Here is a 43,499-nt window from a genome sequence, read left to right on the forward strand (position 1 = left end):
TGGAATTGAACCATTTTACTGTGCCGGTGGTCATGATGAACCCTTTCCTCAGCAACATTATGTTCTCCCGATGCGGATGCACCGTGAGTAAAAATCGAGTTTTGCGGGAAGGAAGATCGCAGACCAGCGCCGGAGCGCAAATAAACAAAGTTCGAACTTCAAAAGTCGATGAGTTTGTATACATGCAGAACGCGTGAATGTCCACCTTTAATTCGGCTAGCGTTTGAGATCTGCGGGGAGCCTACCGAGATGGTTCTTCCTAGCGGCCGCTCGGAGGCGGGAAACGAGAAGCGCCGGAGAAAGAGATGGTGATGGTGAGCCAGCATCCCCTAGATCTCGAGTTCACCGCCGATCTGCTTAACCAGCGACCGCACCAGACCACCCCCGCCCTCCGCGATCCGGCTCGCCACCGGCAATCCCGGCACGCGGCCCATCAAGTTCATGAGCGAATTGGGCCTCTCGCCGGCCTCACGCAGCCGCGTCGCCAGCACTCGCGACATGGGACCCAAGCCCTGAGAGTTCACCGGTGGGGAAGACGACGGAATAGAGCGGAAATTCTTCCCATAAATTTTATGCCGAGTGGACCGCGACTCCGTGATGTATCTTCGTCACTGCGGCGCCGGCGGCTGCGACGGAGGAGTCCGATCCACAGCCGCTGGTTCAGCTCCAAACGGAGCGGTCTCGGTGCCCCCCCGCTGCTGATATTGCGAGTCGAGTGCGGCCAGGGCAATCAACGGCGGCGGCATGGCGACGCCGGCCACTCTCATTTTCCGGGCTGCATTCTGGCATTGGCTGATGTCGTTGGCGGCTGCGAGTTCCTCAGCCTGCTCGACCGTGATGATCGATTCCTTCGGTGTGCTGGTCACATCGGCAGGCGGCACCGGTGCGGACAGGCTGTCCTTCTGAGGTGCATTTTCCACCGAACCGGCGGCTACCTTCGCCTTGCTAGGGTCTGGTGCGTCAGTTGCCACGCCAGTCTGACCGGTAACCGCTTGCGCCGAATCGGACCCGATCTCCGGCTTCGCCGAGGCACCTGCACCCGCAGCTGTTGTGCCGGCCAAAGCGGACGAGCCCTTCCCCGCAGGGGCGGCCTGTTGTTGTGGAGGTGCTGTCTGCTGGCTGGAGGCTGCCTGTTGCGCCGAGGATTGGGCTGGAGCCGGAGCGGGATTAGCAGCCGCTGTCTGAGTCGCCGCTTCAGGCGGCGGCGCCTTCATGAAGGCAAGAAGTTCCTGGCAGAGATTGGCCGGGCCACCAGCCGTTTCCTGTTGGGCCTCCGCCGGATCAATCGGCGCCATAGTTGCAGGTGCAGCCGGCGATGTAGTTTCTGTCGCAGGAGCCAAAGGCGCTGGGGCCGGGCCTGTCTGTGCAAACGACGTGGAAGCTGACAGGGCGAATATCCCGGCGAGAACTATTCTTTTCATGGCTTAAGCTCCTCCACACGAAATTCACGAGATTGTAACTCCACAAAGTAACGCCGGTATGTGTCAGAACGATCCACGAGCTCGCAAACTTTAAGCAGCGCTCGGCAAAGCCGAACGCCGGGCGCGCTCACCAGCATCCAGCTTTCAGCCGATGCCAGACCAGTTTGTGTGCAGGGGCGGCCATGGCAGGCCCAAGAAGGAATAGGCTGCCGTACGGGGCAGTCGCGACCCTAGGTTGGCGACAACCCCAGAAGGCCCGCAAAGCCGTCTCAAAGGTCTGCGAGAAGCCTAAAAATCCGAGGGATTTTTCAGAAGCTCATGCCTAATAACGTGGTCCACGGTTGGATGACACCGGAGGGCGTTCGCCTTACCCCCGTTTCGTGGCGGCCTCGGAACGTAATCGTCGGATCTAAATTATGGTGCCAGCATCTGCGATGTTGGACACCTCAATCATGTTTGCACTCAAACCAACTACGCTTGGCATTGCGCCGGGCGGTAGAAGCGCCCCGGATCCGGTGATGGGCAACCACCCATCACATCCGCCGGCATATCCTAAGGCGATAGCCGTCATTGCCACGGTGGCAGCATTGTATTTTGGCCGAGATATTTTTATCCCGCTGGCGATGGCGATACTCCTAACGTTCGCGCTATCGCCGCTCGTTGCGGCTTTGCGTAAGGTACGGGTCCCTCGACCAGCAGCAGTGATCGCGGTTGTCATTGGCGCGTTCGCCGCCATCTTCATGTTCGGCGCAGTGGTCGCTTCGCAACTCGGGACGCTGGCTCAAAACATACCGCTCTACCAGTACAACCTCGTAGCTAAGGTCGAAGTCATAAAGGACGCCAAGGTTGGCGGTGGCGTGTTCGAGCGGCTATCCAAGTTGCTCGAGCGCTTGGGACGAGAAAGCCAGGTTGACGAGGAGCCTAATACCGTCGGCGGTCCGGGCTCAGATGACCCTTCTCCACCGCCTATACCCGTGGAGGTTATCACGCCGCCGCCTGGCCCGCTCCAGGTTTTGCGGAGTGTCGTTGGGCCGCTCATTCAGCCCCTAGCCACCGGTGGCATCATTATTGTGGTGGTGATCTTCATGCTTTTGAGGCGTGAAGATTTGCGCGACCGTTTTATTCGTTTGGTCGGAGCCGGCGACCTCCATCGAACGACGGCTGCGTTGCAAGATGCAGGAGACCGCGTGGCCCGCTATCTTTTGTCGCAGCTGGCTGTAAACGCAGCTTATGCGCTGCCAATTGGCATCGGGCTTTGGGTCATCGGCGTACCGAATGCCCCGCTCTGGGGATTTATGGCTTTGATCCTGCGTTTTATTCCCTACATCGGACCGATCATCGCTTCAATATTCCCATTGGCTCTGGCGTTGGCCGTTGATCCCGGCTGGACAATGGTGCTCTGGACGGCGGCGCTATTTGTCGTTCTTGAACTCGTCAGCAACAATGTCGTCGAGCCCTGGGTCTACGGCTCCCGCACCGGGCTGTCCCCGCTCGCTATTATTGTTGCTGCGATATTCTGGACCTGGCTATGGGGGCCGATGGGGCTTCTCCTGTCGACACCTCTGACCGTATGCCTGGTCGTCCTCGGCCGGCACGTGCCTCAATTCGAATTTCTCGATGTACTCCTAGGGAACGAACCAGTTCTCGATCTACATCAGCAGCTCTATCAGCGGCTTCTCGCCGGCGATCCCACAGAAGCGACGGAGCGCGCCGAAGCTTATCTTGAGGAAAATACTATTCTGTCATTTTACGAGACCGTTGCGGTTCCTGCCTTGGCGCTAGCGGAAGAAGATCGGTCTCGGGGCGTACTCACGGATGAGAGGCGCTCGCGAGTGGCAGAAAGCGCTCAGACGCTGGTGAATAACCTCGATGACTTTGCTTTCGAATCCGATGAGGAATCTGAGCCAAAGCAAGACTTGGCTATCGAACCCACCACGAAGCTGGAACTGCCTCTGCCGAATGGAGAAGGCAGAGTGATCGCATGCGCAGGGGGTCGAGGCGAATTCGACGATGCCGCAGCAGCCATGCTCGTTCAGGTGCTCAAGGCACAGGGCGCCACGACAAACTATATAGAGCACACATCGCTCGCGCCCGGTCGAATTAGGCAACTCTCAATCGATGGTCTGGAAACAATTGTGATTGTCTTCTTGAACCCTTCGTCTGTTCAGCATGCTCGCTACATGACACGTCGCCTTAAACGCTTACGTCCATCACTCCGGGTGGGCATTTTGCTATGCAACACCGACACGATCGAGCCGGTTAAACTTATCGCGGATGTCGGGACCGGTTTTGTGGCGAGCACTTTGGCCGAAGCCGCCGCTCAATCCCTGGAAGAGCCTCGCCCATGGCCACCAATGCCGCTGACTAAAACTACATCACGGCGCAAGGCATCCAGCCCAAAGGCCAAGCAAACTGCATAACATGGCAAAATGGTCGGGCCGGCCAGAGGGTGAGGTTTATATCCACCTGTTTTGCGGCTTGCGTGCAAAATCCACACGAATTTGGACAAGGTGAAATCGAACTCGATGGTATTGGTCAGGGGTGCACGGATAACTCGCTCCGACCTGAAGGTCCGCTTCGAATAGTCGGATCATGGAAGCTGCCGTTCTGCTGATGATGCGGTGGACGGCTCTCCTCCCTCCCTGCGGTATGATCGCGGGATTAGAGCTGGAGGAGCGCTATGATGAACAACGTTACGACGATTGGTCTGGATATCGCGAAGTCCGTGTTTCAAGTCCACGGCGTGGATGCGGCTGGTGAGGTTGCCGTTCGCAGAAAACTTACGCGTGGGCGCGTGCTGGCATTCTTCAAGAGCTTGCCGCGATGCCTGGTTGGTATCGAGGCGTGCAGCTCGTCGCACTATTGGGCTCGTGAGCTCATCGCACTTGGCCACGATGTGCGGCTGCTGCCGGCACAGTATGTGAAGCCCTATTTGAAGCGGCAGAAGAACGATGCGGCCGATGCGGAAGCCATCTGCGAGGCGGTAACTCGGCCCACATGCGCTTCGTGCCGGTGAAGTCGCCCGAGCAGCAAAGCGTTATGATGCTGCACCGGGTCCGGTTGATGCTGGTCCGCTGCTGGCGAGCGCGTTCGTCGCCACCATGGCCGATCCGCACGCATTCAAGTCGGGCCGATGCCTCTCCGCCTGGATCGGGCTCGCGCCAAAGCAGAACTCGAGCGGGGGCAAGGAGAAGCTCGGCAGCATCTCCAAAGGTGGTAATAGCTACCTGCGCCAGCTGCTCGTCGTTGCCGCAATGGCGGTCATCCGCTATGCCGAACGGAACGGGACCAGGCGACCATGGCTCGTGCAGTTGATGGCACGACGAACGACCAAGGTCGCGGCGGTTGCGCTGGCTAACAAGACAGCCGGCATGGTCTGGGCGTTGATGACCAGCGGCGAGCGCTACAGCCAGCCGGTCATCGCATAGACGAGAACAGGTGAACGATCGCCGACGAGGTTGGAAAGGGCGGACAGGAGCTGATGCACAAAGCCGGTTAAAACCGCCGGATCAGGAGAACCCACTGGACCCGTGCACTTCGAGTGCGAGCTTACGATCGGGACCTGAGCCGCGCGAATAGCATTATGGCCAGCGGCACATGAAAGGCCGCACCTACAGGTCGGACAGCAGCGGGGTTCCCGTGTCGCAGTGCGCAATCGCTTACTACAGGGTGTCGACCCAGCGGCAGGGGCGCTCTGGCTTTGGCCTAGAAGCACAACGCGCGGCTGTGGCTCGCTTCGCTGAAGCTGAGGGCATCACGATCCTGCAAGAGGTCACGGAGGTGGAGACGGGCAAGAGAGCCGATGCGCTCGATCGTTGGCCGCAACTCTCAGCCGCCCTCGCCTCTCGCAAGTCGCAAGGCCGACAACTCGCAGTCCGACTGGCGCTGCATCGTCGGCAGCAAAGGGCCGCCAGGTAAACATTGACGAAGCAGACAGGTTTGCGGCAAGCGTGTTGCCTATCTATGCATAGCGCCGGAGCGACCAGTTTACTATCGATCGCACTCGCCCTGAACAACCGCGGGGTGCGCACCGCTCGAGGAGGAAACTGGCAGGTTTCGATCGTGCGCGGGTCCGCTCCCGTACCCTAGGAAGAGAAAGCCCGCTGGGGCGGGCCTTTCACCGGACGACTACTGCCGTTCGCAGCGGCCCTGCTTCGCTAGACCGGGCGGGCAGAAGTCGCGGGCCATTTTGCGTATTCCGCGGGGAACGTCCTCGTTGAAGCGGCGCTTGGCGGACCGCCACGAGGCTCGTTGCGCACCGGATCATTCGAGAGCCGGCGGGTCGATCCGGTAAGTACCTCGTCATCGACACGCCGGCTCCTGGCTTCACCGTCGTCGTCATCCCGGCTTCGCGATTGTCCAATTGACGGGCGCAAGGATGATGCGAAAACGCTTCAGGCGTTGCAGGCTTTAACTTACCCCAACGAGCCGCCCCGAAGTTCACCTAAGGATGATTGGCCTCCGAAGGCCTGGGATTGATCCGACTAGGCCAGTACACGATCTTCTTCAGCTAAGCGGTTATGAATATCCGTGGCAGCTATGGCCGCGTGCCCGAACGCAACGGCAAGCTGGTTTATCTCGTTGATCATGTCGCCGGCTGCATACAGACCTGGAACAGTTGTTCTTTGCCGAACATCGACGATGAGGTTGCGCATCTCGTCACTTGCCGCTCCCAGCTCGGTGGCAATGTTCGATCGCACCTCGAACCCCATCGCTGGGTATAAGGTATCGAAATGAAGATTTCGGCCGCCTGCCGCCCTTACCGTTGCCCCGCGTTCCCCAAGTTGAATTGCGGCTGAGGTACAAAAGACCGCCGCGATACCCGCCTCCCTCAGCGCTTCCATTGCGGCGGGCGCAAGCTGGCCACTCCCGCTGACAATCAGCGCGGTCACGTGTGGGGTGAACGTGCGCATAAACAGGGCCTTTTTACAGGCCTCCTGCGCATTTCCGAATACTGCAACGTTCCTATCGATCGCTTCATAACCGTCACAAATGGGGCAAAGCCGTAGGGATCCGCTTTGAACCGCCTCTTTTATGTTTCGCCAATCGGGAAGTTTGTCGACGATGCCTGTGGCAACAACCACCGAACGCGCCTGAATCGATAGCGGGGACTCGGCCGTAAAGGTCGCGCCCGTCACTCGAATACGCTTAACCACACCATCAACAAGCCCTGCACCATATTGTTCGGCTTGTTGCCGTAGGCGGCTGAGTAGTTCCGAGCCAGAGATGCCATCCGGGAAACCAGGACAGTTGTGTGTGGAAGGAATCCATTTTGCACGGCTCTCGCCTGCGTCGACTACTGTTACACGGCGCCGGAATCTTGCCAAGTATGAGGCAGTTACCAGTCCCGCCGGTCCTCCGCCAATTATCAAGCAATCGATGACTCCGTCGCCTGACATTTAGCAGGCCTCTGCCTTCAGCGACCGCACCATCCTGACGACAATCGGATCGCATGGGACTTTATCTTCGACATCGTAGTCTAGTTGAAAAATTCCCACTCGATCGTTGCAGATTGCGATGGCGCGGACGTAGCGAATCCTGCCATCCTTAACTCCAGAATAACTTGCCCAAGTGGGCGTGACCCGACGGTATGTAACGTCCCAACCTTCGTCCTCATCGGCATCGAGTTGGGTCTGAACAGTGGTTTTGAAATTGCGCTCGGGGAGGTCGTCTCCCCAGACGGTCAGGAAGGCTCCGTCCTCGGCTTCGAAGGTTGCGCCTCCCCCATTCTCGGCTGTCTCTTTCAACACAAATCCAAGCGGCACGTCGAAGACAAATCCCAGCTTTCGAAACCCGAACTGTTCCCATTCCTGGGCGACAGCCTGAACGGCCATGAGGAGAAAGGCTAGAGCGACTGTGCCAAGGTTCGGCAGATACAGCACGGAGCACGCTCCGGAGTTACGGACGCGGAGGCACATCGTCGAGCAGGTTTTCGGAGTTGGACAAATGGTCAGACGGCAGCTCGCCGTTTGGCGTCATCTTATCAACCGCTTCTGGCAGGGCCTGCGTGATCCTTGCGATCAGTTCCTCGCGAGAGAGCCCGGTCTGTTCCGAAAGTGCCGCAAGCGTCTCTTCATCGATGGCGGACTCGACCTCCTCAGTCTCGATGGGCTGGTTTGGGCCTGTCCCAACCCACGAGTCCACCTTGGCACCAGCCCCAGAGTTGCGGAAGCGGTCGAGGACATCTCCGAGCGGCGTTCCAGAGACTCCTTTCGAAAGTTGATCCATAAGCCCGCCTTGCGGGTTGTTCGGGCCCGTCCCGCGGCTGGCACCGCGGATCATATCTCCAATCTTGTCGCGGTTTTGATACGCCAGTATGCCAAGCATCGCGATTGCAAGTCTGCCGAGGTTTGCCATGGGTAATCTCCTTGTTGAGAGAGAAGCTCACGGCGCTTTGAAAGTTCCCAACGCTGAATATCTCGGGCTCTGTCGGCACGCACGGAAACGTGACGGGCGCCTTCTATGGTGAAGCGGCTTTCTTCGACGGTCAGAAGTCCGTTCATATAAGCTTCGCCGATCGAAAGTTCCGGATTCACGGCAAGCGTATAGTTGAGATAGCGAGCGCGGAGCCGAACGGTACAGTGGGGCGGGGAGCCGTCGCCATACACATGGCTCCGTCCCGCACCGTCGATCAGACGCAGACTGCCGGTCCGTACCACTGTTCCGAGGATGGCGGGAAACAGCATGAGAGAACTTCGGATCGAAGCGAATCTAGCGCTATCGCGTGTCACGAAAAGTCAAATATCTTTGCAGAGCGCATTTAGCCTACGGTGATTGTCGCTCTAACTGGAACGAAAAGAGACCGCCCACCATTGATGAAAGTCGAACTAAAGTTGGCTTACTGCCGCAAGGGTCAAACGTCGGCTCCAGGGAGTCACATGGAAAAAGCGTTATCGTACTCATCGTCATCTGTTTGGTAGCGGTATGGATGCGGGCCCTGGTGCTGAGCACGCACCTTCACCCACGACGCGCCCGGCCGAGTACGTCCCTCTCATAGGTAACGGAAGCGTGACCACTTTTCTAAACCACGGCTTCTGCTTGCCGGGTCGTTCCGCGCAGCAGTCTCCGAACCTATCGAGGCCTGACCATTGTCGTTGACGGAAGCCACCACATCCATCTCCACGCTCCAAGACGGCGAGCGGCCCTGGCCCAAGGTGCTCGCCAGCTATCGGAAGCCACACAGGGGGCGTAGTCTGCTTGAACTGATGGTGACGCTTGTCCCGTTTGTCGGCCTTTGGTCGCTTGCCGCGATTACGGTGCATTATGGCTTCTGGTGGGGGATGGCGCTGACAGTGCCTGCGGCGGGATTCCTGCTTCGTTTGTTCATGATCCAGCACGATTGCGGTCACGGTTCCTTCTTCGCTCACCGCACCGCGGATGACTGGACCGGCCGGGTGATCGGTGTCCTGACGTTTACGCCATACGATTATTGGCGTCGTGCACATGCGGCGCATCATGCTTCTGCAGGTAATCTCGATGAGCGCGGCGTTGGCGACATCACGACCCTGACGGTGGCCGAATATCATTCCCTGTCTGGCCTGCGCCGGCTCGCGTACAGGCTCTATCGCAACCCATTCATCATGTTCGGCATTGGCCCCATATGGCTTTTCCTGTTCAAACAGAGGCTGCCTTTCGGGATGATGCGCTCGGGCACCGAACCGTGGGTCTCGACCATGGCGACCAATCTGGGCATTGTCCTTCTGGCGGTCATCCCGATCTGGCTGATCGGCTTCGGGTCATTCCTCCTGGTGCAACTGTCGGTCGTGGTGTTGGCGGGATCGGCGGGTATCTGGCTGTTTTATGTTCAGCATCAGTTCGAGGAAACGCACTGGTCGCAAGGACCGCAATGGCGATTCCAGGACGCCGCCCTACACGGATCCTCATACTATGAACTGCCCTCGATCCTGCGCTGGCTGACGGCCAATATCGGCATCCATCACGTCCACCACCTCTCTAGCAGGGTGCCGTACTATCGGCTTCCGGAAGTGCTGCGGGACTACCCGGAACTACGCGGCATTGGCCGCATCACCATCATGGAGAGCCTCCGCTGCGTGAAACTCGTCCTGTGGGATGAGCGCCGCCAGCGCCTGGTTTCGTTTTGCGATGCCCGCGTCAAACCATCTCAATAGCGATACTGTCGTATTCCTTTAGATGGCTGCCTTCGCTGAGAAAATTGCGAGAATTCGCGGCCATCGAGTGCCGATCCTGGAAGGGCTGTCAAAATGGTGGAGGCCGCTATCCGCCTTTATCGGGATGCAGCAGAAATGGCGAGCGAACTTCGAGCGCCCGCGACGATGTCGCATAAAGGGCTTGTGGTGTAAGGGTTTCTATCACCAAACAGCATCCCACAGAATCCGATATCGCCGCCGAAAAATATGCGCCGACGCCTCAGGGCTCGTTGCTACTCTACGGCGTCATCGCTGTGGTTCTGCTCGGAATGACGCTCTGGATACTCGGCCGCTTTTACAGCTTCAGTTTTCTGGAGCACATCGCGTTCCTCGTCAGTGGAGGTGCTGCTGCCTTCTGCGGAGGCTTCATCCTCAGACGAGTTCGGGGGTACCTGTCGGAAAGCGACTACCCGGCGCATCGCTCTTGGCGGGCCAGATTTACGGCAGCGTCACTTGTTGTGGCGTACTGCCGCAAGCGTCAGGGCGTCGGACCCACTGCTGTCCAATCCGGCCCCACCGACACAGGACGCGTCAAGACAAAATGTCAAACATGGTCGCCGCGCTACAGACTCAGCATAATGGCCCTACAGGCCCGAGCGGTGCCGGCCGGTAATCTCCAAGCACTGGTTGTTCGCTAATTAGAACACTACCCTAGATCGTAATAGAAATCGCACATCAGATCGGCAACCTTGATCGCCTCAAAATCAGTCATATGGGCAGCCGTTTCCTCCGCTGTCTTTTCGATGTCATCTTGATCAAGGGCCAGCAGATCTAGAAGGCGAGCAAACTTGATCTTCAGTTCGCTGTCCCCTTCGAACTCGTCAATGGTGACCTCGAGTATGCTCTGTGTGGCATCTATTACACGTGCCTGTATGCTGTCGGCCGAAGCCGCGAGGGCGCGTATCGCCGCGAAAAATTGCTCACGCGCGTGGGCATGAAGTTCGTCCATGTTCGGGTACTTTCTTCGACGTCTCTCACGTCCTGGACGTAGCAGGGGAGAGACGACTTTTGAGGTCGGGAAGGCGCGCGCTATTCGTGAATACCGCACAGCGCGCATCGCAACACTTTTGTGTCGCGGACTGACGGTATCGCAGGTCTTGAGGACAATAGCAAAAGTTCTCGCTTCAGCACTGAAGCCTGTGACGTCGAAGATTACCGTTCCTTCGCACGTGCATGATGGTCTCCTGCCACCAACAAGGATTCGCCGTTTGGAAATCAGCATCATGCTGTGCGGCACTGCATGGCGGTCGAGACCGCCCTCGTTGCCGGCATGGAAGAAGCCTTTCGGCAGCGTAGCCGTTCGCACACAGAGGGTTTACAAGCTGTGCGGCAGAAAGGGCTATCAAAAAGCCGTTCAGCGCGGCGATCCGCAAACTTTCGGCGGCATTCCAAAAGCACCTTGCTGAAACCGAAGCTCAGGTCGAGCGCCTGGAACAGGTTTTCGAACTCATCGGAAAGCCTGCACGCGGCAAGACATGCCCTGCGATCGACGGCATTCTGGAAGAAGGCGAGGAGATAATGTCAGAGTACAAAGGCGCCCCAGCCCTTGATGCCGGTCTGGTGGCAGCTGCCCAGGCGGTTGAGCATTATGAGATTGCCCGCTATGGCACTTTGATAGTCTGGGCGGAGCAGCTCGGCATGTCGGAAGCTGCAGAGCTCCTCAAAACCACTCTCAGCGAAGAAGAGTTGACCGACGAAGCGCTGTCGGCACTTGGCGAGAGCGGTGTCAACGAAAGGGCGATGCAACAGGCCGCGTAACAGCCGGAATCTGTGAAATGACGTCGCGTGGGCTTATCCACGGTCCGCTCGGCCAAAACCAGCGTGCACGTCTGTGTAGAGGTGCAGCGGCTGTTTGCGCCGGGCGGACCTTGGGCCCGTCCCTTGGATGAAAAGATCTGCCGGCGGATGAGGATCCCGCTGTCACAGACACAGACTTCCGGTTGCTCAGTGCCCATTAGTTTAGGCGTTACTCGCTGAGAGATGAAGTGCTCCGGTCGGGCAAACAAGGTACCGACCGACGGGAACCGCTCCAAGCTGAGGAGCTTGCGGTTCTCACCGTCTTAGATGGCCGCACCGCTGCCTTTCCATAATAGGAGTTGACCCAGGGTCGCCTACGCGACCGCTTTCATTCGTAGTTGGCGGGGTATTTGCTTCGTGCGCAACCATCTCACGTAAGAGTGTTGTGATTCACGCGAATTTCGCGTGAAGAGGAGAGGAGAAATGGACGACACTGCTGTCGGCTGGATTGCAGCCATAATCATCGGCGGCATCGCAGGTTGGCTGGCTGAGATGTTCATGAAGTCCAACCAAGGGGTGTTGATGAACATAGTTCTCGGCATCATTGGCGCAGTGGTTGCCAACTTCCTGCTCAGCCTTCTTGGCATCGGCCTGGGTGGGTGGCTTGGCTACCTCATCGCTGGCTTTATTGGCGCCTGTATATTGATCGCCATTGGGCGAGCTTTTTCACGCCGCGCATCCGTCTAACAAAGCAATTAGATAGGTAGTAGTTCGAAGCTGTTAAAAATCGGGATCGCGAATATCTCCACGATCCGTGGACTTCGACACCCGAGCCGGCCGCCGCTCGTACCGGCAGCGGGCACTTCGTATGTTGAGACTGTCTACGCGAAAGAGGCCTATGAAGGCTTCGTCACTGAAGGCACCAGGATGAGCCATCTCTACGCCGATTTGGCGAAAGACGCTTACAGGCAGTTCGAGTCGCTAGGCGCCAAGGGATAATTTCCCCCTGCGCCGCAAGCCGCCGCGTCCGAGTGGCATGGGTGCAAGGGCCACAGATACGGCAGCGTCGCCGGTGGAGTACCGGCGGCATCTGATGCGTCGGTAGCCGCAAAAAGGGAACAATCTGCATGGCTTCCGGTTGAGCTTGGAACGGAGGATTAGCCATGACTGAAAAGACAGCCTACGAGTACGGAGCCCGTGCACTGAAACCGCGCAAGGGGCCAGACCCCAACGACGAGTTTTCCCAGAAGGCGGCCAAAAATAAAGAGCCGCCCCTTGGACTAGGTTTGACTGAAAAAACCTCTGAGCGCAGCGAGACGGACAAGTCCGACTTGCGAGATGGTAAAGGCGGGAAACCGGAAGCGGACGCCCAGGGACAATCTGAGAAGCGGCATGCTGGGGGTAGCAACGATGGCGTGTCGAGCGCTAACCCCCGTGTCCTATCCGGCAGTGAAGAGGGCGACGCCACGTTCCCGTACAAATCGAAGCGCTAGAAGCGGGAGCATGGCGCAGCAAAATAGGCAGGTTCATTGTCCGGACCTGATCTGGTGACGGCCGCTGCGTCAGCTGGGTACTGCTATTCTTAAGCCCGCGCCGAAGCGCGACCCTTTTTTAAGTTAGCGTGGGTATGGCGTCACCAGCGGATCACGCGAAGCGAGGTTTTCGTCATCTTCGACAAGCTTTTCATATTCGTCGTCGAACCCGCTCCAACCGCTCGACTCAAATTCAGTCCGGCGCGAATTAATGTCGACCGGGTCATGTCTGTTCAGGATCGCTTCGGCGGCTTCAACTTCGGTCTCCTCGACGTGTGCAGTCACAAGAGTAGCACCCCGCCGAAGTCCCTCCGCGAAAACATGGGCTTCGTCTTCATCGATACCGGCCTCGGTCAATGAACCAAGGATACCGCCGGCAGCTCCGCCTGCCGCTGCGCCGATCAGGGTGGTAGCGAGCCAGCCGGCGCCCACCACTGGGCCTATCCCCGGGATGGCAAAGGTACCAAGTCCCGCGAGCAGTCCCCCAATTCCCCCGACCGCGGCGCCAATGCCAGCGCCAGCAGCCGTTCCCTCCGTGGAACCAGGTTTGTCGGGAGATACGATGCTGACATCGCTCACCCCGGCCTCCTCAAGAGCCGAAATCGCTTTGCTTGCGTCGGCATGTGTATCGAACAATCCGCTCATCGTTTTCATTCCAATCTCTCCAAAGTTCGAGTGGTCTAACCCAACCTCGGAAACGACGCGAAGTTCCTACCTTGTGTTATCAAGTTCCTGCCTTCCGACGCGTGATGGGATGGCCACCCGCGCGATGCGAAGCTAGGAGCAATAGGGGCCGCCGCGGTGATCTGGCTGGTCTTGTGCTTGTGTCGCCCGCGTACATGCTGTACGCCCATCTCTGTGTTGTGGTGATACCTCTTAGGAGGACGGCGAGCGCGTGCTGGGCAGGGGGGCCGCAGCGACCAAGCTGGTTCAAGTGGACTGCTCCTAGTTTGGCAGACAAGTCCCAGCCTCACGCGGCGGCGCTTTCGAACGCCTCGGGACTGACGCCGCCGAGATGGCTGTAGCGGCGGGTTCGATTGTAGAACGCTTCGACATAATCGAAGACATCGGCTCGAGCGAGATCGCTCGTTTTGTAGATGCGTTTTCGGATGCGCTCCTTCTTCAGGCTGCTGAAGAAGGATTCCGCGACGGCATTGTCCCAGCAGTTCGCCCGCCTGCTCATGCTCGGCTCCAGATTGTGGGCTTGGCAAAACCGCTTGAAGTCGTCGCTGCCCTATTGGCTTCCTTGATCTGAATGCACAACGACACGGCCGGGCGGCTTCACACCACACGGCCATGAGCAGCGCATCCAGCGCCAGCTCTTCCGAGAGACTGGCCTTCATCGACCAGCCAACCACTTTGCGCGCATAGAGGTCGACCACGACCGCCAGGTAGAGCCAGCCCTGCCGGGTCCGGATATAGGTGATATCCGTCACCCAGACCTTGTTGGCTGCATCTACTGTAAACTCGCGCTGCAGACGGTTGGGTGCAATGATGGAGGGCCGTCCTACGATGGCCCGCGGTTTCTTGTAGCCCCGCACGTGCTTGATACCGTCCTCCCGCATGATGCGTTCGACACGATGCAGGCCACAGCTTTCGCCTGCTTCCCGAAGGTCGCCGAATAGACTTTTCGGCTGATACGCGCTGCCTTTTCGTCACCAAATGGGTCAGGACGTTCTGGGGAGAACCTTCTTCGACCTACCGCGTTGATCTTCGATCCCCGAGATCAGCCCCCAACCCACAGGTCGTCATGGCTCGTTCCTCGATCATCGTCATAGGCGCTTCGGCAGGCGGAGTCGCTGCATTGCGCTCCTTGGCCGCCGCGCTGCCGAATGCGCTATCGGCCCCTGTTCTCGTCGTCCTTCATATCGGCGCCTATCGAAGCGAGTTGCCCGCGCTTCTTAACGCGGCGGGGCCGCTCCCCGCCAAACATGCGGAGGACGGCGAAACGATCTTCCCCGGCCACATCTATGTTGCGCCGCCCGATCGCCACATGATCGTCGCCGACGGGCGGCTGCGCCTTTTGCGTGGCCCCAAGGAAAACTGCGCGCGGCCGGCCATCGACCCGTTGTTCAGGAGCGTGGCTGAAAGCTATGGTTCGGACGCAGTGGGCGTGATCCTGACAGGCAACTTGAACGACGGCGCGCTGGGCCTATTCGAAATTAAGCGATGCGGCGGAGTTGCAATAGGCCAGGACCCGAACGATGCCGCCTATCCGGAAATGCCGAGGAGCGCGGCTGAGCATGTCGCGCTAGATTACTGCCTGCCGCTCGCGGAAATGCCCGAATTGCTCGTTGAACTCGTCGATCGAAAGGGAAAGGTAGTGGTCATGCCGAAAACCTCTTCTCAACTGGACGGGCAAGAGCCCGAAATTATCAACGGCCAAATATTCGAGCGGCCGCTGACAGTGACCTGCCCCGAATGCGGCGGCGCGCTGAAAAAGTTCGAGGTCGGTTCGATCGTGAAATTCGGCTGCCACATCGGGCACAGCTATACCGCAGAGATCATGGCCACGGCACAGTTCGAGGAAATGGAAAAGGTCATGCGAGCAGCGGTGAGGTTCCTGAACGAGCGAGCCGAATTTTGCCTCCAGATGGCAGAGCACAACGGGGTTGCCGAACCCGATGCCTCCAATGATTGGCATGCAGCCAGCAAACAGGCATTGGATCGGGCCTACAAACTCCGCGACCTCGTGGAGCAGGAATGGCTTACGCCGGAGACCTCTCACCGCCCTGTCTTGGCCCCTGACGGCAGTGATCGAGCCCGGTTTCGCGGATAGATTGACCGCTCCCGCTCAAGCCCGGCAGGATTCCTAACGGATCAGCGGGGGCCATCTGCGAAAAACCTGCGCGATGGTTCGTTCTAGGTCTTCTTGCGCATACGGCTTTTGCAGCGCTGGGTAATTACGATATCCATCCATTACACCCTCGGCCCCGTATCCGGTTGCAAATGCAAAGGGGATGCCGCGCTGGCGGAGAACATCGGCTACTGGAAAGGATTTCGTCCCAGCCACGTTGATATCCAGAACTGCGAAATCGATGTCGCATTCGCGGGCAAGTTCCATCGCCATGTCGATACGCGTGGCTTGACCGACTACCTCATGACCGAGTGCAATCAGTAGGTCCTCCAGATGCATCGCAAGCAGGACGTCATCCTCGACGATCAGAACCCGTTTCGCTGTCTGTCCAGTCAAACCGTTTCGCCCCTTGCCTGACCGTCGGGCATTGGAGCATCGATTGTGCAGACAACGCCGGACGTCTCATAGGCAACGCCCACCTTTCCGCCCAGTTCCGCCGCAAGCACCCGCTGGACCATGCGTGAGCCAAACCCCTTGCGTGTCGGCGGGATGACAGGCGGGCCGCCGCTCTCCATCCACCGTAAGGAGAGCCGTCGGTCCTTGCCATCACCAACAAGCTGCCAGATGATATCGACCTGGCCGTCCTCGGTTGTAAGCGCGCCGTATTTCGCGGCGTTCGTGGCCAGTTCATGCAACGCCATTGCAATCGAGAGCGCGGCGCTCGGTGCCAGCCATAGGTGTGGACCTTCGATCCGGAAGCGCTTCGATCCTGCAGAATGAGGTTCAACTGTATCCAAGACAATATTCCGCAAATCCGCGCCGGCCCAGTTTTCCCGGGTCAGCAAGTCGTGAGATTTACCCAGCGCGATCAGACGCGACCCGAACGTTGAACGCGCTTCCTCGATAGACGTGGCGCTGCTGAGCGTCTGCGACGCTATGGCCTGCACCGTCGCCATCACATTTTTGATCCGGTGATTGAGTTCGCCGACCAGGACCTCCCGATGCTCATCGAAACGCTTGCGTTCTGTGACGTCCTCGATGGCAATCAGGATCAGGCCGTCACGGCCTCTTTCTTGTGGCAACTTGGACGCAGTGAGCAACATAGATCGTCGGCCGGTCGGATAGAAATCCTGCTCGACCTCGAAATTGTGGAGTTCCTCGTCCTCCGAAAGGACTTTGTCCAGAAGTCCCCGCAGCGGCGGGTTATTCCACTCGCCGCTTCCAAGTTCAAAGATCAGACGCCCTTTAGGTTCGTCCTCAAAGACAGCGAATAATTCGCGGAAGGCCTTGTTGGCGGTCTGGACGCGTAAATTGCGGTCCAGAACGAGCAGGGGATGCTGAACCGTCCGCACAATGGCTTCGGAATAGACGCGAGCCTCGTTGACCGCATCGGCGGCACGTTTTCGGTCGGTGATGTCGCTGAACGTGACGACGACCCCTGCGATGCGGTTGTCCTGCGTTCGATAGGGAAGCACGCGTCGCACATACCAGCGCCCCGCATTGCTTGGCACCTCTGCCTCGATGGCGGACAGCTTCTTCAGCACTGTTTCCACATCCTGCAACAAATTCTCGTCGACGAATTTCCGCGCCAGATGTGCAATCGGCCGGCCGATGTCGGACGCGACGAAGTCGAAAAGATCCCTCGTTGCCGGGGCAAACCATCTTATGCAGAACTTTTCGTCAAGGAACAGCGTCGCCGTCTCCGATCCGGCCAGCAGATTGTTGAGGTCGTTGGTCGTGGTCTCCAGCTCGCCGATCTTGTGCTGAAGCTGGCTGTTCACGGTGTTCAATTCCTCGTTAAACGACTGCAACTCCTCTTTCGAGGTCTCGAGTTCCTCGTTGGTGGACTGAAGTTCCTCGTTCATCGAGGTGGCTTCCTCGTTCGAAGCCTTCAGCTCCGCGTTGGTGGTTTCCTGATATTCTATGGTTTTCTGCAATTCGGCGCGGGTCGCCCTCAGTTCCTCCTGTAGAGCGCGTTCGCCAGAGGAGGCGTCGCCTGCTCCCTCATGCGGGGCCGGGGTGGTATCGGGCTGCGGCACGGCCGGCGCGAAGCTCACCAAGAAGAATCCGCCTTGCGGTGACGCAGGCAGCGGCATAACCGTCATCGCGACGGATCGACCTGCCTCGCTCTCCCGGATGCGGGCGTTGACCGTCAAGCTTCTATTCTCTCTCGACGCTTCGCGGATCGCGGCTCGCAATTTTGCGGCCAGCCCATCACGGGTCATGGACAGCAAGTCCCTGGTGGGCTCGCCAGGCGGATTCTCCAGATAGTCCCTGGTCGTGCCGTGGAAATAGAGGACGCGACCCTTCTGGTCGATCAGCACCGATGCCGGAGCGTAGCGCTCCAGCAACGCGCGTCGGGCTATTTCGGCAGCCGAAGCGCTCGGATCGGAAGCCGATGGCGAAGGACTTTCCATCGTCCGCGGTTCCGATTGGCCGCGCGGCGGCGGATACTCGATCAGGTCATGCCGGGTCGGACCCAACCGGCGGTAAATGCGCCATTTCTTCGACACCGTTTCGAACAGGTCTTCGTGCCGCCCGATCGTTTCGGCGTTGCCGAGAAACAGGTTCCCTCCTTGTCGCAGCGCAAAATGACAAAGCGCGATGATCTTCTGCTGCGCGTCCGGTTCCAGATAGATCAGAAAATTGCGGCACGACACCAGGTCCAGCCTCGAGAACGGCGGATCGCGCAACAGGTTCTGCGGCGCGAACACGACCATGTCGCGCAGCTCCTTGCTGACCTGATACGAGCCGTCAAGCTTTTCGAAGAAGCGCGTCAGGCGCGACGTCGGAAAGCCTGCCATGGCAGCGGCCGGGTAAATGCCATCGCGCGCCTTGCGCAGATTATTCTCCTGGGCATCGGTCGCGAACACTTTCAGGTCGAAGCGTTTCCCCGCTGCCTCGGCATGCTCTGTCGCCAGCATGGCAAGGGAATAGGCTTCCTCGCCCGTTGAGCAGGCCGGCACCCACACTCGGATCGATGCGCCGCTCTCCCGCTCCTCGACCATTGGCGCCATGACCAATTCGGCAAGAGCCTTCCATGCATCGGCGTCACGGAAAAATCCGGTGACGCTGATCATCAAGTCGCCGACAAGCGAGGTGACTTCATCGGGACTAGTCCGCAATGCGTCGATATATTCGTCCAGTGTTTCGATGTTTCTGAGACCGAGACGACGGTAAACGCGCCGCCTCAGCGTCGAGTGCTTGTAGCCGCGAAAATCATTTCCGCCCCGAGCGCGCAAGAGCTCCAGAACATGGCTGAGCGTCGCCCGGCCGTCCGGGGAGGTGGCCTCGATCTCGGCAGGGGCTGCGACGTAGCCGTGGCGTATGAAGGCAAGCAGGGTGTCCGGCATTTTTTCGGGAGCAAGGACGTGATCGGCCATGTCCGCCGCAATCGCACTCCTTGGCATACCATCGAATTTCGCGGTCTCGGGCGACTGCACCAGGCTCATGCCGCCCTCCGCCCTGATATCCCTCAACCCCTCGGTACCGTTGCTCCCCGTTCCTGAGAGCACGATGGCGATCGCCCGCTCGCGTTGGTCTACGGCGAGCGACGAGAACAGCACATCGACAGGATGGCGCTGGCCGCGAGGCTCCGTCGGCCTGGACACGTGCAGCCCACCGTCGCTGACCTTCAGATCCGAATCGGGAGCGATCACATAGACGTGGTTCGCCGCGAGCCGCATACCGTCCTCGACCTGACCGACAGGCATCGTGGTGTGGGAGCTCAGGATGCGGGCCAGTTCGCTTTTGCGCTTCGGATCGAGATGCAGCACGACCACGAAAGCACAGCCGCTGTCAGCCGGCATCACCTCGAAGAAGCGGCTCAGCGCCTCGATGCCGCCCGCCGACGCGCCGATGCCGATAACCGGAACTGCCGCGACGTCGGGCGTGGCACCACCGATGGCGGTCACGGACCGGTCACTCCCACTCGGCCGGAGGGCAGCGTCGCTGCCTCTCGCATCGGTGTCCTGAATCGCCTTCGCCTTCGACTTGCGCACGGAGCGATTGCCCCGTCCTTGCGGTTCATCCGCCATATTCGCATAACCCAAAAGCTTACGTTGGATCTCACGGAAAGATTCTTCCGCACATCAACCGCCGCCTGGCCGCAATGGGCGGAAGGCTCCATCGCACAACGTTGCACGGCCGCCCCCCCCCCGGCAACCAAGCTGATAAGTTTTCGCTGGCCAGAAGGTCGGCTGGACGACCAAGGAGATGTCGGCTTCTGGTCCACGAGCGGTAGTTTTGCCCAGCACAAGCAACCTGCAAGCGAAAGCAGCCAGGACCTAATACAATTGTCTGCGGATATGGGTTAGCGGGCTTCTGTTTCTGATGAAACTTTTGCCTTCAAAATGGTTCGAATGGAGCTGGCCCCCAGCAAACAGCCCTAAGCCCGCTGCCACGACGCTTCCTGTCCCGGCGGCGGGCTGTGATTTCCACGGAACATGTCCTCTCACAGCGGGTTGAGCGCCGGTCGTTTGATCCATGACCCGGAAGCCCGCTGCTGATGACGGTCTCATCCTCATCCGGTAGCCGGCTTCTGTCACTGGTGGAACAATTGTAGCGGGTTCGCTTTGTAGTCGTACCTTCGACTCGGAAGCCGTTGTGCATGAGAACTTGTTTCTTGTTCGCAATGGTTCTGCTAAGCGCAAGGGGAGGCGAACTAGACGGCCTTCCCGCTGCTTTAATCTGGCTCCCCCCGCTCTGATGCAAGATGCCAGCCGATCAACGGAAGATTGCCGATGCAACCAATTGGCATGGGCAAATGCTAAAGCTGAACTAAGTGAAGCCTGTTCCACAAAAACACTATTGGCCCCTGTGGGGTGGTTGCGGAGCTGTCGCCGTTACCAGTGTCGTTGTCCTAAGTTCATTCACTGGGGAGCCATTTGTTGACAACCTTTTTCCGGCAGCATGCGGTGGCTTTGCTTGGGGCGCTTTTATCGCATGGTATCTAAACTGGCGGGCTGGACGGCGTTAATTTCCTCACACAACCAGACTCTTCTGTCAGCCGGAAGCGGCTGGCCGAGCTCTTGGCTTCAGGAATCACAACCGCCGTTAGTGCCCCGCTCATAGCATGTAGAGCACAGCCGACCTCTTCCTTATTTGACTACGGCTGGAGAAGGTTCGATTTCAGTCCCCTTCCCTCCGCCACTTGCCCCTGCGAAAGCGTTCTCCCCGTACGGCGGAGGTCGGATTTTTCCGTGATTTTATAGGGTTATGCGGGAAGGGCTGAACACCGTCTATGGTGCCGGGAGGCCCAGAAGTGCTCTCTTGTGCAGATATTCTCCAAACCTAATAACCGGCGGCTTCCGGTTAATAGCCTGCAAGCGTATGATTTTGCTTAGCAAACGATAGGTGCGGCAAGACTTTGTAGCGATATCACGCGGTTGGCGATGGGAACCGGCAGCCAACTTTTTCGATGGCCGAAATGGGGCCGAAAGCAGTCAGACAGCTTTCGGTGTCTGACTGGCGAAAGCGGCCGGCCTCTAAACTGGATACGATTTCGAACGACGTCCCCAAGACGGAGGCTACAGACAAAGTTGTGCATGGCGGGCCTCAAGACCTGAAGCGCCCGATAAGACATAGCACAAGTCATCCCCTGATAGGGCAGATGGATTGGGCAACGCGCTTCGTTACGCCGCGCATATATCCTACACCGACCCGATCTGCTGCGGGCTGCTGGCAGTCAACCAATTTGAACGCGGCGTGTCACTTGCCCGTTGCTTTCCCAATATGTGTGCTTCTTGGCGATCCAGGGATCGCTCATCGCCGGCTGGACGTTGCCGCTCGTATCGATCGCGCGTGAGGTGACTGCATGCTCCCCAGCGGGAGGATTGGGCCAGTCGATAGACCACATCTGCCAGGCAAACTCCGCCTTGTCGGCTTCGTCGAGGGTCGCGGGCATCCAAGGCCCATCGTCGATCTTGACCTCCACCCGCTCGATTGGCGCGCCCCATGCGGCTCCAACGATGCGGTAATCGTCGCCGATACGAGTCACCCGGGCTGGCGCGGATTTGAGCCGCGCCCGTCCGACGGATGTTTCCACCCATACGGTCTCGCCGTTGTGATCTTCCTCGCGAAGCGTAACGTAGTCGCGTCCCATGAACTGATTCTCGAAGCGCTGGTCGCGAACCTCGATGCGCTTGAGCCATTTCGCATTCGCGATCCCGTACCAGCCCGGCGCTATCAGCCGGAGCGGGAAGCCATTATCGGGCGGCAAGGGAGTTCCATTCATCTCGTAGCAAAGGATGTTTTTCGGATTCATGGCTTCGGCGAGCGACATGCTGCGCGCGAAATTCTGCTTGAACTTGACGTCATCGGCTTTTTTGATCTCGCCTTCGTCGGCGCCCCAGAAAACGACCTCGATGCCGCTGTCGAGGACCCCGGCCTCCTCCAGAATCGGAGCGAGCGGCGTGCCCGCCCAGTGCGCATTGCCTATGCCCCCGTTGAAAAACGGGAGACCAGTATTACCCGAACATTCGACCGTGAACGTGACCTCCTGGTGCGGCCGAGATCTGATATCGTCGAGCGTCAGCGCAGTTGGCTTTTTGACCAGGCCGCCGATTTCGAGCTTCCAAGTGCTTGCGTCAATGACTGGCCGGTTGAAGTGCGCAATTGAGAAGAACTTGTCGTTGGGCGTTATCCAAGAGTCGAGGTCCTCCCATACGAGCTGGTTCTTGATGATCTCCGGAACTGGGTTTGGCGGCAGTTGATCGAGCCATTTGACGACTTCCTCACCGGGGCGGCTTGGAAAAGCATAGGCGTGTCGGTCGGAGAGAAAGGCCGCAAGACCCGTAAGGGCTGCACTGCCCTTTGCGATGAATTCTCGACGCTGAATCTTCTGCATGAAGGCGTCTCCCTATTGCGACCGGCTTGCCGGATGCAAAATTGGGATAACCGGTCTGCTTGATTTCGGTACCGGGCGCAACTTGCCTTACCCCGGTACGAAAAGGATTCCAGTCCCGCTCGATCTCAAAGTCAAGGGGGTTCAGAACGCCGAATTGAGCCGCGACGACGACTCAAACGCTGTCGCCCGCCATGCTAGCTTCCGGACGGCGACAAGGGTGCCTTGAAGGGCCGTTTGCGACGCGGGCGGATGTTCTCGCTGACAACCTCAGGGGCCGTTAACTTAGCTGGACGCAAACGACGGCGATTAAGCTGCCCGACTCCGCTGTGCTCTGCCATCTGGTCACAATTACCTTGGGCTGCAATTCCCTCTGCCGCTTGCTGATCGGCTGCTATCGGCGATCCAGCGGCAACCTTGCAGCATGTCGAGCCGGAGCAACTCAGGCGGCAGATACTCTATGCGGTGCGGACGATCGCATCGTCCGGCCGCGGAGAGCGACCAGCTTGGTTAATCCGCAATTGCGGACATTCAGGTCAATATCCGTTCGTTGTGACCAACCACGACAATTCGAACAGCAGCTCAGCGAAGAACCCGCTAGCGTTTGTGATCGTAGCCGAGGCCCACTCATGCTATGAAGGCAAATATCTAGAGCGGGATTCCGGGGGGTTACGCCACCGAAGGATGACCCCGATGCTGGTATTCGATAGACGAAGTTTCTTGACGTCCACTGCACTAGGGACTGTAGCTTCCGTCTGCTCGGGCGGGCCTGCCGCGGCAATTGGCGGTTTGGACCCACCATCTGAAGCCGCGGGCTTGTACAGCTTCACTTTTGGCGATTTCCGGATCGCACCTGTGTGCGATGGTGTTTTCCATCTGCCAATGGACAGTATAGCGGTCAACGCCGATGCAAATGAACGAAAGGCCTACCTACATTCGCGCCAAATGACAGGCGACACCGTTCAGTTGCAAGCTACGCCGCTATTGATCAACGCTGGCGACAAGCTGATCCTGATCGATACTGGCGTTGCACCGGGCTCGGATTGGGCTCCGAAGGCGGGCCGTCTGGTCAAGTCTTTGCAGCATGCCGGCGTTGAACCTTCCGACATCGACACAATTGTACTCAGCCACTGCCACGTCGATCACGTCGGTGGATTGCAAGCAGCGGCTGCGGAAGGGTTTGCAAAGGCAGAAATCATTATTTCGGAAACCGAGTTTGATCTGTGGAATTCACCCGACGCAGCCTCGAAAGTCCCCGAATGGGCAGCTGAGGGAGTGCCTGGGCTGCAGACAACATTTGCGGAACTTGGCGATAGGATACACCCGGTCAAAGACGGAGCTAGCATTGCGCCCGGCGTGAGCGCGTTGGCAACTCCCGGCCATACTCCTGGACATATGTCGTTGCTCATCAACTCCGGAAGTGACGCAATGCTGGTGACGGGCGATGCAATCACAAGCGTGCATGTGGCTTTTGAGCACCCCGAATGGCAGATCATCTGGGACCATGACCGCGATCTCGGCGCAAAGACTCGCGCTACATTGCTCGATAGAGCGGCAAATGAGAAACTGCTCGTGATCGGATATCACTACCCGTTTCCGGGTCTTGGTCACGTCGTCAAAGACGGTACAGCCTATCGCTGGCTGCCTGCCGATTGGGTGTGGGATGGGTGAATTGGCGTGGGCCCGGTGCAGGGTGGAGGTACAAAGCTCTCTTCGCCCTTAGACCCCGTTAGATTTTTGCTCGGGCTGGAAGCGAATTGCCGCACAGCCCCGGGGCAATTGGCGCGACAGGTTGTCGTAAGTGACATCGGAAGTGAACTTCGGAGTCGCATACGACGCGAGGATATCGCCCAAGCGCGGCCATCGGCACGGTTGCCGGGCGTCGAGGCCCAATGCGGACCGGCGAGGCCCAATGCGGACCGGCGGCATCGAGTCCTCACTCTGGTAGTCTGGTTTTGCGCCCGTGCCGTCTTGATAAACCGTGCCGGCAAAGCAGAGATACTCAACTCAGTCATCCAAGCAGCCGGAACTCGTCTCTCGATCAATCACGTACCAGATAGGCTTCTACCGGGCCGACGCCTTTTAGATTGACGCTGCGCGGCTCAAGCGCCCGGGATGATCGCAGGACACGCCGGGTCGCCTCCGAGATCTGCAGGCGATCGGCGACACCCTGCGACTCGAGTCGGCTGGCGACATTTACCGTCTCGCCCCAGACGTCGTAGACGAAGCGGCTGCGGCCGATCAGGCCGGCGATGACCGGCCCAGTGTGCACGCCGATGCGCAGACGAAAGGAATCAGGACTAGAGGGCTGTTCCTTCAATGCTGCCAGCATTGCTTGCCCAAGCGCCACGATCCGGTCGGCATGGTCTTGAGCCGGCTCGGGAACGCCACAGGCGGCCATGTATGCATCACCGATTGTCTTTATCTTCTCGACGGCATGTGCCTCTGCCAACTCGTCGAACAGGCTGAACATCGCACCAAGGCGTTTGACGAGGTCTGAAGCCGGCAGTCTGGCGGCAATGGGAGAGAAGCCGACGATATCGGCAAAAAGGATAGTCACGTCCTCGAAGCGGTCGGCGATGATCTGCTCGCCTTTCTGCAGCCGCGCGACGATCTGGCCGGGCAGAATGGCGCGCAGCAGGGAATCCGCCCGCCTCTTCTCCGCCTCGATCCGGCGCAGATAGTTGTGCTCGCGGTCGAGCCAGCGCTTCTTCTCCAACGTCGAATTGATCCGTGCGTGCAGTAGAACGGGATTGAAAGGTTTCGGCAGGTAGTCATCGGCGCCCGCCTCGATGCAGCGCGCCACCGCGTCGACTTCGTTCAGTCCTGAAATCATGATGACCGGGATACGCTGCCACCGGCGATCAGCTCTCAGCCGCAGAAGCAGCTCGATACCGTTCATGTCCGGCATTAGGACATCCAAGAGTACGAGGTCGAACACCTGTTCGCCAAGCCGCTCGAGAGCAGACAGACCGGTGGCGGCGGTGACCACCCAATGACCGGCTCGCTGCAGTCGTCGCGAAAGGAGGTCGCGGTTGCTGCCGATATCGTCGACGACAAGGATCCTGCCACCGCTAGCCGCGTGCGCGTCGCTTTCCGTCCTGTTCAGCGTCTGTTCGAGCCCTGCCGCGTCGATGCGCGCCCGATCCGCAACCTGTAGATTCTCGATGCCGCCGTTGCGCGAGATACCGGCGATGGCGTCGATATGCGCCAGCAATTCCTCGGAAGCCGCCAGCATCACCCTGACATCATCGGCCAACGCATGGTGATTCAAATCCTCAGCTTCCTCGAGGATCATTTCGGAATAACCGATGATGGCATTCAGGGGCGTGCGCAGATCATGCCGCAGCTTTGCCTCGCTCTCGATCCCGGCGCGCTTCGGGAAATTCGCCCGACCGGCAATCAACCTGTCTATGAGAACGTTCAACTGCTGTGCCGCGGCCCCGACTCTTTCAAGGTCAGGCATCACCTCGTCCAGGCCGAGATCGCGCGCATGCTCCGTCACCAGTTCCTGAAAACCGGTGATCGCGCGCGCTGGCCCGGCAAGTTGTTGCGCGACGTGTGTGACGATCGCCTGACGCTGGAAGTCGCTCTCAACACTCATCTGACGAAGCCACCAGGTCGCTGCTCACCGGCTGGCGGCGAGCAGTTGTTCGATCTTACGCACCAGCCGTGTCAGGTCCACCGGCTTGCTGTCGTAGTCGTCGCATCCAGCCTCGAGCGCTTGTTCGCGGTCGCTCGCCATCGCATGCGCAGTGAGCGCGATGATCGGAATCGTCGACGTGTTCGGATCCGCCTTCAGCCGCCGTGTCGCCTCCCAGCCATCCATCACCGGCAGGCTCATGTCCATGAGGATCAGATCCGGCCTTTCCGAAACGGTGAGGTCCACGCCTGACTGCCCGTTCTCAGCAATGAGCATTTCAAAGCCGCGCCGCGCCAGGCGCCGCGAGAGCATGTCGCGATTCATTTCGTTGTCTTCCACCAGGAGAATTCTCGCCATCTTCCGAATTCCTCCAGCCGTGATGCGTGGTTATGTGCGGCCGATGCCGGCGCCGACCGCGTCCCGTGCTGAGATCTGCCGCTCGAGGGCTTCCACCAACTGGGACCTGCTGTTGGCGCCCTTGGCCACGACAGCGACCGCCCGGTCCCGCAGCCAGTTGAGTTCGTTCGCCGAAAGGTCTTTCGAGGTGACCACAACCACGGGAATGTTCTGGAGCTCCGGAATCCGCTGCATCTCGCTCAGCGTCTCGAAGCCGTCCATTTCCGGCATCAGCAGGTCAAGCAGGACCAAGCGAGGTGACAGCCGCTTCATCAGTTCGATGCCGCGCACCCCGTTGCTCGCCTCGTGAACCTGCCAGTTCTTCTTGGTCAGAATGCGCCGGAGGACATCGCGCGAGGCCTGATCGTCGTCGACGATAAGCACATCGCGTTTGCCGTTGCCGCAGGCCTCGATTGTGCGGACCAACCTCTCCGTATCGATCGGTTTGGTCAGATATTCTACGGCGCCTAGCGATAGGCCGAGTTCGCGGTCCGCCAGGATGGTCGCGAGGATCACCGGAATCTCGCACAGTTCCGGATCGTTCTTCAACTCGCGCAGCACTGACCAGCCGTCTTGATGCGGCATGATAATGTCGAGAATGATCGCAGCGGGGCGATGTGCTCGAGCTACTGCCAGTCCTTCCGCTCCACTCGCCGCCTCGATGGACACCAACCCCGCCTCTGCCAGTGCCCTGGCGATGACATCCCGGGCAGCGGGCTCGTCGTCTATGATGAGGACCGTCTTGCCCGACACCGGAGGCAGCGGTTCTGCCGGCTTCCTATCCGGGGTATTCTCTTTGCACTCGGCCGGAATTTCCATCGTGAAGGTCGAGCCTTTCCCGAGTTCGCTGTCGACGCTCACCGTGCCGCCAATCATCCGGGAGAAACTGCGGGTTATGCTGAGACCGAGCCCCGTCCCCCCGTAATTTCGGGTGGTGGACGCATCCGCCTGGGTGAATGCGTTGAAAAGCCGCTCCTGCTGCTGTGGCGTTATCCCGATCCCGGAGTCAGATACCTTGAACACCAGCCAGTCCCCGTCTGGCCTGCTTTCGCGACTGGCCGTGAGCGTTATGCGGCCTCCTTCGGTGAACTTGGCGGCGTTGCTGAGCAGGTTGAACAGGTTCTGACGCAGCTTGGTCTCGTCCGAATGCATGGTCCCTAGATCGCTCTGGAAATCCTCCACCAGGATGTTGCGGTTCTTGTTGATCAGCGGCGAGACGGTCGCCTGCACGTCGCGGAGCATCTCGGCCACATCGAAGGCTTCGAGGAACAGCTCCATCTTGTTGGCTTCAATCTTCGACAGGTCGAGGATGTCATTGATGAGCGCGAGGAGACTGCGGCCGGCGCCTGCGATCCTCTCCAATTCCGGGATGAACTCACGCGTCTGCTGGTCGGCCGCCTCCTCGATGAGCATCTCACTGTAGCCGATGATCGCGTTGAGCGGTGTACGCAACTCATGGCTCATCGACGCGAGGAAGCGGCTTTTGGCTTCGTTGGCCGACTCGGCACTGCTCTTGGCCTGTTCCAGCTCGGCCTGTCTGAGCTTGAGTTCGGTGATATCGGTATAGACCGCGACCGTGCCGCCGTCCGGGGTTCTGCGTTTGCTGACGCGAACCCACCTGTCGCCGTACCGCCATTCGCGCACGAAGCCTGCCGGATCCCTATGGACCCGCAGGCTCTTGGCCATCCAGTCCTCCGGCCGCTCTCCGTCAAGGTCTACCTGCCCGCTTGCGAGGCGGCGCTTCAGGATGTCCTCGAAGCTCTGCCCGATCAGCTCGCTTCGCTGTTGGTCGGAGAAGATCTCGCAATACTTGCTGTTGGCAAGCAGGATCTTGTCTTCGGAATCGAATAGGACGAAGCCGTCAGAAATCGCCTCGAAGGCAGTCGCGATTGTGCGTCTCTGACGCTCCGCCTCCTCCTCAAGCCTCTGCTTCTCTATGGCGCTCGCCCGGAAGAGCCTGAGGGTACGCGCCATCGCGCCGAGTTCGTCCCCGCTCTCCACGGGAATCTCGACATCGTAGCGTCCCTCGGTCAGTTCCCCGATCACTCGGTTCAGCCTCCGCAGCGGGCCGATGATCGAGCGAAGGACGAGGATCGTGAGAAGGGCTCCGATCAGCGCAACGACACCCACCAGGATGGCCGAAGCTCTGGCGGTCTCCTGAGTCTGCCTCACCGCCTCATCGCGTGCGGATTCCGCGCTGGCGCTCGCATCGGCGACGAGCTTGTTCAACGCGGCGTCGACGTTGGCGCTGTGGGTACGGGCTTCGGCGAGCAGTGCGTTGCCGATTATGCGGTTGTCCTGGGTGTAGCTGTCGGCGGCCTCCAGCGCCGTCTTGACGTATGCGTCCACCTCGGAACGGATTTCCTTGACCGCCTCGGGAGATGATTTGGAGAGGTGGTCCATGTGGACGACCAGCCGATCGCGCGCCAACGTGGCATTTCGTTCTGAGTTCATCAGCAGGCTGACTGAGAGGTCGGTCAACCAGTACCGCAGTTCGCCGAAGGTCGCGTGTGCCGCCGCAGCAGTGCCCGCGAGGTCGAACAGGGCCTTTGTTTCGGCGGTACGGTCGGCACTGCGATAAAGGGCCTGGGTGAGAAAGATCGACGACAGGATGAGGCTGATGAGTCCCGCTGCCGTGAGGGCCACAATCCGCGCCGAGATGGGCAGACTGGCAAAGCGGCTTGCGAGCGACTTCGTCGAGGCAGGGGACGGAGCAATCCGGCGCGGCGCTTGTTCCGCGGCGGTCATTTGAACAGGACGATGCTGATCGCCCCTCCCAGATCACCCGTCTTGCCGCCCTCCTTCGGGTATCCGGTCACGTCGATCTCGCCTTTGGGCTCGCCGTGGCAGGTGAGGCACGAGTCCGTGTAATATTCCGGCAGCAGCATACGGAAAGCCGGGCGCCCATCGACTTCCGCCACCTCCATATACGCTTCCCCCTTGGGTCTCTTGGGATCGGAGAAGACGTCCTGGATGATCATTCTTTCCCATGCGTCGGGGAGCGATTTGCGGTTGCGCACGAGCTGCTCCGGCGCGGTCACGCGTACGCGTGCTTCCTCGCCGACCTTGGCGGCAAATTTCTCGTTGATCAGGCGGGCGAAGATGGCCGGGACGAACCCCTTGAACCCAATCCCCTTGCGATTGATGTCGTCCTGATGTTCGTCAAGGACTTCCCTCATCGCATCGAGCTGGGCTTGGAGAAGACGCCGATCGCGTTCGGTCAAGTCACCCGAAAGCGGCTCCTGACCGACGCGCTGGGCATAGAGGATGACAGCTTCGTCGACGAAACGCGTGCTGTCGATCTTCTTGTCGCCGATCGTTGGATCGTTGATGAGTGTCTGGTAGTTCGAGACGATGCTTCGGCCGGCGCGCAGCAGCTCGGCCAGCCGCGACGCCATACCGGCATCCTCGGCGTCGCCCGCTGCGACAACGGAGGTCAGGAGGAGCGCGCAGCCAACAAGAGCAGCGCCAACAGTTTTTCGCGTCGCGGCTGATGTAGCTACCATTTCCTTCTCCCTTAAGAAGATAGGCAGGCAATCCGCGCAATATACCACAATGGGAGTCAAAGGTAATAACGCAGGGGTGGTGCTGGATCTTCGGCTGAGAAGCTGCTCCGGGCGGCTTCGAGCCGTGTTATGGTCGTGACGGACTCATAATGTTTCGTTCAGCCTGCATGATCAGAGATAACGCCGATGAACAAACTAGTCCCTGCCACAGGGTTGGCGCTGGCAATTTCCACGCCCGTAACCGCGCAGGACAACCCGACGGCGAAGGCCGTGTTCGTCAACCTGGCCGGCGCGAAGATCGGGACCGCCATTTACGTCGCAAGGCGTGCTGGTTGCCTTAGAAGTGATGGGGCTGCCAGCGGGAGAGTGGGTGCCGACGGCGTGCGGCGCAACCACACTTCCGGCGTCGTCGCTGCCAACGTCTGCTTTCAGAAAGTCGCAAAGCTATTCTCGATGACCGAGATGAGGGCGCAAACCTGCCATTCAGCGGTATTGCCAACAGGTCAAAGCTGGTCGCCCCTTTCGGCCAAGTGCCATGTGTTCTGCCCAACGTATTCGGTTTCAGTGCGTGGAACAGTCGCTCTTCCCGTTGATCCATCGGATCGCATCATCCAGACGGTCATCGCCCCAGAACACTTCACCGGCCACAACGAATGTCGGTGAGCCGAAGACGCCCAAAGCCATCGCCTCGTCGGTGGCGTCCGACAACGCCTTTACGATTGGCGGGGTCTGCGCCAATTCCAGAGCTCGATCACGATCTTGCCCGGCTTCACGCAAGCTTGCGGAAATGTTCGGCTCCTCTCCGGCGGGCTCGCCATATTCAAACCATCGCCGATATGCGGCGCGCGTATAGCTTTCAACCCATCCTTCCGCCGTTCCCAGGACGGCGATCTGGTTGGCAAGCACGAGACCAGGCAATGGATATGGCGCGGGAATCTTTAGCGAGAGGCCGTACTGGTGCGCGCGGCGTTCGACGTCTCGCCACATATAGGCGGCCTTCACGGGCTTGTCCTTGAACGGAATGTTGTTCTGCTCGATCATGATGTGCCGCACGTTGAACGGGCGCCATCGAAACGAGACACCGGTCGATCGGGTCACATCCGAAAGACGCATCACCGAAAGATAGGTGTAGGTGCTCCCGATCGAATACCAGAAGTCGATGACGGCCACGGCTGCCCCCATTCCGTTCGAGCCCCGAATGTACACGAGAGGCGTACAGAGGTCAGCACACGCTGATCGATCACCAAGATCTCCGCTTGGTCGCGCCTCTCCCGAACGCACCAGCAACGATTAATGCCGGAGATCCTTCTACGATCAACGCCGGGAGGATCATTGATTTCGAGCCAGCGTGCGTCTCTGGACGTCCCAGTCGTCGTCAATGCCGGTCCGCAATGTCTCTACCGTGACGGACATGTCCTGCCTGCCGTGGACGATCGCCTCGATGATGTCCGGCGCGAGGAATGTCAGGCGCAGAATGCGGGTCAGGTAGGACGGCGCGATGCCTTCGTGCCTGGCCACATCGGCGATGGTGGGGAAGTCGCCGGATTCCAGCATGCGCTTCCAGCGGAAGGCGCGGGCGAGCGCTTTGACCAGCGTGTTGTCGGTCCCCTTCGCAGGTGCAGCGCCTTGGGGGAGCTGCAGCTCCCTGCGGCCGCCCCGTTTCACGAGGCGGAGCGGGATGTGCAGCGTCAGAGTTTCGGTCATGGGCGTGGTCCGTTTATGCGGCCTGCTCCAGCCTGCCGGCGAGCATCTCGCGCGCCAGGCCATTTAGGCCGTCGATCCGGAGGTGGACGTCGATACCGTCTCTGCCGATGTCGACCCGCTCGATCAGCAGCGCTACGATGCGGGCCTGCTCTGCGGGGAAGAGTTCGTCCCACAGCGGATCGAAATGCTGTATGGCTTCACGGACGTTGGCCTCGGTGACGGCGCCGTCCTGTGTGCGCGCCGCCTTCCACGACCCTGCAACGACCTCCGGCTGGCGGAACACGGCACGAAGTCGGTCGACGACCGCCGCCTCGATCTCTCCAGCCGGCACACGGCCGACCGGACATGATCCAGCGCCATGCTTCAGCACGGTCTGGCTGACGTAGTAGCGATAGAGCCGGCCGCCCTTACGGGTGTGGGTTGGAGAGAACGCTGCGCCGTCAGGACCATAGAGCAGCCCCTTTAGCAGCGCCGGCGTGTCGGCACGGGTGCGGGCGGCGCGTTTGCGCGGGCTCTCCTGCAGTATGGCGTGAACCCGGTCCCACGTGTCCCGATCGATGATGGCCTCGTGCTCGCCCGGATAGCTGGCGCCCTTGTGGACCGCCTCGCCGATATAGGCGCGGTTGTTCAGCGTCCGGTAGATACACTTTTTGTCGATCGGTTTTCCCTGCCGGGTTTGCATGCCTCTGCTAGATGCCTCGCGCGCCACCACCGTGCCAGAACCGACCTCGAAGAAGCGGTCGAAAACCCAGCGCACGTGCGCGGCGGCTTCCTCGTCGACCACCAGCTTCCGGTTTTCGACCCGGTAGCCAAGCGGCGGCACGCCGCCCATCCACATGCCCTTCATGCGGGAGGCGCGGAACTTGTCGCGGATGCGCTCGGCCGTCACCTCGCGCTCGAACTGGGCGAAGCTGAGAAGGATGTTCAGCGTCAGCCGCCCCATCGATGAGGTGGTGTTGAAGGATTGGGTCACCGAGACGAAGGTCACGCCGTTGCGGTCGAACACCTCGACCAGCCTGGCGAAGTCCATCAGCGAGCGTGACAGGCGATCGATCTTGTAGACCAACACCACGTCGACCAGCCCGTCGTCGATGTCGGCGAGCAGTCGCTGCAGCGCCGGACGCTCCAGCGTGCCGCCAGAGATACCGCCATCGTCATAGCGGTCGCGGACCAGGACCCAGCCTTCGGAGCGCTGGCTGACAATGTAGGCTTCGCAGGCCTCGCGCTGCGCGTGGAGAGAATTGAACTCCTGTTCCAGCCCCTCTTCCGAGGATTTGCGGGTATAGACGGCGCAGCGCAGCTTGCGCACGACGCTCGATTTCTCCGAGGGTATGGTCATGCCCCTGCCCTGCGATGGTTCCTGAGGCCGAAGAAGGTCCAGCCGTTCCAGCGCGTGCCGGTGATGGCGCGGGCAATGGCAGACAGCGACTTGTAAGGCCGCCCCTGCCATTCAAAGCCGTCAGCGGTGACGGTGACGACGTACTCGACGCCCTGCCATTCGCGCAGCAGCCGCGTGCCGGTGATGGGGCGGTCACGGTCGAGGCGGATGCTGCGCTTCTTCCGGTCGCCGCCGTCCAGCTCTTCGCCCAGCCGCTCCAGCCGCCGGATCGTCTCGGGCTTGAGACCGCCATAGGCAAGTTCCTGGATGCGGCAGGCCAGCCGGCTTTCGAGATAGCGTCGGTTGAACGGCGGCGGCTCGCCGTCAAAGAGGTCCCGCCACTGCTGCTTGAGGTCGGGCATGGGGCTGGTCTTGAGGGCTGCCAGCCGCGCGGGAATGGGATCAGAAATGGTCATGCGTTTCTCTGCTCGACTACGGTTGCATGACCGCTCCGGTCGGCCGCACAGTCCAGCAAACCATTCTCCGGACCGGCAGATAGTTCACTTGACTGTCGCGATCGAAGCCGAACCAGGCCGAGCGCCAGCAAGCCGCAGAGTTCGGCGCGGCGTTCATCAGCCGCAAGGAAAGCAGCAGGTATCGGATTTGGACGTGAAGAGGAACGTAGAGCAAGTTCGAATGAGGGCATAACATCGGGAGTAAGCCGAAACGGACCGGCCTCCAACTATCTCGCGAATCCCTGCGAAAACCTGCGTAACCTGAGGAAAACTTTGAGAAAGTATAGCGCAGAGGAATGTTTTCCTGCTATAGTCTAAGTTGTGTTCACCGGGAACCAGTGATGCCCCAAACCTACCTGTACCAGCACGAACTTGCCCTTCGTTGGCGCGTCAGCCCAAGAACGCTGGAGCGCTGGCGTTGGCAGAAAACAGGTCCGATCTACACCAAGATCGGAGGGAAGGTCCTCTACGCGATCAGGGATGTGGAGGACTATGAGAAGCGAAGACGCGCCCAAACCCATTCGTCCATTCTAGGCAACTGGAGGGCGGCATGAATGCGCGCTACGCAGTCAACCCGCCGAATGAAGCGGCCGATCCCCGCCTGCCGCCGGCGCTCACCTCAGAGATGTCTAGGCTGTTCTCAGCAGGTTTCTCACTCGTTCCTCTCGGCGGCGACGATGGGAAAAAGCCAACGATGTCGTTCCGGGATCGCAGACGCTTCCCTCTCGCGACCGTCGTTGACCGCATGGCTGGATCGGGCAGCAGATCTTATGGAATTCGCCTGAAGGGCCTGCTCGTCGTAGATGTCGACACAGATACTCCCGAGGCGCGCGCCTATGTCGAGCGGCGCTTCGGGACGTCGCCTGCGCGCACCAGGACCAGTCGTGGGTTCCATCTCTGGTTCCGACATTGCAGCGACAGACCGGCACCGGTCCGACTGCCCGGCATCGCTATCGACTTCAAGACGGGCCAGAACGAGTTCGTCGTCGGACCCCAATCCGAGCGGCCGGACGGCGCCGTCTACTGGCCGGAAGGCCGGATCGCGACCATTGCCGACCTTCCGTGGCTTGAGGATCGCGACCCCGGGGCGGCGATCGCAGATCAAAATGCGTCCGTCGGTCGCATACCGGTGGGATCGCGAAACGATGCGCTGAAGCGGCGCGCCCGAAAGTCGGCGCGCGTGGCGAGCGACTATGACAACCTGCTCGCGGAGCTACTGGCGTTTCGCGATGTCGAAATGGACGATCCGCGGTCATACTCCGAAGAACAGGTTGTCGGCCTGGCCAAATGGGCTTGGCAGTTGCGCCAGCAGGGTAAGTTATGGGGCGGGACGAACTCCGTCGTCGTGATCAGGCGCTCCGCCGTAGAAGAGCTGGCTGCCAACGGACACCATCGCGCCCTGTCGCTGCTGTTGTTCCTGAGGGGACAGCACGGTCACGACCCGAGCGCGAATTTTGCGGTCGACCCCCGGGCGTTGCGCAAGAACGGGCACTTCAGGGACGGCACAAAGCAGCTTTACGGGGCGATCAAAACTCTCGTGGCGCGCGGCCACTTGGTTCTCGTCCGCCCCGCCCGTGGCAAACGGAACCATCATGACTATCGATTGGGAGATGTAGCGGAAAGGAGAAGAGAAGCAGAGAGGGCTTATTCTTATATTGGTGCCCAAAATGACCACCCCAAAAACGCCGATTCCGAAGCTGCCTGACGGAGCCGTCATGCCAAGTCGACCCTCTGCCATCATACTTGATTGGTGTGGGCCATTCGCTGAGCGTGTCATGGCGCGTATCCACGAGTATGACGACTCCTGGCCGAAGAAGCAGTACGTGGGCAACGTAGTCGCCTTGGAAACAGGTCCTCGTGTAGAAACCGGGATCGGGACGAAACGCTGACACCAAACCTTTCAGGGTGTTCAGGCCGGAATGGGCCTCGAACTCTAGTCGTCGTCCATGTCATCCGAGACGTCTGCGTCGCCATGGAAGAAGGCCTCGATCTCGGTCATCTCGACCTTGCCGTCGCCATTCTCGTCCACAGCCTTGAAGATGCGGCCGTGGAAGTCCTGAAGCTCTGCCAGCGACAAGGCGCCGTCGCCGTCACCATCGACGATCGCGAAGATCATGCGCATGCCTGCGCCATGCATCATCGCCGAGCGCATGCCGTCGCGGTCTCTCTCGCTGCTGGCATGGTGCTGGCGCCATCCCTTCTTCCTGTCTCCATCACGGCGCGCCTCGTGCATGGACCCGTCGCGCATCATCTCGAGAATCATGTCGCGGACCGCCTGCCGCATGGCGTCCGATCCCATTCCGCCAGGCTCTGAGGGTGTCGCGGTGCTTTCCGTGGGCGAAGCTGGAGCGGGCGTGGTGGTTTCTGTCTGGGCCAAAGCCGGTGCGGCTGCCAGCATCAGTGTCATCGTCGTGATTGAAGCGGTCTTGAACATGGTCATCTCGTTCTCCTCTGCCCATGACGTGCCTGAACAACTGTCCGGCCGATCAAACGTTCCTGTGCTCACCCAGACTTGAGGACAAGCGTGGGCGCTGCTTAACCTGCACGATAGCTGCACTGCTCGGGCGGCAGCATGCACCGGGTGCAAATCTATTCGCGATCCTGACTTTGAAACCCCGAATGCCGCCGCCCCGGTGCCAGGCAATGCCCAACGCTGTGCAAGCTGCATCAGGTACCAACCGTCCGGGATTAGCGAAGTCGTATCGTTCGCGTCTCGAGCCCCTTGGAGCCACGGCTGTAAGTGATGATCACCTTCTGCCCGACTTCGAGCGTCGGTACGCCGCTGCGGGTCAGAGTTGTGGCATGAACAAACACATCGTTCCCTCCGCCATCCAGCGCTATGAAGCCAAACCCCCTGTTCAGGTCATATCGCTTCACGACGCCAGTGGCTTCCTGGCCCGCGAGATCTGGCGCTGCGACTGACGCGCCGGTGGATCGCCTCGCCACAGATGCGGAGGACGCATCGTCCGCAGGGCTGACGGAGACGACCTCGGCAACCTGAAGCCCCTTCGGGCCCCGTTCAGTCTTTACCGTGAGGCGAGCACCTTCAGTCGGGCCGTCATGTCCGGCAGCTTGCAACTTTGACAGGTGAATGAATGCGTCGGAGCCATCGCTGAGCTTCAAGAAGCCGAAACCCTTCTCGGCGTTGAACCAGAGTACCTCTGCATCAGATGCGGGAGACGTCGTGGCGGAAGAAGCCGGCAGGGGTTCTGGCCTGCGGTCAAAATAGCTTGGTTCCGACCTCTCTGGGCGGTCGTCGCTTTTGGAGCCATGGCTCCTTGGCTGACGGTGGTCTCGATACCTGCCCATTCAGGAAATGTCCGCACAGTGAGAGATGCCAATATCACCGTGAATGAGCGGCGATCAACATGGTTCCAGTGGTTCCCCGGCTATGGGGAATGTCCCGTCTAACAAAGGAGCGGCGATCGTTGCACGGCGCATTCAACACCGAACTGCTGGCCAGGCCGCCTTTCGCAACCGACCGCGGCGTCCAGGGAAAGGGTATGCGCAGCGCACGAAGCACTGGTGCGCTGATGTTAATAGCTTACTTGCGTTTCAGCGCCTTGTGAGCACACTGCAAACGCTGGTTTGCAGTCTGAACACCCGAGGCTCATTCATGTTGCAGCGCGCAATCGCCTACTACCGTGTGTCGACCCAGCGGCAGGGCCGGTCCCGCCTCGGCCTCGACGCGCAGCGTGCCGCTGTCGAGGACTTTGCCAGAGCACAAGGGTACGACATCCTGGAGGCGTTCACCGAGGTGGAAACCGGCAAGGGCTCCGACGCTCTGGATCGGCGCCCCTTATTGGCTGCAGCACTCGCCACCGCTCATCGAGCCCGCTGCCCGGTGATCGTGGCAAAACTTGACCGGCTCTCGCGAGACGTGGCCTTCATTGCCGGGCTGATGACGAGGCGCGTGCCGTTCATCGTCACCGAGCTCGGCGCGGATGCCGACCCGTTCATGCTGCACCTCTATGCGGCGCTGGCGGAGAAAGAACGCCGGCTGATATCGGAGCGGACCCGGGCAGCTTTGGCGGCCCGCAAGGCCACGGGCGCCACGCTCGGCAACAGGACGAACGCGGCGCAGGCGGCAGCCCGGGGTCGCGGCGCAGCCATACAGGCGGCCGAGGAGTTCGCCCGATCAACCCTTCCGTTCGTGCGCGCCCTGCAGCAGGCGGGAGTCACAAGCTTGCGCGGGCTTGCGGCGGAGCTCAATGCCCGCGGCGTGCGTACGGCGCGCGGCGGTACGTGGCAGGTGTCGAACGTCCGCAACATGCTGGCGCGCCTTGATGTGCAGGCACAGGGACAAGAGAGCGTGCCGGCCGTTTCCTGCTGACGCAGCAGCCCGGTGAGCTGAAGGAACTGCTTTCCCTCCGCTACTCTACGAAGGCCTGCGCTACCGCACGCAGCCTGTTTGCCTTTCGTGCCGGACATCGTTCTCATCGGTTCATGACGTTTCAGGGACCGATTGCATGGACACCGAGGCTGCATCCGATGAGATCATCTCTACCCCGAAAGCGGGTCAACTGCGGGCGCGCCGGTCGGCTACTAACGTGGCTGACGGCTTGGGCAGCAGCCGCCTCGCAGTGGAGTATCGTCCTGCCGCGGCTCTGATCCCCTTTGCCAAGAACGCCAGGACGCATTCGGATGCGCAGGTGGCGCAGATCGCAGCGTCGATCCGCGAGTTTGGCTGGACCAACCCGGTCCTAGTCGACGGCGACGATGGCGTCATTGCCGGCCACGGGCGGCTGCTGGCGGCAAGAAAGCTCGGAATGAGCGAGGTGCCAGTGATCGAGCTGGCGGGTCTGAGCGAGGCACAGAAGCGAGCCTACATCATCGCCGACAACAAGCTGGCACTCAACGCCGGCTGGGACAACGAACTGCTGGGGCTCGAACTGGCCGATCTGGGCGAGCTCGGCTTCGACCTGTCGCTCACCGGCTTTGACGATCTGGAGATCGCCGCCCTGACAAGTGCCGGCACTCCCGGCCTGACCGATCCCGACGACATTCCCGAAGCGCCGGAGCAGCCGATCACCCTGCCCGGGGATGTCTGGATTTTGGGCAAGCACCGGCTGATCTGCGGCGACAGCACCGATGCCGATGATGTCGAACGCGTGCTTGCCGACGTCAAGCCGCATCTGCTCGTGTCGGATCCTCCCTATGGCGTCAGCTATGACCCGGCATGGCGTGAGCGGTTCGGCGATGGTGATGGCCTCGCCAAAGGCAAGGTGCTGAATGACGACCGTGCCGACTGGCGGGACGCCTGGGCGCTGTTTCCGGGCGACGTCGCCTATGTCTGGCATGGCGCCCTTCATGCCGCCACGGTTGCCGCCAGCCTCGAAGCCAGCGACTTTGCCGTGCGCTCGCAGATCATCTGGGACAAGACCCGGCTGGTGATCGGCCGCGGCGACTACCACTGGCAACATGAGCCATGCCAACCCGCCGGCACGATGGTCCAGAGGGTCCTTGAGCGCGGCGCGGGTTCCCAGCCGGCAAAGATCGCAGAGGTGCCGATCGAGACCCTGCGCGAGGGCGACTTCGTGGTGTCCTATAACCCTTACGAGAGCGTGGTTCGCCGTCGCGGCCGCGAGGTTACCCGGTTCGGCGAACGTCAGTTCGATGGCCTGATGCACTCAATCTCGGCTGCCGGACGGGTCACGCGCGCCACCCCGGAGCACCGCTTCTCGGTGCGCCTGAACCCTGATGCGGCAGACAAGCAGGTTGTCTACCTCATGCGCCGCGGCGACTGGTGGCGCGTCGGCCGAGTCACCCTGTTCAATTCACGCGGTTTTGGTCTCTCCACCCGCATTGCCGACAATAAGGCCGAGGAGGCCTGGATCATCTCTGTCCACAACACCGCCTGTGAGGCCCAGTGCGCGGAACAGGTTCTGTCGTGCCGGTACGGGATCCCGACAACCCATTGGGAGGTGGACGGCTGGGCGCCGGCGCCTGAGCGCGTACGGTCGCCGGCGATGATCTCCGGCATGTACGCGAGCCTTGATCTGAGTGCGCTCGCCGCGCGGGCGACGTTGCTGCTTCGCGATCATCGTCTGGAGCGTAGCCAGCCGCTCGTTACGGGCGGCGAGCGGCTGATGTTCTCGCGCAAGGCGACCCGACTTGTAAGGGCCTGCAATATCTTCGCTCAGATCATGCAGATCCCGGAGCCGGCTGAGGGTGACGAGTTTTCATGGGTCACGGTCACCGGTAACGATGCGACGCCATTCAGCGGCCCGGTCTACTCAATGGATGTGGACCGAGATCTCCACTACGTCGCAGACGGACTGATCACTCACAATTGCTGGTATTGTGTCCGCAAAGGCAAGAAGGGCCACTGGGCGGGAGATCGCAAGCAGACCACCGTGTGGGCCATCCCGCATAGGAAGTCGCCCACCGGCCATGGCACCGAGAAACCGGTCGAATGCATGCGCCGGCCGATCGAGAACAACTCCTCGCCGGGCCAGGCGGTCTACGAACCGTTTTGTGGTTCCGGCACCACCATCATCGCCGCCGAGATGACCGGCCGCTCCTGCCATGCCGTGGAGCTCAACCCGCCCTATGTCGATGTGGCCGTGAAGCGTTGGCAGGACTTCACCGGCGAGAAAGCAGTGCTGGAGGGTGACGGCAGGAGCTTTGTAGAGATCGCCGCGGCACGAGCCGGAGCTGCACAATGAGCCGGACCGCCCTCGCCTCGGTATGGCCGCCCACACGCGCCGTCGCCATGAAGGCCGAACATGCGCCAATGAGCCCGATGCAGGCGATCAGGCGCAAATGCCAGGACTGCTCGGGTCAGCAGCTTGTCGAGGTGAAGCGCTGCGAGACGGTGACCTGCCCGCTCTGGCCATTCCGTGCCGGCCGGCACCCTTATACCAGAAAGGGTCTCCTGGAGGCTGATCCCGAACGGCGCGCCTGTTCCAGCACTCCGAAGCCCCTAGATCGCTCACCATCGCGAATTGGCCTCCTGGAGGCCTCTGGCGGGAAGGATGGCGGCAACGAACCCGTAGTGACGTTCATCGCCTCCACGACTGAGGTGATCTGATGGCCCGGCCTCGTCACCAGCCCGACGCCTTCCATCGCCGTCAGGTCGAGGCACTGGCGGGCTATGGCGTTCCCGAAGCCGAGATCGCCGGCATGGTTGGCATAGATCCCAAGACGCTCAGGAAGCACTATCGCCACGAACTCGACTTCGGCCACATCAAGGCCAACGCCAAGGTCGCCGAGAACCTGTTCCGAAAGGCGACAGGTGAAGGCCGCGAGGCTGTCACGGCAGCCATCTTCTGGCTGAAGGCTAGAGCCCGGTGGAAGGAGGTGTCGGTCAGCGAGCATTCCGGTCTCGACGGCGGTCCGATCGAGCAGGTGACGAAGATCGAGCGGATCATCTTGGCACCAGCTGACCGGGCGAGCACTACGTTGGCATCGGACCACGTCACCCCGGACGTGGCGCCGATCACCCTTTGGGAGGCAAACCAAGCCGATGAGCGACGCCGCCGATCCCGTCGGATATGAGAAGCCGCTGGCTTCCAGGGTCGAGGCTCTTGCGGGCTACGGTCTACCTGCAGCCGACATCGCCTGCGTGCTTGCGGTCGGCGAGGATGAACTCATTGCCGCCTATGCCGACGAACTGGACAGCGGCGGCATCAAGGCGAAGGCCCGTGTGGCGGAGAGCCTCTACCGCAAGGCCCTGGGCGATGGCCGCGAGGGGGTCGCGGCGGCGATCTTCTGGCTGAAAACGCGCGCCCGCTGGAAAGAAACCTCGATCCATGAGGTGGACGGAAAGCTTCGGTAGCCGGCTGCCCCCGGGGGGGCGGTCACATCTCTGCAGCGTTTCGGACGCGGACCGGTGGCATCGGTTTCCTTACACAACCGCGAAATTGGCAGGGGGGTCTCAGCGGATATGAGAATGGCACAAATGGCTGAACAGCGGGGTTCCTGCCCCGCTTCGCATCTGCAGATCGCCCTACAACAGTCGGCTAAGTCCGGAGTCGGATCGGCTTCGGCGGCTGACGTCTCCCATCTTCCAAATGCAGGACGCTCTTGATGCGCGGCAGAAAGCCCCTGCCCTCCGCGATCAGGCTCGCCACCGGCAATCCCGGCAAGCGGCCCATCAATGCTCGTGAGCCGAAGCCGGTCACCTCAATTCCCACCTGCCCTGCCCACCTGATGCCGACCGCCAAGGCCGAGTGGAAGCGACTTGCCCGCTACCTTCACGACCTCGGAGTCATCAGTGAACTCGATCGCGCAGCGCTCGCCGCCTACTGCCAGGCTTACGGTCGCTGGGTGGAGGCGGAGAAGAAGTTGAAGGAGACACCGCCGCTCCTCAGAACGCCGGCCGGTTACGTGCAGCCCTCTCCCTGGCTGGCCATCTCGAACAAGAATGTCGAGCTGATGTACAAGTTCATGAGCGAATTGGGCCTCGCCCCGGTTTCGCGCAGCCGAGTGGAAACCACAACCCGCAGCATGGGGCCGAAACCTTGGGAGTTCACCGGCGAGGACGACGGGTTCTCCTAGGCTGGAGACATGGCCACAGGCATGCGGGCAACCGAGGAAGAGCGAACAGCTCGCGAAGGTCCGTGTGGAGGAGGATGCAGATCTTTGTAGGGGTGAGCGTCGTGACCGCAATGTCGGCCACTCCGCTGTGGAGGTTCAAGAGATCCGAGAGGCCGCCCGGCAGGTGAAAGGCGGTGATCTGCCGCTTGCCTTCTCCAGTGATCTTCCATGAACAGGTCTGTCCCTGAACCAACAGGCGTCCTGACCAGTCCGGTCGGCCTGGTGAACGATGTCCTGTTCGGCGCCCATGGGGACCACGCGCATTAGCTAGGCTGCCAAAGCGAGATCGCCATCCGAAAAGGTGGAAATGTCCTCAGATTCCCGTCCGGGTCCCGCCGTGCGACCGCGTCCGCAAGTGCCGGGCAGGACCTGGCGTCACGAGCGGCCAACGCTCCGGCGCGCGTCGACCCGTACAAGGACAGACTCAACACCGCCACTTCGATCGTGTCTGTCTCAGCTTCTTTGTCAGGCAGACGTAGGAGCGGCAGTTGCGGCGATTTCCATTTGCGCCCTGAACCATCGCAGCGTCTCGAGCGTCGAGGGTAGCGCATTCTGCTTTCGTGCCAAGACCTCCAGCTCCATGAACCGCAATGCAAACGGCCTCTGATCGGGCAGCGCATGCAAGAGCGAGCTCACGATGATCTTGAGGCCATCGATCTGGCCCTGCATTTCAAGGCTCTCTTCAACTTCGTTCATGAACTTCTCCTAATCACCGATCCTCTGGGCAGGCCAGTTGACGGCCTTTCCGCGAATGCAGCCGCGCGGTCACGGGGGACGCGCCAGACAAGCCGAACGCTGCAGTTGCCAGGGCAGCGTGAGATAGAGTCAAGCCAGATTCTCGTCCTTCCTGAACTTGGTCAGGAAGGAGCGCCACTTCCGCTTGGCGGCACCGTCTCGCAGTTTGAGGATGCGGGGCGCCATGAAGTGGACGACGGCCATTCCGCTACTACGCACGTCAGCTTCAGCAGCCGAGCGGTGTTCATAGCGAGCGTCGTCCATCGACGCGACATCATCGCCTTCGAAGGCCTTGAATTCTGCTGCGCTGCGATTAAACCGCTGCACGCAGGCATCGAACTCCGCGCGAGCGCCCTCATCAAGCCGAAGCGTCTGCAACTCATCGGAGGTAAGTTTCTCCAAGGCCGAAGTGCGCGGCTTTGACGTGCGACGCAGTGGCCTCTTCCCTACTTGCACAGCGGACGCTGTTTGGTCGATGGTATCAGTCATTTCGCTTCCCTTTCCGTTTGCTGGACCTGTGAGTCGCGTCACCGTGGTACGCGGCGGTTCGAGAGTCACACTGAGGTGGGCCAGGCACGGCGCGCACGCGAGCATCGAAAATGAAAAGGCCGAGCAATTGCCCGGCCTCTGATCAGGAACTTA

The 43,499-nt window shown here is 60.3% G+C and carries 39 protein-coding genes and 6 pseudogenes; 21 read left to right on the plus strand and 24 right to left on the minus strand.

Annotated elements, in window-relative coordinates:
- Positions 1-197, plus strand: a 197-nt coding sequence (locus D8676_RS27575; protein WP_210210767.1) for a hypothetical protein, incomplete at its 5' end; no start/stop codon positions are given.
- A gap of 132 nt (positions 198-329) precedes the next feature.
- Here D8676_RS27575 and D8676_RS27520 read toward each other — a convergent pair.
- Complete coding sequence (locus D8676_RS27520) at positions 330-500, minus strand: hypothetical protein (RefSeq protein ID WP_183097253.1); 171 nt, start codon at positions 498-500, stop codon at positions 330-332.
- Positions 501-608: 108 nt separating this feature from the next.
- Positions 609-1,295: a hypothetical protein gene (locus tag D8676_RS25685; RefSeq protein WP_183097254.1), complete on the minus strand. Its 687-nt coding sequence runs from the start codon at positions 1,293-1,295 to the stop codon at positions 609-611.
- 578 nt (positions 1,296-1,873) lie between these two features.
- Between D8676_RS25685 and D8676_RS25690 the strand changes: the two genes are divergently transcribed.
- The 3 genes and pseudogenes from D8676_RS25690 to D8676_RS25700 all read left to right on the plus strand — a co-directional run bounded on the left by D8676_RS25690 (position 1,874) and on the right by D8676_RS25700 (position 5,339).
- On the plus strand, positions 1,874-3,841 hold the full coding sequence (locus D8676_RS25690; protein WP_348629041.1) for an AI-2E family transporter: 1,968 nt from the start codon (positions 1,874-1,876) through the stop codon (positions 3,839-3,841).
- A gap of 263 nt (positions 3,842-4,104) precedes the next feature.
- Positions 4,105-4,849, plus strand: a pseudogene (locus tag D8676_RS25695) (transposase).
- A 169-nt stretch (positions 4,850-5,018) separates the two neighbouring features.
- Positions 5,019-5,339 carry a recombinase family protein gene (locus tag D8676_RS25700; RefSeq protein WP_121583950.1) on the plus strand — a complete coding sequence of 107 codons (321 nt, stop codon included), beginning with the start codon at positions 5,019-5,021 and terminating at the stop codon, positions 5,337-5,339.
- Between the two features lie 566 nt (positions 5,340-5,905).
- Here D8676_RS25700 and D8676_RS25705 read toward each other — a convergent pair.
- The 3 genes from D8676_RS25705 to D8676_RS25715 are packed head-to-tail and all read right to left on the minus strand — an operon-like array spanning position 5,906 to position 7,778.
- A complete protein-coding gene (locus D8676_RS25705) occupies positions 5,906-6,820 on the minus strand; it encodes an NAD(P)/FAD-dependent oxidoreductase (protein WP_121583951.1) in 915 nt (304 codons plus the stop codon).
- Positions 6,821-7,303, minus strand: coding sequence for a hypothetical protein (locus tag D8676_RS25710; RefSeq protein ID WP_245427169.1), 483 nt, complete (start codon positions 7,301-7,303; stop codon positions 6,821-6,823).
- 16 nt (positions 7,304-7,319) lie between these two features.
- Positions 7,320-7,778 carry a YidB family protein gene (locus D8676_RS25715; protein ID WP_121583952.1) on the minus strand — a complete coding sequence of 153 codons (459 nt, stop codon included), beginning with the start codon at positions 7,776-7,778 and terminating at the stop codon, positions 7,320-7,322.
- 737 nt (positions 7,779-8,515) lie between these two features.
- On the opposite strand from D8676_RS25715, the gene D8676_RS25720 reads away from it, so the two are divergent.
- On the plus strand, positions 8,516-9,550 hold the full coding sequence (locus D8676_RS25720; protein WP_245427171.1) for a fatty acid desaturase: 1,035 nt from the start codon (positions 8,516-8,518) through the stop codon (positions 9,548-9,550).
- Between the two features lie 685 nt (positions 9,551-10,235).
- Here D8676_RS25720 and D8676_RS25725 read toward each other — a convergent pair.
- On the minus strand, positions 10,236-10,538 hold the full coding sequence (locus D8676_RS25725; protein WP_121583953.1) for a hypothetical protein: 303 nt from the start codon (positions 10,536-10,538) through the stop codon (positions 10,236-10,238).
- Positions 10,539-10,797: 259 nt separating this feature from the next.
- Here D8676_RS25725 and D8676_RS27125 point away from each other — a divergent pair, with 259 nt between their 5' ends.
- From D8676_RS27125 to D8676_RS25740, 4 genes and pseudogenes are all read left to right on the plus strand, one after another.
- The gene (locus D8676_RS27125) at positions 10,798-10,995 is read left to right on the plus strand and encodes a hypothetical protein (protein ID WP_147448268.1); all 198 of its coding nucleotides are present in this window, start codon (positions 10,798-10,800) and stop codon (positions 10,993-10,995) included.
- Positions 10,961-11,347 (plus strand): annotated as a pseudogene (locus tag D8676_RS25730) (DUF892 family protein); the annotation flags it as partial. The gene D8676_RS27125 and the pseudogene D8676_RS25730, both read left to right, overlap by 35 nt.
- A gap of 462 nt (positions 11,348-11,809) precedes the next feature.
- Positions 11,810-12,073 carry a GlsB/YeaQ/YmgE family stress response membrane protein gene (locus tag D8676_RS25735; protein WP_121583955.1) on the plus strand — a complete coding sequence of 88 codons (264 nt, stop codon included), beginning with the start codon at positions 11,810-11,812 and terminating at the stop codon, positions 12,071-12,073.
- A 416-nt stretch (positions 12,074-12,489) separates the two neighbouring features.
- Positions 12,490-12,819, plus strand: coding sequence for a hypothetical protein (locus tag D8676_RS25740; RefSeq protein WP_121583956.1), 330 nt, complete (start codon positions 12,490-12,492; stop codon positions 12,817-12,819).
- 123 nt (positions 12,820-12,942) lie between these two features.
- Here D8676_RS25740 and D8676_RS25745 read toward each other — a convergent pair whose 3' ends face one another.
- Together D8676_RS25745 and D8676_RS25750 are read right to left on the minus strand one after the other, a co-directional pair.
- Positions 12,943-13,512: a hypothetical protein gene (locus D8676_RS25745; protein ID WP_121583957.1), complete on the minus strand. Its 570-nt coding sequence runs from the start codon at positions 13,510-13,512 to the stop codon at positions 12,943-12,945.
- Between the two features lie 316 nt (positions 13,513-13,828).
- A pseudogene (locus D8676_RS25750) lies at positions 13,829-14,489 on the minus strand (IS3 family transposase); the annotation flags it as partial.
- A 119-nt stretch (positions 14,490-14,608) separates the two neighbouring features.
- Between D8676_RS25750 and D8676_RS25755 the strand changes: the two are divergent.
- A complete protein-coding gene (locus tag D8676_RS25755; protein ID WP_121583958.1) occupies positions 14,609-15,637 on the plus strand; it encodes a chemotaxis protein CheB in 1,029 nt (342 codons plus the stop codon).
- A 33-nt stretch (positions 15,638-15,670) separates the two neighbouring features.
- On the opposite strand, the gene D8676_RS25760 is transcribed toward D8676_RS25755, so the two are convergent.
- The 3 genes from D8676_RS25760 to D8676_RS25770 form a co-directional block, all read right to left on the minus strand.
- On the minus strand, positions 15,671-16,051 hold the full coding sequence (locus D8676_RS25760; protein ID WP_121583959.1) for a response regulator: 381 nt from the start codon (positions 16,049-16,051) through the stop codon (positions 15,671-15,673).
- The gene (locus D8676_RS25765; RefSeq protein ID WP_183097255.1) at positions 16,048-19,569 is read right to left on the minus strand and encodes a chemotaxis protein CheB; all 3,522 of its coding nucleotides are present in this window, start codon (positions 19,567-19,569) and stop codon (positions 16,048-16,050) included. Before D8676_RS25765 ends, D8676_RS25760 begins: the two co-directional genes overlap by 4 nt.
- A 1,772-nt stretch (positions 19,570-21,341) precedes the next feature.
- Positions 21,342-22,502 (minus strand): sulfite oxidase, encoded by a 1,161-nt coding sequence (locus D8676_RS25770; RefSeq protein ID WP_121583961.1) that lies wholly within the window; start codon positions 22,500-22,502, stop codon positions 21,342-21,344.
- A gap of 690 nt (positions 22,503-23,192) precedes the next feature.
- Here D8676_RS25770 and D8676_RS25775 point away from each other — a divergent pair.
- Complete coding sequence (locus tag D8676_RS25775) at positions 23,193-24,170, plus strand: MBL fold metallo-hydrolase (protein WP_183097256.1); 978 nt, start codon at positions 23,193-23,195, stop codon at positions 24,168-24,170.
- 370 nt (positions 24,171-24,540) lie between these two features.
- Here the strand turns inward: D8676_RS25775 and D8676_RS25780 are convergent, their stop codons facing one another.
- The 8 genes from D8676_RS25780 to D8676_RS25815 all read right to left on the minus strand — a co-directional run bounded on the left by D8676_RS25780 (position 24,541) and on the right by D8676_RS25815 (position 33,536).
- The gene (locus tag D8676_RS25780; RefSeq protein WP_121583963.1) at positions 24,541-26,103 is read right to left on the minus strand and encodes an adenylate/guanylate cyclase domain-containing protein; all 1,563 of its coding nucleotides are present in this window, start codon (positions 26,101-26,103) and stop codon (positions 24,541-24,543) included.
- Positions 26,104-26,127: 24 nt separating this feature from the next.
- A complete protein-coding gene (locus D8676_RS25785) occupies positions 26,128-26,499 on the minus strand; it encodes a response regulator (RefSeq protein ID WP_121583964.1) in 372 nt (123 codons plus the stop codon).
- 30 nt (positions 26,500-26,529) lie between these two features.
- Complete coding sequence (locus D8676_RS25790) at positions 26,530-29,286, minus strand: response regulator (protein ID WP_121583965.1); 2,757 nt, start codon at positions 29,284-29,286, stop codon at positions 26,530-26,532.
- Positions 29,283-30,044 carry a DUF3365 domain-containing protein gene (locus D8676_RS25795; RefSeq protein ID WP_121583966.1) on the minus strand — a complete coding sequence of 254 codons (762 nt, stop codon included), beginning with the start codon at positions 30,042-30,044 and terminating at the stop codon, positions 29,283-29,285. The genes D8676_RS25790 and D8676_RS25795 overlap by 4 nt, the downstream gene beginning before the upstream one ends.
- Positions 30,045-30,605: 561 nt before the next feature.
- Positions 30,606-31,214, minus strand: a complete 609-nt coding sequence (locus D8676_RS25800; RefSeq protein WP_245427175.1) for a 2-hydroxychromene-2-carboxylate isomerase — start codon at positions 31,212-31,214, stop codon at positions 30,606-30,608.
- Positions 31,215-31,373: 159 nt separating this feature from the next.
- Positions 31,374-31,748 (minus strand): hypothetical protein, encoded by a 375-nt coding sequence (locus D8676_RS25805; protein ID WP_210210768.1) that lies wholly within the window; start codon positions 31,746-31,748, stop codon positions 31,374-31,376.
- Positions 31,749-31,761: 13 nt separating this feature from the next.
- Positions 31,762-33,087: a recombinase family protein gene (locus D8676_RS25810; protein WP_121583969.1), complete on the minus strand. Its 1,326-nt coding sequence runs from the start codon at positions 33,085-33,087 to the stop codon at positions 31,762-31,764.
- The gene (locus D8676_RS25815) at positions 33,084-33,536 is read right to left on the minus strand and encodes a DUF2924 domain-containing protein (protein ID WP_210210769.1); all 453 of its coding nucleotides are present in this window, start codon (positions 33,534-33,536) and stop codon (positions 33,084-33,086) included. Before D8676_RS25815 ends, D8676_RS25810 begins: the two co-directional genes overlap by 4 nt.
- Positions 33,537-33,922: 386 nt before the next feature.
- On the opposite strand from D8676_RS25815, the gene D8676_RS27980 reads away from it, so the two are divergent.
- Together D8676_RS27980 and D8676_RS25830 are read left to right on the plus strand one after the other, a co-directional pair.
- Entirely contained in the window at positions 33,923-34,135 is a 213-nt protein-coding gene (locus D8676_RS27980; RefSeq protein WP_121583972.1) for a helix-turn-helix domain-containing protein, read from the plus strand.
- Complete coding sequence (locus D8676_RS25830) at positions 34,132-35,286, plus strand: bifunctional DNA primase/polymerase (protein WP_121583973.1); 1,155 nt, start codon at positions 34,132-34,134, stop codon at positions 35,284-35,286. The genes D8676_RS27980 and D8676_RS25830 overlap by 4 nt, the downstream gene beginning before the upstream one ends.
- 228 nt (positions 35,287-35,514) lie before the next feature.
- On the opposite strand, the gene D8676_RS25835 is transcribed toward D8676_RS25830, so the two are convergent.
- Complete coding sequence (locus D8676_RS25835) at positions 35,515-35,865, minus strand: hypothetical protein (RefSeq protein WP_245427176.1); 351 nt, start codon at positions 35,863-35,865, stop codon at positions 35,515-35,517.
- On the opposite strand from D8676_RS25835, the gene D8676_RS27775 reads away from it, so the two are divergent.
- Positions 35,864-36,097 carry a hypothetical protein gene (locus tag D8676_RS27775; RefSeq protein WP_245427177.1) on the plus strand — a complete coding sequence of 78 codons (234 nt, stop codon included), beginning with the start codon at positions 35,864-35,866 and terminating at the stop codon, positions 36,095-36,097. The genes D8676_RS25835 and D8676_RS27775 overlap by 2 nt on opposite strands.
- Positions 36,098-36,269: 172 nt before the next feature.
- Here the strand turns inward: D8676_RS27775 and D8676_RS27780 are convergent, their stop codons facing one another.
- Positions 36,270-36,422 (minus strand): cold shock domain-containing protein, encoded by a 153-nt coding sequence (locus D8676_RS27780; protein ID WP_245427180.1) that lies wholly within the window; start codon positions 36,420-36,422, stop codon positions 36,270-36,272.
- A 150-nt stretch (positions 36,423-36,572) separates the two neighbouring features.
- Positions 36,573-36,890, minus strand: a pseudogene (locus tag D8676_RS27785) (cold shock domain-containing protein); the annotation flags it as partial.
- Positions 36,891-37,197: 307 nt separating this feature from the next.
- Between D8676_RS27785 and D8676_RS25845 the strand changes: the two are divergent.
- The 7 genes and pseudogenes from D8676_RS25845 to D8676_RS25875 all read left to right on the plus strand — a co-directional run bounded on the left by D8676_RS25845 (position 37,198) and on the right by D8676_RS25875 (position 42,083).
- A complete protein-coding gene (locus tag D8676_RS25845) occupies positions 37,198-37,914 on the plus strand; it encodes a recombinase family protein (RefSeq protein WP_121583975.1) in 717 nt (238 codons plus the stop codon).
- Between the two features lie 136 nt (positions 37,915-38,050).
- Positions 38,051-39,870, plus strand: a pseudogene (locus D8676_RS27790) (ParB N-terminal domain-containing protein); the annotation flags it as partial.
- A gap of 4 nt (positions 39,871-39,874) precedes the next feature.
- A pseudogene (locus D8676_RS25855) lies at positions 39,875-40,249 on the plus strand (DNA methyltransferase); the annotation flags it as partial.
- Positions 40,246-40,614: a hypothetical protein gene (locus D8676_RS25860; protein WP_121583976.1), complete on the plus strand. Its 369-nt coding sequence runs from the start codon at positions 40,246-40,248 to the stop codon at positions 40,612-40,614. The pseudogene D8676_RS25855 and the gene D8676_RS25860, both read left to right, overlap by 4 nt.
- Positions 40,614-41,081, plus strand: a complete 468-nt coding sequence (locus D8676_RS27795) for a hypothetical protein (protein ID WP_245427178.1) — start codon at positions 40,614-40,616, stop codon at positions 41,079-41,081. The genes D8676_RS25860 and D8676_RS27795 overlap by 1 nt, the downstream gene beginning before the upstream one ends.
- A complete protein-coding gene (locus D8676_RS25870; protein WP_121583977.1) occupies positions 41,050-41,361 on the plus strand; it encodes a hypothetical protein in 312 nt (103 codons plus the stop codon). Before D8676_RS27795 ends, D8676_RS25870 begins: the two co-directional genes overlap by 32 nt.
- A 251-nt stretch (positions 41,362-41,612) precedes the next feature.
- The gene (locus D8676_RS25875) at positions 41,613-42,083 is read left to right on the plus strand and encodes a phage terminase small subunit P27 family (RefSeq protein ID WP_121583978.1); all 471 of its coding nucleotides are present in this window, start codon (positions 41,613-41,615) and stop codon (positions 42,081-42,083) included.
- A gap of 504 nt (positions 42,084-42,587) precedes the next feature.
- On the opposite strand, the gene D8676_RS25880 is transcribed toward D8676_RS25875, so the two are convergent.
- Positions 42,588-42,818, minus strand: coding sequence for a hypothetical protein (locus D8676_RS25880; RefSeq protein ID WP_121583979.1), 231 nt, complete (start codon positions 42,816-42,818; stop codon positions 42,588-42,590).
- 129 nt (positions 42,819-42,947) lie between these two features.
- Positions 42,948-43,346, minus strand: a complete 399-nt coding sequence (locus D8676_RS25885; RefSeq protein WP_121583980.1) for a hypothetical protein — start codon at positions 43,344-43,346, stop codon at positions 42,948-42,950.
- Positions 43,347-43,499 lie beyond the last annotated feature (153 nt).

Source organism: Mesorhizobium sp. YM1C-6-2, from assembly GCF_003666685.1.
In the GTDB taxonomy this organism is placed as follows: Bacteria; Pseudomonadota; Alphaproteobacteria; order Rhizobiales; family Rhizobiaceae; genus Mesorhizobium_K.

What these genes read in the sequence shown, in the direction of transcription:
- D8676_RS27520 (WP_183097253.1), bottom strand. Translation starts at nt 500, where the DNA reads ATGTCGCGAGTGCTGGCGACGCGGCTGCGTGAGGCCGGCGAGAGGCCC.
- D8676_RS25715 (WP_121583952.1), bottom strand. Translation starts at nt 7,778, where the DNA reads ATGGCAAACCTCGGCAGACTTGCAATCGCGATGCTTGGCATACTGGCG.
- D8676_RS25785 (WP_121583964.1), bottom strand. Translation starts at nt 26,499, where the DNA reads ATGGCGAGAATTCTCCTGGTGGAAGACAACGAAATGAATCGCGACATG.
- D8676_RS25700 (WP_121583950.1), top strand. Translation starts at nt 5,019, where the DNA reads ATGAAAGGCCGCACCTACAGGTCGGACAGCAGCGGGGTTCCCGTGTCG.
- D8676_RS25755 (WP_121583958.1), top strand. Translation starts at nt 14,609, where the DNA reads ATGGCTCGTTCCTCGATCATCGTCATAGGCGCTTCGGCAGGCGGAGTC.
- D8676_RS25705 (WP_121583951.1), bottom strand. Translation starts at nt 6,820, where the DNA reads ATGTCAGGCGACGGAGTCATCGATTGCTTGATAATTGGCGGAGGACCG.
- D8676_RS25740 (WP_121583956.1), top strand. Translation starts at nt 12,490, where the DNA reads ATGACTGAAAAGACAGCCTACGAGTACGGAGCCCGTGCACTGAAACCG.
- D8676_RS25795 (WP_121583966.1), bottom strand. Translation starts at nt 30,044, where the DNA reads ATGGTAGCTACATCAGCCGCGACGCGAAAAACTGTTGGCGCTGCTCTT.
- D8676_RS27795 (WP_245427178.1), top strand. Translation starts at nt 40,614, where the DNA reads ATGGCCCGGCCTCGTCACCAGCCCGACGCCTTCCATCGCCGTCAGGTC.
- D8676_RS27980 (WP_121583972.1), top strand. Translation starts at nt 33,923, where the DNA reads ATGCCCCAAACCTACCTGTACCAGCACGAACTTGCCCTTCGTTGGCGC.
- D8676_RS25775 (WP_183097256.1), top strand. Translation starts at nt 23,193, where the DNA reads ATGCTGGTATTCGATAGACGAAGTTTCTTGACGTCCACTGCACTAGGG.
- D8676_RS27775 (WP_245427177.1), top strand. Translation starts at nt 35,864, where the DNA reads ATGGCGTCCGATCCCATTCCGCCAGGCTCTGAGGGTGTCGCGGTGCTT.
- D8676_RS25770 (WP_121583961.1), bottom strand. Translation starts at nt 22,502, where the DNA reads ATGCAGAAGATTCAGCGTCGAGAATTCATCGCAAAGGGCAGTGCAGCC.
- D8676_RS25745 (WP_121583957.1), bottom strand. Translation starts at nt 13,512, where the DNA reads ATGAAAACGATGAGCGGATTGTTCGATACACATGCCGACGCAAGCAAA.
- D8676_RS25790 (WP_121583965.1), bottom strand. Translation starts at nt 29,286, where the DNA reads ATGACCGCCGCGGAACAAGCGCCGCGCCGGATTGCTCCGTCCCCTGCC.
- D8676_RS25835 (WP_245427176.1), bottom strand. Translation starts at nt 35,865, where the DNA reads ATGCGGCAGGCGGTCCGCGACATGATTCTCGAGATGATGCGCGACGGG.
- D8676_RS25685 (WP_183097254.1), bottom strand. Translation starts at nt 1,295, where the DNA reads ATGGCGCCGATTGATCCGGCGGAGGCCCAACAGGAAACGGCTGGTGGC.
- D8676_RS25880 (WP_121583979.1), bottom strand. Translation starts at nt 42,818, where the DNA reads ATGAACGAAGTTGAAGAGAGCCTTGAAATGCAGGGCCAGATCGATGGC.
- D8676_RS25690 (WP_348629041.1), top strand. Translation starts at nt 1,874, where the DNA reads ATGTTTGCACTCAAACCAACTACGCTTGGCATTGCGCCGGGCGGTAGA.
- D8676_RS25830 (WP_121583973.1), top strand. Translation starts at nt 34,132, where the DNA reads ATGAATGCGCGCTACGCAGTCAACCCGCCGAATGAAGCGGCCGATCCC.
- D8676_RS25845 (WP_121583975.1), top strand. Translation starts at nt 37,198, where the DNA reads ATGTTGCAGCGCGCAATCGCCTACTACCGTGTGTCGACCCAGCGGCAG.
- D8676_RS25725 (WP_121583953.1), bottom strand. Translation starts at nt 10,538, where the DNA reads ATGGACGAACTTCATGCCCACGCGCGTGAGCAATTTTTCGCGGCGATA.
- D8676_RS25860 (WP_121583976.1), top strand. Translation starts at nt 40,246, where the DNA reads ATGAGCCGGACCGCCCTCGCCTCGGTATGGCCGCCCACACGCGCCGTC.
- D8676_RS25810 (WP_121583969.1), bottom strand. Translation starts at nt 33,087, where the DNA reads ATGACCATACCCTCGGAGAAATCGAGCGTCGTGCGCAAGCTGCGCTGC.
- D8676_RS25780 (WP_121583963.1), bottom strand. Translation starts at nt 26,103, where the DNA reads ATGAGTGTTGAGAGCGACTTCCAGCGTCAGGCGATCGTCACACACGTC.
- D8676_RS25805 (WP_210210768.1), bottom strand. Translation starts at nt 31,748, where the DNA reads ATGACCGAAACTCTGACGCTGCACATCCCGCTCCGCCTCGTGAAACGG.
- D8676_RS25870 (WP_121583977.1), top strand. Translation starts at nt 41,050, where the DNA reads ATGAGCGACGCCGCCGATCCCGTCGGATATGAGAAGCCGCTGGCTTCC.
- D8676_RS25875 (WP_121583978.1), top strand. Translation starts at nt 41,613, where the DNA reads ATGCGCGGCAGAAAGCCCCTGCCCTCCGCGATCAGGCTCGCCACCGGC.
- D8676_RS25885 (WP_121583980.1), bottom strand. Translation starts at nt 43,346, where the DNA reads ATGACTGATACCATCGACCAAACAGCGTCCGCTGTGCAAGTAGGGAAG.
- D8676_RS25735 (WP_121583955.1), top strand. Translation starts at nt 11,810, where the DNA reads ATGGACGACACTGCTGTCGGCTGGATTGCAGCCATAATCATCGGCGGC.